General features: G+C 64.2%; 55 protein-coding genes and 1 riboswitch (2 of these 56 cut by a window edge). Of the genes, 28 read left to right on the top strand and 27 right to left on the bottom strand.

Going from position 1 to position 55,750, the window contains the following annotated elements; translation table 11 throughout:
* On the bottom strand, positions 1–1,809 hold the 5' portion of the coding sequence (gene purL, locus ACWAT4_RS15300) for a phosphoribosylformylglycinamidine synthase subunit PurL (RefSeq protein WP_212444403.1). The gene continues 402 nt to the left of window position 1, outside the view; 1,809 of the gene's 2,211 nt are visible here — the first part of the coding sequence; the start codon lies at positions 1,807–1,809; its stop codon lies beyond the left edge, outside the window.
* 185 nt (positions 1,810–1,994) lie between these two features.
* Here purL and ACWAT4_RS15295 point away from each other — a divergent pair, with 185 nt between their 5' ends.
* Positions 1,995–2,474, top strand: a complete 480-nt coding sequence (locus tag ACWAT4_RS15295) for a PaaI family thioesterase (RefSeq protein WP_212444404.1) — start codon at positions 1,995–1,997, stop codon at positions 2,472–2,474.
* 48 nt (positions 2,475–2,522) lie between these two features.
* Here ACWAT4_RS15295 and ACWAT4_RS15290 read toward each other — a convergent pair whose 3' ends face one another.
* The gene (locus ACWAT4_RS15290) at positions 2,523–3,878 is read right to left on the bottom strand and encodes an NAD(P)H-dependent oxidoreductase (protein WP_212425272.1); all 1,356 of its coding nucleotides are present in this window, start codon (positions 3,876–3,878) and stop codon (positions 2,523–2,525) included.
* A gap of 139 nt (positions 3,879–4,017) precedes the next feature.
* The gene (locus tag ACWAT4_RS15285) at positions 4,018–4,923 is read right to left on the bottom strand and encodes a LysR substrate-binding domain-containing protein (RefSeq protein WP_212425273.1); all 906 of its coding nucleotides are present in this window, start codon (positions 4,921–4,923) and stop codon (positions 4,018–4,020) included.
* A 283-nt stretch (positions 4,924–5,206) separates the two neighbouring features.
* Here ACWAT4_RS15285 and ACWAT4_RS15280 point away from each other — a divergent pair, with 283 nt between their 5' ends.
* Both ACWAT4_RS15280 and ACWAT4_RS15275 read left to right on the top strand, forming a co-directional pair.
* On the top strand, positions 5,207–6,229 hold the full coding sequence (locus ACWAT4_RS15280; protein WP_212444406.1) for a TRAP transporter substrate-binding protein: 1,023 nt from the start codon (positions 5,207–5,209) through the stop codon (positions 6,227–6,229).
* The gene (locus tag ACWAT4_RS15275) at positions 6,226–8,106 is read left to right on the top strand and encodes a TRAP transporter large permease (protein ID WP_433996743.1); all 1,881 of its coding nucleotides are present in this window, start codon (positions 6,226–6,228) and stop codon (positions 8,104–8,106) included. Before ACWAT4_RS15280 ends, ACWAT4_RS15275 begins: the two co-directional genes overlap by 4 nt.
* A 43-nt stretch (positions 8,107–8,149) precedes the next feature.
* Here ACWAT4_RS15275 and ACWAT4_RS15270 read toward each other — a convergent pair whose 3' ends face one another.
* Together ACWAT4_RS15270 and purQ are read right to left on the bottom strand one after the other, a co-directional pair.
* Entirely contained in the window at positions 8,150–9,169 is a 1,020-nt protein-coding gene (locus ACWAT4_RS15270) for a tripartite tricarboxylate transporter substrate binding protein BugD (protein ID WP_249210090.1), read from the bottom strand.
* Positions 9,117–9,818 (bottom strand): phosphoribosylformylglycinamidine synthase subunit PurQ, encoded by a 702-nt coding sequence (gene purQ / locus ACWAT4_RS15265; protein ID WP_212444407.1) that lies wholly within the window; start codon positions 9,816–9,818, stop codon positions 9,117–9,119. The genes ACWAT4_RS15270 and purQ overlap by 53 nt, the downstream gene beginning before the upstream one ends.
* A gap of 168 nt (positions 9,819–9,986) precedes the next feature.
* Between purQ and ACWAT4_RS15260 the strand changes: the two genes are divergently transcribed.
* Positions 9,987–11,003 carry a magnesium and cobalt transport protein CorA gene (locus tag ACWAT4_RS15260; protein ID WP_212303010.1) on the top strand — a complete coding sequence of 339 codons (1,017 nt, stop codon included), beginning with the start codon at positions 9,987–9,989 and terminating at the stop codon, positions 11,001–11,003.
* 14 nt (positions 11,004–11,017) lie between these two features.
* Here ACWAT4_RS15260 and purS read toward each other — a convergent pair whose 3' ends face one another.
* Together purS and purC are read right to left on the bottom strand one after the other, a co-directional pair.
* Positions 11,018–11,257, bottom strand: coding sequence for a phosphoribosylformylglycinamidine synthase subunit PurS (purS, locus tag ACWAT4_RS15255; RefSeq protein ID WP_212303009.1), 240 nt, complete (start codon positions 11,255–11,257; stop codon positions 11,018–11,020).
* A gap of 13 nt (positions 11,258–11,270) precedes the next feature.
* Positions 11,271–12,038, bottom strand: a complete 768-nt coding sequence (gene purC, locus ACWAT4_RS15250) for a phosphoribosylaminoimidazolesuccinocarboxamide synthase (RefSeq protein ID WP_172782948.1) — start codon at positions 12,036–12,038, stop codon at positions 11,271–11,273.
* A 342-nt stretch (positions 12,039–12,380) separates the two neighbouring features.
* Here purC and ACWAT4_RS15245 point away from each other — a divergent pair, with 342 nt between their 5' ends.
* Positions 12,381–12,704, top strand: coding sequence for a DUF1476 domain-containing protein (locus tag ACWAT4_RS15245; protein ID WP_212444408.1), 324 nt, complete (start codon positions 12,381–12,383; stop codon positions 12,702–12,704).
* Positions 12,705–12,778: 74 nt separating this feature from the next.
* A complete protein-coding gene (purB, locus tag ACWAT4_RS15240; protein ID WP_449730858.1) occupies positions 12,779–14,218 on the top strand; it encodes an adenylosuccinate lyase in 1,440 nt (479 codons plus the stop codon).
* Between the two features lie 229 nt (positions 14,219–14,447).
* Here purB and cynS read toward each other — a convergent pair whose 3' ends face one another.
* Both cynS and ACWAT4_RS15230 read right to left on the bottom strand, forming a co-directional pair.
* Complete coding sequence (gene cynS / locus ACWAT4_RS15235) at positions 14,448–14,936, bottom strand: cyanase (RefSeq protein ID WP_212425279.1); 489 nt, start codon at positions 14,934–14,936, stop codon at positions 14,448–14,450.
* A gap of 76 nt (positions 14,937–15,012) precedes the next feature.
* Positions 15,013–16,557, bottom strand: a complete 1,545-nt coding sequence (locus ACWAT4_RS15230; protein WP_212444410.1) for a bifunctional AfsR/SARP family transcriptional regulator/alpha/beta hydrolase — start codon at positions 16,555–16,557, stop codon at positions 15,013–15,015.
* Between the two features lie 136 nt (positions 16,558–16,693).
* Here ACWAT4_RS15230 and mddA point away from each other — a divergent pair, with 136 nt between their 5' ends.
* From mddA to ACWAT4_RS15215, 3 genes are read left to right on the top strand one after another with little or no spacing between them, the layout of a single operon-like run.
* Positions 16,694–17,443 (top strand): methanethiol S-methyltransferase, encoded by a 750-nt coding sequence (mddA, locus tag ACWAT4_RS15225; protein WP_212425281.1) that lies wholly within the window; start codon positions 16,694–16,696, stop codon positions 17,441–17,443.
* A complete protein-coding gene (locus tag ACWAT4_RS15220; protein WP_449730857.1) occupies positions 17,440–18,417 on the top strand; it encodes an NADPH:quinone oxidoreductase family protein in 978 nt (325 codons plus the stop codon). The genes mddA and ACWAT4_RS15220 overlap by 4 nt, the downstream gene beginning before the upstream one ends.
* 35 nt (positions 18,418–18,452) lie before the next feature.
* The gene (locus ACWAT4_RS15215; protein WP_449730856.1) at positions 18,453–19,202 is read left to right on the top strand and encodes a PaaI family thioesterase; all 750 of its coding nucleotides are present in this window, start codon (positions 18,453–18,455) and stop codon (positions 19,200–19,202) included.
* Positions 19,203–19,350: 148 nt separating this feature from the next.
* Here the strand turns inward: ACWAT4_RS15215 and ACWAT4_RS15210 are convergent, their stop codons facing one another.
* On the bottom strand, positions 19,351–20,550 hold the full coding sequence (locus ACWAT4_RS15210; RefSeq protein WP_449730855.1) for a TrmJ/YjtD family RNA methyltransferase: 1,200 nt from the start codon (positions 20,548–20,550) through the stop codon (positions 19,351–19,353).
* 263 nt (positions 20,551–20,813) lie between these two features.
* On the opposite strand from ACWAT4_RS15210, the gene ACWAT4_RS15205 reads away from it, so the two are divergent.
* The 3 genes from ACWAT4_RS15205 to ACWAT4_RS15195 all read left to right on the top strand — a co-directional run bounded on the left by ACWAT4_RS15205 (position 20,814) and on the right by ACWAT4_RS15195 (position 24,585).
* Positions 20,814–22,541 carry an alpha/beta hydrolase family protein gene (locus ACWAT4_RS15205; RefSeq protein WP_449730854.1) on the top strand — a complete coding sequence of 576 codons (1,728 nt, stop codon included), beginning with the start codon at positions 20,814–20,816 and terminating at the stop codon, positions 22,539–22,541.
* 219 nt (positions 22,542–22,760) lie between these two features.
* Positions 22,761–23,975, top strand: a complete 1,215-nt coding sequence (locus ACWAT4_RS15200) for an NADP-dependent isocitrate dehydrogenase (protein ID WP_212303000.1) — start codon at positions 22,761–22,763, stop codon at positions 23,973–23,975.
* A gap of 106 nt (positions 23,976–24,081) precedes the next feature.
* Positions 24,082–24,585: a DUF3455 domain-containing protein gene (locus tag ACWAT4_RS15195; RefSeq protein WP_449730853.1), complete on the top strand. Its 504-nt coding sequence runs from the start codon at positions 24,082–24,084 to the stop codon at positions 24,583–24,585.
* 4 nt (positions 24,586–24,589) lie between these two features.
* Here the strand turns inward: ACWAT4_RS15195 and ACWAT4_RS15190 are convergent, their stop codons facing one another.
* Together ACWAT4_RS15190 and alaS are read right to left on the bottom strand one after the other, a co-directional pair.
* Positions 24,590–25,819: a cyclic nucleotide-gated ion channel gene (locus ACWAT4_RS15190; RefSeq protein ID WP_449730852.1), complete on the bottom strand. Its 1,230-nt coding sequence runs from the start codon at positions 25,817–25,819 to the stop codon at positions 24,590–24,592.
* 5 nt (positions 25,820–25,824) lie between these two features.
* Positions 25,825–28,506, bottom strand: coding sequence for an alanine--tRNA ligase (alaS, locus tag ACWAT4_RS15185; RefSeq protein WP_212444416.1), 2,682 nt, complete (start codon positions 28,504–28,506; stop codon positions 25,825–25,827).
* Between the two features lie 223 nt (positions 28,507–28,729).
* Positions 28,730–28,820: riboswitch (glycine riboswitch) on the top strand.
* Positions 28,821–28,965: 145 nt separating this feature from the next.
* Here alaS and gcvT point away from each other — a divergent pair.
* From gcvT to gcvP, 3 genes are all read left to right on the top strand, one after another.
* The gene (gene gcvT / locus ACWAT4_RS15180) at positions 28,966–30,114 is read left to right on the top strand and encodes a glycine cleavage system aminomethyltransferase GcvT (protein WP_449730851.1); all 1,149 of its coding nucleotides are present in this window, start codon (positions 28,966–28,968) and stop codon (positions 30,112–30,114) included.
* A gap of 245 nt (positions 30,115–30,359) precedes the next feature.
* Positions 30,360–30,728, top strand: a complete 369-nt coding sequence (gcvH, locus tag ACWAT4_RS15175) for a glycine cleavage system protein GcvH (protein ID WP_212302995.1) — start codon at positions 30,360–30,362, stop codon at positions 30,726–30,728.
* A gap of 141 nt (positions 30,729–30,869) precedes the next feature.
* The gene (gene gcvP, locus ACWAT4_RS15170) at positions 30,870–33,734 is read left to right on the top strand and encodes an aminomethyl-transferring glycine dehydrogenase (RefSeq protein ID WP_449731212.1); all 2,865 of its coding nucleotides are present in this window, start codon (positions 30,870–30,872) and stop codon (positions 33,732–33,734) included.
* Positions 33,735–33,888: 154 nt separating this feature from the next.
* Here gcvP and ACWAT4_RS15165 read toward each other — a convergent pair whose 3' ends face one another.
* From ACWAT4_RS15165 to recA, 3 genes are all read right to left on the bottom strand, one after another.
* The gene (locus ACWAT4_RS15165; protein WP_449730850.1) at positions 33,889–34,863 is read right to left on the bottom strand and encodes a hypothetical protein; all 975 of its coding nucleotides are present in this window, start codon (positions 34,861–34,863) and stop codon (positions 33,889–33,891) included.
* A 57-nt stretch (positions 34,864–34,920) separates the two neighbouring features.
* A complete protein-coding gene (locus tag ACWAT4_RS15160) occupies positions 34,921–35,307 on the bottom strand; it encodes a hypothetical protein (protein WP_449730849.1) in 387 nt (128 codons plus the stop codon).
* 171 nt (positions 35,308–35,478) lie between these two features.
* Positions 35,479–36,567 (bottom strand): recombinase RecA, encoded by a 1,089-nt coding sequence (recA, locus tag ACWAT4_RS15155; protein WP_449730848.1) that lies wholly within the window; start codon positions 36,565–36,567, stop codon positions 35,479–35,481.
* A 291-nt stretch (positions 36,568–36,858) separates the two neighbouring features.
* Between recA and ACWAT4_RS15150 the strand changes: the two genes are divergently transcribed.
* Both ACWAT4_RS15150 and ACWAT4_RS15145 read left to right on the top strand, forming a co-directional pair.
* Positions 36,859–37,065 carry a hypothetical protein gene (locus ACWAT4_RS15150; RefSeq protein ID WP_249148905.1) on the top strand — a complete coding sequence of 69 codons (207 nt, stop codon included), beginning with the start codon at positions 36,859–36,861 and terminating at the stop codon, positions 37,063–37,065.
* 115 nt (positions 37,066–37,180) lie between these two features.
* Positions 37,181–37,417: a DUF6894 family protein gene (locus tag ACWAT4_RS15145; RefSeq protein ID WP_212444420.1), complete on the top strand. Its 237-nt coding sequence runs from the start codon at positions 37,181–37,183 to the stop codon at positions 37,415–37,417.
* Between the two features lie 984 nt (positions 37,418–38,401).
* Here ACWAT4_RS15145 and ACWAT4_RS15140 read toward each other — a convergent pair.
* Entirely contained in the window at positions 38,402–38,683 is a 282-nt protein-coding gene (locus ACWAT4_RS15140) for a hypothetical protein (protein ID WP_212444421.1), read from the bottom strand.
* Positions 38,684–38,796: 113 nt separating this feature from the next.
* Between ACWAT4_RS15140 and ACWAT4_RS15135 the strand changes: the two genes are divergently transcribed.
* Both ACWAT4_RS15135 and ACWAT4_RS15130 read left to right on the top strand, forming a co-directional pair.
* The gene (locus tag ACWAT4_RS15135; RefSeq protein ID WP_212425297.1) at positions 38,797–38,964 is read left to right on the top strand and encodes a hypothetical protein; all 168 of its coding nucleotides are present in this window, start codon (positions 38,797–38,799) and stop codon (positions 38,962–38,964) included.
* Positions 38,965–39,878: 914 nt separating this feature from the next.
* The gene (locus tag ACWAT4_RS15130; protein ID WP_212302990.1) at positions 39,879–40,094 is read left to right on the top strand and encodes a hypothetical protein; all 216 of its coding nucleotides are present in this window, start codon (positions 39,879–39,881) and stop codon (positions 40,092–40,094) included.
* Here ACWAT4_RS15130 and ACWAT4_RS15125 read toward each other — a convergent pair.
* Together ACWAT4_RS15125 and ACWAT4_RS15120 are read right to left on the bottom strand one after the other, a co-directional pair.
* Entirely contained in the window at positions 40,091–40,333 is a 243-nt protein-coding gene (locus tag ACWAT4_RS15125) for a hypothetical protein (protein WP_212302989.1), read from the bottom strand. The genes ACWAT4_RS15130 and ACWAT4_RS15125 overlap by 4 nt on opposite strands.
* Positions 40,334–40,432: 99 nt before the next feature.
* Positions 40,433–40,729: a lysozyme inhibitor LprI family protein gene (locus ACWAT4_RS15120; protein ID WP_212425298.1), complete on the bottom strand. Its 297-nt coding sequence runs from the start codon at positions 40,727–40,729 to the stop codon at positions 40,433–40,435.
* Between the two features lie 349 nt (positions 40,730–41,078).
* Here ACWAT4_RS15120 and ACWAT4_RS15115 point away from each other — a divergent pair, with 349 nt between their 5' ends.
* Positions 41,079–41,543, top strand: a complete 465-nt coding sequence (locus tag ACWAT4_RS15115; RefSeq protein ID WP_212444423.1) for a PaaI family thioesterase — start codon at positions 41,079–41,081, stop codon at positions 41,541–41,543.
* A gap of 119 nt (positions 41,544–41,662) precedes the next feature.
* On the opposite strand, the gene ACWAT4_RS15110 is transcribed toward ACWAT4_RS15115, so the two are convergent.
* The 3 genes from ACWAT4_RS15110 to ACWAT4_RS15100 form a co-directional block, all read right to left on the bottom strand.
* Entirely contained in the window at positions 41,663–41,956 is a 294-nt protein-coding gene (locus ACWAT4_RS15110; protein WP_212302986.1) for an HdeA family protein, read from the bottom strand.
* Between the two features lie 219 nt (positions 41,957–42,175).
* Positions 42,176–42,418 (bottom strand): PilZ domain-containing protein, encoded by a 243-nt coding sequence (locus tag ACWAT4_RS15105; RefSeq protein WP_212425300.1) that lies wholly within the window; start codon positions 42,416–42,418, stop codon positions 42,176–42,178.
* A gap of 276 nt (positions 42,419–42,694) precedes the next feature.
* Positions 42,695–42,928: a hypothetical protein gene (locus ACWAT4_RS15100; RefSeq protein ID WP_212444424.1), complete on the bottom strand. Its 234-nt coding sequence runs from the start codon at positions 42,926–42,928 to the stop codon at positions 42,695–42,697.
* 152 nt (positions 42,929–43,080) lie between these two features.
* Here ACWAT4_RS15100 and ACWAT4_RS15095 point away from each other — a divergent pair, with 152 nt between their 5' ends.
* Together ACWAT4_RS15095 and ACWAT4_RS15090 are read left to right on the top strand one after the other, a co-directional pair.
* A complete protein-coding gene (locus tag ACWAT4_RS15095; RefSeq protein WP_212302983.1) occupies positions 43,081–43,485 on the top strand; it encodes a hypothetical protein in 405 nt (134 codons plus the stop codon).
* Positions 43,486–43,598: 113 nt separating this feature from the next.
* Positions 43,599–43,928 (top strand): hypothetical protein, encoded by a 330-nt coding sequence (locus ACWAT4_RS15090; RefSeq protein WP_212444425.1) that lies wholly within the window; start codon positions 43,599–43,601, stop codon positions 43,926–43,928.
* Positions 43,929–44,003: 75 nt separating this feature from the next.
* On the opposite strand, the gene ACWAT4_RS15085 is transcribed toward ACWAT4_RS15090, so the two are convergent.
* The 4 genes from ACWAT4_RS15085 to ACWAT4_RS15070 form a co-directional block, all read right to left on the bottom strand.
* Entirely contained in the window at positions 44,004–44,360 is a 357-nt protein-coding gene (locus tag ACWAT4_RS15085) for a carboxymuconolactone decarboxylase family protein (RefSeq protein WP_212444426.1), read from the bottom strand.
* Positions 44,361–44,370: 10 nt separating this feature from the next.
* Positions 44,371–47,595, bottom strand: a complete 3,225-nt coding sequence (locus ACWAT4_RS15080; RefSeq protein ID WP_212444427.1) for an efflux RND transporter permease subunit — start codon at positions 47,593–47,595, stop codon at positions 44,371–44,373.
* Positions 47,592–48,617: an efflux RND transporter periplasmic adaptor subunit gene (locus ACWAT4_RS15075; RefSeq protein WP_212444428.1), complete on the bottom strand. Its 1,026-nt coding sequence runs from the start codon at positions 48,615–48,617 to the stop codon at positions 47,592–47,594. The genes ACWAT4_RS15080 and ACWAT4_RS15075 overlap by 4 nt, the downstream gene beginning before the upstream one ends.
* A 102-nt stretch (positions 48,618–48,719) precedes the next feature.
* A complete protein-coding gene (locus tag ACWAT4_RS15070; protein ID WP_212302978.1) occupies positions 48,720–49,040 on the bottom strand; it encodes an ArsR/SmtB family transcription factor in 321 nt (106 codons plus the stop codon).
* Positions 49,041–49,134: 94 nt separating this feature from the next.
* On the opposite strand from ACWAT4_RS15070, the gene ACWAT4_RS15065 reads away from it, so the two are divergent.
* The 5 genes from ACWAT4_RS15065 to ACWAT4_RS15045 all read left to right on the top strand — a co-directional run bounded on the left by ACWAT4_RS15065 (position 49,135) and on the right by ACWAT4_RS15045 (position 53,887).
* Positions 49,135–50,421, top strand: coding sequence for an NAD(P)/FAD-dependent oxidoreductase (locus ACWAT4_RS15065; RefSeq protein ID WP_212444429.1), 1,287 nt, complete (start codon positions 49,135–49,137; stop codon positions 50,419–50,421).
* Entirely contained in the window at positions 50,418–50,876 is a 459-nt protein-coding gene (gene trxC / locus ACWAT4_RS15060) for a thioredoxin TrxC (protein WP_212302976.1), read from the top strand. Before ACWAT4_RS15065 ends, trxC begins: the two co-directional genes overlap by 4 nt.
* A 12-nt stretch (positions 50,877–50,888) precedes the next feature.
* Positions 50,889–51,092 (top strand): YgaP family membrane protein, encoded by a 204-nt coding sequence (locus ACWAT4_RS15055; RefSeq protein ID WP_212302975.1) that lies wholly within the window; start codon positions 50,889–50,891, stop codon positions 51,090–51,092.
* Between the two features lie 36 nt (positions 51,093–51,128).
* Positions 51,129–52,568: a cytochrome c oxidase accessory protein CcoG gene (gene ccoG / locus ACWAT4_RS15050; RefSeq protein ID WP_212444430.1), complete on the top strand. Its 1,440-nt coding sequence runs from the start codon at positions 51,129–51,131 to the stop codon at positions 52,566–52,568.
* Positions 52,569–52,723: 155 nt separating this feature from the next.
* Positions 52,724–53,887, top strand: coding sequence for a GNAT family N-acetyltransferase (locus ACWAT4_RS15045; protein ID WP_212444431.1), 1,164 nt, complete (start codon positions 52,724–52,726; stop codon positions 53,885–53,887).
* 3 nt (positions 53,888–53,890) lie between these two features.
* Here ACWAT4_RS15045 and ACWAT4_RS15040 read toward each other — a convergent pair whose 3' ends face one another.
* Positions 53,891–54,556: a DsbA family oxidoreductase gene (locus tag ACWAT4_RS15040; RefSeq protein ID WP_212302972.1), complete on the bottom strand. Its 666-nt coding sequence runs from the start codon at positions 54,554–54,556 to the stop codon at positions 53,891–53,893.
* A 66-nt stretch (positions 54,557–54,622) separates the two neighbouring features.
* The gene (locus ACWAT4_RS15035; RefSeq protein ID WP_212444432.1) at positions 54,623–55,444 is read right to left on the bottom strand and encodes a helix-turn-helix domain-containing protein; all 822 of its coding nucleotides are present in this window, start codon (positions 55,442–55,444) and stop codon (positions 54,623–54,625) included.
* Positions 55,445–55,545: 101 nt separating this feature from the next.
* Between ACWAT4_RS15035 and ACWAT4_RS15030 the strand changes: the two genes are divergently transcribed.
* Positions 55,546–55,750: the 5' portion of a hypothetical protein gene (locus ACWAT4_RS15030; protein ID WP_212302970.1), read on the top strand. The gene runs 26 nt beyond the window's last position; 205 of the gene's 231 nt are visible here — the first part of the coding sequence; the start codon lies at positions 55,546–55,548; the stop codon falls past the right edge of the window.

Genomic DNA, 55,750 nt, shown 5'->3' with positions numbered 1-55,750 from the left:
GTCGACCGGCGGCGGCGCACCCTCCTCGCGACCACAGATGTCACGCAGGTACACGGACTGACCGAGCCAGCCATGTGTCTCGCCGACCAGCAGGATGGCCTCGCCCTCAGCCTTGAAGGCGAGCGAGGCCGACTTGGTGAAGTCGTCGAGCAGGCCGACACCACCGATCGAGGGCGTCGGCAGGATCGCGCGGCCATTGGTTTCGTTGTAGAGCGAGACGTTGCCGGAGACGACCGGGAAGTCGAGCGTGCGGCAGGCTTCCGAGATGCCCTTCAGGCAGCCGACGAACTGGCCCATGATCTCAGGGCGCTCAGGATTGCCGAAGTTGAGATTGTCGGTGATCGCGAGCGGCTTGCCACCGACGGCCGTGATGTTGCGCCAGGCCTCCGCCACCGCCTGCTTGCCGCCCTCAAACGGGTCGGCCTCGCAATAGCGCGGGGTGACGTCGACGGTCAGCGCAAGGCCCTTCGGCCCGTCCTGCACGCGCACGACGGCGGCGTCGCCGCCGGGGCGCTGCATGGTGTTGCCGAGGATGACGTGGTCATACTGCTCCCACACCCAGCGCTTGCTGCACATGTCGGGCGTGCCGATCAGCTTCTCCAGCGCTGCGCCAAGCGCCATCGGCGCCGGCACCTCGCGCGCATGCACGGTCGGCAGCGCGGCGGAGGGCACATGCGGGCGGTCATAAAGCGGCGCCTCGTCGCCGAGCTCCTTGATCGGCAGGTCGGCCATGACGTCGCCGCCATGCTTGACCACGAAGCGCTTGCTCGGCGTGGTGTAGCCGACCACGGCGAAATCGAGCCCCCACTTCCTGAAGATCGCCTCGGCTTCCTTTTCCTTCTCGGGCTTGAGCACCATGAGCATGCGCTCCTGGCTCTCCGAGAGCATCATCTCGTAGGCGCTCATGCCGGTCTCGCGGGTCGGCACCGCATCGAGATCGAGATCGACACCGAGATCGCCCTTGGCGCCCATTTCGACGGCAGAGCAGGTCAGACCCGCCGCACCCATGTCCTGGATCGCGATGACGCAGCCCTTCTCCATGATCTCGAGGCACGCTTCGAGCAGCAGCTTCTCGGCGAAGGGGTCGCCGACCTGCACGGTCGGGCGCTTCTCCTCGGACTTGTCGTCGAACTCGGCCGACGCCATCGAGGCGCCGTGGATGCCGTCGCGGCCCGTCTTGGAGCCGAGATAGACGATCGGCATGTTCACGCCGGAGGCGGCCGCATAGAAGATCTTGTCGGCATCGGCGAGGCCAACCGCCATCGCGTTGACGAGGATGTTGCCGTCATAGCGGGTATGGAATCGCACCTGTCCGCCGACCGTCGGCACGCCGAAGGAATTGCCGTAGCCGCCGACACCGGCGACGACGCCGGAGACGAGATGCCGGGTCCTGGCGTGTTCGGGCGCACCGAAGCTCAGCGCATTGAGGCAGGCGATCGGGCGCGCGCCCATGGTGAAGACGTCGCGCAAAATGCCGCCGACGCCGGTGGTCGCGCCCTGGTAGGGCTCGATGTAGCTCGGGTGATTGTGGCTCTCCATCTTGAAGACCACCGCCTGGCCGTCGCCGATGTCGATCACGCCGGCATTCTCGCCCGGGCCCTGGATCACCCAGGGCGCCTTGGTCGGCAGGCCCTTCAGATGGATGCGCGAGGATTTGTACGAGCAGTGCTCGTTCCACATCGCCGAGAAGATGCCGAGCTCTGTGAAGGTCGGCTCCCGCCCGATCAGCTTCAGGATGCGCTCGTATTCGTCGGGCTTGAGCCCGTGGGCGGCAACCAGTTCGGGGGTGATCTTGGGTTCGTTCTTCATGGATTCGGGGCTTTCGGCGGCGGTTTGGCCGTTCTTAGGAACATCGAGGGCTCACGAAAAGCCCTTTATGGCGCATTTTCCCACTGTCCCACGTTTTGCGGGCGGGCGGTCGCAGGAACAGCAATTGCACGGCGTGAACGGATCGGATTTAAGGGCTAAAGACCCGCAATTGAAGGCCCATTTCCTTGCACGAATTGACCAAAACCCCCCCGCCCCGCCGTCCCGACCTCCATATCGCGACCGAGGGGGAATTCGAGGGCTGGCAGACCTGGATCCGCGACAGTTTTGAGAATCATATCGGCCCCTTCTGGCACCGCTTTGAGGCGGATGGCCGGGTCCGCTGCGCCTTCCGGGTCGAGAAAAAGCACCTCAACGGCTCTCAAAACGTCCATGGCGGGTGCTTCATGGCGTTTGCCGACTACTGCCTGTTCGCAATCGGCCGACACGCGCTGCAGGGCAAGGGCGTGACCGTCAATTTCGCCTGCGAATTCCTCGATGCCGGCCGTGAGGGCGAGCTGATCGAGTGCACCGGCGAGGTCACCCGCGCCGGTGGCTCACTGATCTTTCTACGCGGGGAGATGATGGCCGGCGACCGCCGCCTCTTCACCTTCTCCGGCACGATCAAGCGGGTGAAGCGGAAGCCGCTGCCTCAGCCGACCCCATAGTTCGACGCCTTTCCTTTTGGCCCTTTTTGCGCGAGCCCATTGCGCCAATCAAGCAGCGACGTTTGGCTGCCGGAAGGCCGCTTCCATCTCGCGGCGGACCCGCACGGCGAGATTGTTCGGATCGTACTCTACATCCTCCCATTTCAGGCGCTGGCCGGGCTCGATATCGGTCTTCAGCTTGACCTGGTGGGCGAGGCCGAGCGGCAGGTAGCCCTGCTTCAGGGAAGCGTCGGCGGGGGTCTGCTTGCCCCAGACGCAGAAACCGCCCTCGCCGTCGAGCATCTCGCCGGCCTTCAGCTTCCGCTTGGCGGTCGCCACGACATCCGAATTGAACACGATCGGCGCGCCGGTCGGCTCCTTGCGCAGCGCTGCAGAAGCAACGGAGATCCCGAGCTCGAGCCCGATCATATGGATCGGCCGGTACAGCGAGGCATATTTGCCGGTCTTGTCCGGCAGCATGCTGTATTCGCGGAAGCATTCCTCCGAATAGGCGCTGTCGGTCTCAAACACGACATAGGTCCCCATCACGAGGCTCTGCGGGACGTCGCTGCCGTCACGATAGACCGACGAAGTGACCTCGGTGACGCCTGACTTCTCCAGCATGCCACCGTCGGATTTCGGCTTGCAGATTTCGGCGTGCTCGAACCGCGTCGCCGGTGGGAAGGACAGGCCTTCGCTCTGCGCATGCAGCCCGGTCGCATTGCACACAGCCGTCATCTCGATGCCCGACTTGGTGCCGTCGACGAACGAGTTGAACATCTTCGGGTTGATCGAGTTGCGATCCTTGATCTTCATGTATTTGTCGAGGATGTCCCAGACCGTATCCGGCGTCGACTGGTGATAGGTCGGGTGGTAGCGCGTGCCCTTGCCGGCGGCGACGACCTTGAATCCGGCGGCGCGCGCCCAGTCGACATGGTCGGCGATCAGCGCCGGCTGGTCGCCCCAGGCCAGCGAATAGACGACGCCCGCCTGCCGTGCCTTGCGCGCCAGGATCGGGCCTGCGACCGCATCCGCCTCGACATTGACCATCACGATGTGCTTGCCGTTCTCGATCGCCTTCATCGCGAAGCGGATGCCGGCGCCGGGATCGCCTGTCGCCTCGATGATCACCTCGATGGCGGGATGGGTGATCAGCGCGTCGGCATTGTCGGTGACGATTGTGCGGCCATGCTTGAGCGCGTCGTCGATGGAGGTTGCCGCATATTGTTCCTCGGGCCAGCAGCCGAGCTTGAGCTGCGAACGGGCGCGGGCGGTGTTCAAGTCGGCGACGCCGACGAGATGCATGCCGTCGGTCTGGCGCACCTGCGACAGGAACATCAGGCCGAATTTTCCGGCGCCGATCAGGCCAATGGTGACAGGCCTGCCGGCCGCCTTGCGCTCCAGCAGCATGCGATGGAGATTCATCTGGATTTCCTTAAACGTTCCTCGGGTGACGGCGATCGTTGCAGCCGTGAGGTGCGGCCGTGCTCGCCTTGCACGGAAACGTTAGGCAGCACCGAATCCGAGGGCAATTCAGATTATCTGCCCTGACGATGTAGAGGCGCTAAACAATCCGCGCGTTTTGGCGTTCACTCCACGCGTCGCGTTCACGACGCAGCCAATCGAGGAAGGTGCGGGTCTTGCGGTGACGGAGATGACCGTGCGGACAGACGATCCACTGCGTGGTCAGCGTGACCTCCGGCGGATTCTTGACGGGGCAAACCAAGCGGCCGTCACGCAATTCACGCCAGGCCAGCAGCTCGCTTTCGAGGCCAATGCCGAGGCCGTCGACGGCGGCATCGATCGCCATGTGGCTACGGTCGAATAGCACGCGCTTCCAGCGTTCCGCGGGCTCGATGCCGGCCTCGGTGAACCAGCGCGGCCATTGCATCTGCGATTTCACCGAATGGATCAGCCGGTGCTTGAGCAGATCCTGGGCTTTGAGGCTGCCCGCCGCAAACGACGAAGGCGCACACAACGGAAAGAACCGCTCCTTGCCGAGACTTTCCACAAACAGGCCGGGCCAGCCGCCTTCGCCGTGGCGGATTTCCAGGTCGACATTCTCTTTGCGAAAGTCGGTGGGTTCATTGGTGCCGTCAAGCCGCAATTCAATGTCGGGATTGGCCTCGACGAAGCTCGCGAGCCGCGGCAGCAGCCATTTGCTCGACACGCTCGGCGCGGCACGCACCGTCAGCGTGGTGGCCGAGCGGATGCCGCGGACGTGCTGCGTCACATCGGTGACGTGCTCGATCTCGCGGCTGATCATCTCGAAATAGCGCTCGCCGGCTTCCGTCAGCGTGATGTTGCGCCCGACCCGCGAGGTCAGCGCCGTGCCGAGATGCAGCTCCAGCGCCTGGATCTGCTGGCTGACGGCCGACGGCGTCACCCGCAATTCGTCCGCCGCACGGGAAATGCTGCCTGCGCGCGCCACCGCGTGGAAGACGATGATGGCGCGGAACGGTATCTGCATCAGGAAACCTTTTAGGCCAGCTAAAGTGACGACGAATATAATTCAATTGTCGTGCATGACCAGCGATCTAGGCTTCAACCTCAAGGCAACCCGCGACAGACGGGCGCCAAAGAGGAAACAGGACGGCGCAGGAAGCCCGTCCGCCCGGGGGAAGGAACGCAAGGCTTAAGCCCTTTCACCAGCTCCAGCGATTTTGACGACACCGGCGCAGCAAGGCCTGCGCGCGGCAACGAACACGTGCGCCGACAAGGCGCCGCAGCAGATCATCAAGGGAGAATCAACGATGTCGGGCAAAAACCACAGGATTTCACGCCGCAACTTCATGGTAGCCGCTGCCGCCGTTCCGCTGGTTGCGATCCGCACCAGGCCGGCGCGGGCCGCAGAGTTCGAATACAAGCTTGCCACCGGCCAGTCGCTGACGCAGCCGATCAACACCCGGCTCGATCAGGCGGTGAAACGGATCAAGGAAGCAAGTAGCGGCCGGCTGGAGCTCAAGTTCTTTCCCGCATCGCAGCTCGGCTCGGACACCGATCTGTTGACCCAGATCCGCAGCGGCGGCGTCGATTTCCTCAACATCGCCGGCTCCGTGCTGTCGACCGTGGCGCCGGTCGCCGGCATCGCCAATGTCGGCTTCGCATTCTCCGACTACGGCCAGGTCTGGACTGCGATGGACGGCGACCTCGGCAAGCTGATCGCAACCCAGATCGAGAAGACCGGCGCGCTGGTGATGGCAAAACCTGCCGACAACACGTTCCGGCAGATTTCGTCGTTCACCAAGCCGATCAAGACGCCGGCCGATCTCACCGGCTACCGCATCCGGGTGCCGGTGTCGCCGATCTTCACCTCGCTGTTCAAGTCGCTCGGCGCGAACCCGACCTCGATCAACTTCAACGAATTATACACGGCACTGCAGACCCATCTCGTCGATGGCCAGGAGAACGGTCTTGTCACCATCGAGGCCGGCAAGATCTACGAGGTGCAGAAATACATCTCCGAGACCAACCACATCTGGGATCCCTTCTTCATCCTCGGCAACCGCCGCTCGGTGAAGGCGCTGCCCGACGAATTGCAGGCGATCCTCCGCCGCGAATTCGACCAGGCCGCGATGGAGCAGCGCGCCGATACCGCAAAGCTCAATCTGACGCTGAAGGATCAGCTGATCGCCAAGGGCGTCACCTTCGAAGCCTCCGACAAGGAGGCCTTCCGCAAGGAGCTGTCGGCCGCCGGCTTCTACAAGGAGTGGCGCGGCAAGTTCGGCGAAGACAATTGGAAGACGCTGGAGGCCGCGGCCGGAGCGCTGGCATGAGCGTCGTGGTCGGCATGCCTGATGCGGTGACGCTCGGCGGCGCGCAGCCCTTGCGCGGTCGCTGGCTGGAGCAGTCGCTACGATGGCTGGTGGAGGTCCCGGCTGCGATCGCCGTCGTCGCAGAAGTCATCATCCTGTTCGTCGGCATTGTCGCGCGCGGTGTGTTCCACCGACCGATCATCTGGTCGGACGAACTGGCCTCCATCCTGTTCCTGTGGCTGGCGATGCTCGGCAGCGCGATCGCCGTGCAGCGCTCGGCGCATATGCGCCTGACCTTCTTCACGTCGTATCTGTCGCCACGTGTCGAGGCCTGGACGTCGACGCTCGCCGCAGGCGCCGTCGCGCTGTTCCTCGCGATCATCCTGCATCCGGCGCTGGACTATGTGGAGGACCAGGCCTTCGTGGAGACCCCGGCGCTCGGCTGGTCCGGCATGATCCGCGCGGCCGCGATTCCCGTCGGCTGTGTCATCGCCCTCGCCAGCATCTGCCTCGCCCTCGTCAAGCGGTCGGCGAAGGACCTGCTTGCCGTGGCTGTGCTGTTTGCAGCGATTGCCGGCGCGCTCTATCTCGCGGGCCCCTCGTTGAAGCCGCTCGGCAACTGGAACCTGTTGATCTTCTTCGTCGGCCTACTCGGCTGCGCCGTGATGGCGGGCGTGCCGATCGCGTTTTCCTTTTGTCTGGCGACCGTCGCCTTCCTGCTCACCACCACGCGGACGCCGTTGCTGGTCGTGGTCGGGCGGATCGACGAGGGCATGAGCTCGCTCATTTTGCTCGCGGTGCCGCTGTTCGTGCTGCTCGGACAACTCGTCGAGCAGACCGGCATGGCGCGCGTCATGGTCGCGTTCCTGGCCTCGGTTCTCGGCCATGTCCGCGGCGGGCTGTCCTATGTGATGCTCGGCGCCATGCTGCTGGTCTCGGGCATCTCCGGCTCCAAGACCGCCGACATGGCGGCGATTGCCCCGGTGCTGTTTCCCGAAATGCGCAAGCGCGGCATGAAGGATGGCGAGCTGGTCTCGCTGCTGGCGGCCTCAGGTGCGATGAGCGAAACCATTCCGCCGTCGATCGTGCTGATCGCGATCGCCTCCGTCACCGGCGTCTCGATCGCGGCACTGTTCACCGCGGGCATCCTGCCGGGCATCGTGCTGGCGATCGTTCTTGCCTTCGTTGCCCGTTATCGGGCGGGCGCCGAGGAGAATGCCGCGGTCAAGGTCGCGCGGGCGTCCATGGCGGTCGTGGCGAGGACGCTGTGGGTGGCCTTGCCGGCGCTGGCGCTGCCGTTCCTGATCCGCAGCGCGGTGGTCGAGGGCTATGCCACCGCGACCGAGGTCTCGACCATCGGCATCGCCTACTGCCTCGTGCTCGGCCTGATCGTCTATCGCGGCAGCCTGGCCTGGAAGAACGTGCTGCCGATGCTGGTGCAGACAGCCTCGTTATCCGGCTCGATCCTGTTCATCGTGGGGGCTGCGAGCGCGATGGCCTGGGCGCTGGCGCAATCCGGCTTCTCACATGATCTGGCGGCGCGCATGGCCGGTGTGCCTGGCGGGGCTTACGGCTTCCTGCTGATCTCGGTCGTCGCCTTCATCGTGCTCGGCAGCGTGCTGGAGGGCATCCCCGCCATCGTGCTGTTTGGCCCGCTGCTGTTCCCGGTGGCTGCGCAATTCGGGATCAACGAGGTGCACTATGCGATGGTGGTGATCCTTGCCATGGGCCTCGGCCTGTTCGCACCGCCGTTCGGCCTCTGCTATTACGCCGCCTGCATCATCGGCAATGTGCCGCCGGACGCCGGCATGCGCCGGATCTGGATCTATCTCGCCTGGCTGTTCCTGGGCCTGCTGCTGATCACATTCGTGCCCTGGATATCGCTGGTGTTTCTGTGAGGGTCGTGGCTTCGCAGCCAAATTCAACCTGAGCCATTCTCGCCTATTGCTTGGCGTCGTCCGCCAGCATCTTCCGATACTTCTCCACGTCGCGCGTCACGAGCTTCTGCAGGACCTCGGGCGTGTGCTCGTCGGGATCTGGCGCAACGGTCGAAAGGTCGGCAAAGCGCTTCTTCACCGCGTCGGTTTCCACCGCCGTACGCGCAGCCGCATTCAGCTTGGCGATGATGGCCGGCGGCGTGCCCTTGGGCGCGAACAGGCCGTTCCAGCCCTGCGCTTCGAATTCAGGCAGGCCCGCTTCAGCAGACGTCGGCAGCTCAGGCAGCGTGGCAAGCCGCACGGTCGAGCCGACCACGAGCCCCCTCACCAGCTTCTCGTTGATCGATTGCGAGACCGAGGCGGCGGCATCGCAGACGCCGTCGATCTGGCTGCCGATCGCATCCGTCAGCGCGGGCGACGCGCCACGGTAACCGACCAGCGTCGCGTCGATCCCGGCTGCCGTCACGAAGCTCTTGCAGATGAGGTAGTTCGACGAGCCGACGCCGGCATGGCCGAGATTGATCTTGCCCGGATTGGCCTTGGCGTAGGCGATGAATTCCTTCAAATCCTTCGCCGGAAAATCCTTGCGCAGCGCGATGATGCCGAACGTCTTCGCCACCATGCCGATCGGCGCGAAGGAGTCCGGCGTGAACGGCAGCTTTGGATAGATCGTGTAGGTCGCGGCATTGGTGCCGGCATTTCCGATCACGATGGTGTAGCCGTCGGGCTCGGCTCGAGAGGCGCGCGCCAGCGCAGTCGAGCCGCCGGCGCCCGCAACGTTCTCGATCACGATGGACTGGCCGAGCGCGACGCCCATCTGCTCGGCCACCGTACGTGCGATCACGTCCGACGTGCCGCCGGCCGCGAACGGCACGATCATGGTGATCGGACGCTTGGGAAAATCCTGCGCGAACGCCGCGGTCGCGAACGAGAGCGCCGCAAACGCGACAAGTGCACGCTTCAGCACGAGCTCACGCGGCCTTTTCCAGATGCGCGGTGAGGCCTGCGAACAGGCCGCGGCCATCGGTGCAGCCCATGATGTCTTCGACGTGGTTTTCGGGATGCGGCATCATGCCGAGCACGTTGCCCTTGTCGTTGACGATGCCGGCGATGGAATGCGCCGCGCCGTTGATGTTATGGCTTTCGTCGACCACGCCCTCGGCCGAGCAATAGCGATAGAGCACGCGCCCCTCGCCTTCGAGCCGCTTGATGGTCTCTTCATCCGCCTCGTAATTGCCCTCGCCATGCGCGACCGGCACGCGGATTACCTGGCCGGCATTGTAGCCGCGGGTGAACGGCGTGTCGGAGCGCTCGACGCGCAGATGCACGTCCTTGCAGATGAATTTCAGCCGCGCATTGCGCATCAAGACGCCCGGCAGCAGGCCGGATTCGCAGAGGATCTGGAAACCGTTGCAGACGCCGAGCACGAGACCGCCCTTGGCTGCGTAATCGCGCACCGCATCCATCACCGGCGCCCGCGCCGCAATCGCGCCACAACGGAGATAATCGCCATAGGAGAAACCGCCCGGCACGATCACGAGGTCGGTGCCCGCGGGCAGCGACGGTTCCGCGTGCCAGACCATTGCAGGCTCGTGGCCCGAGATCAGCTTCAACGCCCGCGCCATGTCGCGCTCGCGGTTGATTCCGGGAAAGACGAGGATGGCGGCTTTCATGTTTCGGGTTCCGACGGTGGCTGGAATCGGGTTGGCCCCACGGGCCAATTCGCCAGGAGACATAGCCATTTGACGAGGATTTTACCAGTGCTAGCCTTGTCGGGCGGCCTTGTACACAGGCCATGGAAACGGCACGCCTGCCCAACGATTTTGCCCGGGATTGCTGCCATGAATGTCCCGTCGCGGCCCATATCTCCGTCCGAACCAGTGCCCACCGAGGGCGTCGTCGCTGCCGGCGCCTATGTCGACGGCCGGCGCGTCGCCAATATCGCCATCAGCGAGGCCTCGAGCTGGCGCGCCAAACCGGGCCATGTGGTCTGGATCGGGCTGCACGAGCCCGACACGGCCTTGCTCGGCGCAGTACAGAAGCAGTTCGACCTGCACGATCTCGCCATCGAGGACGCCGACCACGCACATCAGCGGCCGAAGATCGAGCAATATGGCGAAGCCCTGTTCATCGTGGCGCGGACGGCGCAATTGATCGAAGGCCGGATCGCCTTCGGCGAAACCCACATCTTCGTCGGCGAAGGCTATCTCGTGACCGTCCGTCACGGTGCCTCGACCTCCTACACCGCCGTGCGCGAGCGCTGCGAAAGTTGTCCGCGGGCGCTCGCGCGAGGCGAGGACTACATCCTCTATGCGATCCTCGATTTCATCGTCGACAATTACTCCCCGGTGCTCGAGAGCATTCACGAGGAAATCGAAGAGATCGAAGATTACGTGCTGTCGAACGTGATCACCAAGGCCCAGATCGAGCGGCTCTACATGCTACGCCGCGACCTGTTGCGGCTGCGCAACGCGATCGGGCCGCTGGTGGAGGTCTGCCGCCGGCTCGAGCATGACGAGCTGTCGATGGTGCGGCCGACCATGCAGCCGCTATTCCGCGACGTCACCGATCACGTCCGCAACATCCAGGAGCGCATCGATTCCATGCGTGAGGTGCTGGCCTTCGCGTTCGAGGCGAGCCTGCTGGTCGGCCAGGCGCAGGAGACCGCGGTCTCGAAGAAGCTCGCCTCATGGCTTGCGATCCTCGCCGTCCCCACCGCGCTTGCCGGCATCTACGGCATGAACTTCAAGAACATGCCGGAGCTGCAATGGGAGTACGGCTATTACACCCTGCTCGGGGTGATGGCGATCTCGTGCGCCGCACTCTATTGGCGCTTCCGCCGCGCCGGATGGCTGTGACGCGCCGGGCGAGATCAGACGATCTCGACCCGATAGTTCTCGATCACGGTATTCGCCAGCAGCTTGTCCGCGGCATCCTTCAGCGCGGCCTCGGCCTTGGTCCTGTCGGCGCCGGCGAGCTCGATGTCGAACACCTTGCCCTGGCGGACGCTGGCGACGCCGTCGATGCCGAGCGACTTCAGCGCGCCTTCGATGGCCTTTCCTTGCGGATCGAGGATGCCCGTCTTCAGGGTAACGGTAACACGTGCCTTCACGTCAAAATCCTCTTCAGCTCTTCACCAGCACGGGACCCGTGCCCTGCGGGCGCTCGTTCTCCATGAGGATGCCGAGACGCTTGGCGACTTCGGTATAGGCCTCGAGCAGGCCGCCGAGATCCCTGCGGAAACGGTCCTTGTCGAGCTTCTCGTTCGACTTGATGTCCCAGAGGCGGCAGCTATCCGGCGAGATCTCGTCGGCGACGATGATCCGCATCATCTCGTTCTCGAACAGCCGGCCGCACTCCATCTTGAAGTCGACGAGGCGGATGCCGATGCCGAGGAAGAGGCCGGTGAGGAAGTCGTTGACGCGGATGGCAAGCGCCATGATGTCGTCGATCTCCTGGGGCGTCGCCCAGCCGAACGCGGTGATGTGCTCTTCCGACACCATGGGGTCGTTGAGCTGGTCGTTCTTGTAATAGAATTCGATGATCGAACGGGGCAGCTGGGTGCCCTCCTCGATGCCGAGGCGCTGCGACAGCGAGCCGGCGGCAACGTTCCGCACCACCACCTCGAGCGGCACGATCTCGACCTCGCGAATCAACTGCTCGCGCATGTTGAGGCGGCGGATGAAATGGGTCGGCACCCCGATGTCGTTGAGGTGCTGAAACAGGTACTCCGAGATCCGGTTGTTGAGGACACCCTTGCCCTCGATCACCTGATGCTTCTTCGCATTGAACGCGGTGGCGTCATCCTTGAAGTGCTGGATCAGGGTACCGGGCTCCGGACCTTCGTAAAGAACCTTTGCCTTGCCTTCATAAATGCGACGCCGACGGCTCATTGGGATGTACCGTGTTTTGTTGAAATCCATGTATTTGGTGTGCTCCGGTTACTAGGATTACGACCCACAGCGGAGCTGCCGTGAACGGCTGGGAACCGATCTGAGCCCAGGGGAATCCCAAGGAAATCCCACGGAAACAGAACGGGAACCAAGCCTTTAGGCAACCTATCCGATTGGCTGTCCCAGCACAATCGATCCGGCCCATCCGACGCTGACTTATACCATCTTGCCTGCGGCTTTACGGCTCGTTGTTTCGCCGATTGTGCCCTCTATGTAGGCATGCACGGGGGCGCTCGCAACGAGGGCCGCCGCTCCAGCTACCCCAAGGGAATCGGAAGACGCATGAGCGAAATCAACAAGCGCGAAGAAGGCTTTGAGAAGAAGTTCGCCCTCGACGAGGAGCAGAAATTCAAGGCGGAAGCCCGCCGCAACCGGCTGCTGGGGCTGTGGGCCGCCGAAAAGCTTGGAATATCAGGCGAAGCCGCCACCGCCTATGCCAAGGAGGTCGTCGCGGCCGATTTCGAGGAAGCCGGCGACGGGGACGTCCTGCGCAAGATCATGGCCGATTTCGCCGCCAAGAATGTCGCCGTCACCGAGCAGGCGATTCGCGCCAAGATGAGCGAGCTGATCGCGGTCGCGGCCGCCGAGGTAAAGGCCGGGAATTAGGCTTAACGGCGAGCGGCGGCCCCTTCCCCGCCGCCCGTCCTCCCGGGCTTGCGGCCGGCTGCTGGCAATGCCAAATGGGCGGCATGTCACAGGATCACATTTCCAACGTCCTCGCCCAACGCTATGCGTCCCCTGCCATGCGCGCCATCTGGAGTGGCGAAGGCAAGGTCCGCCTCGAACGCGACTATTGGATCGCCGTGCTGAAAGGCCAGCGCGATCTCGGCATTCCCGTCCCCGACGGCGTGATCGAGGCTTACGAGCGGGTGAAGGACCAGGTCGACCTGGACTCCATCATGCGGCGCGAGCGCATCACCCGCCACGACGTGAAGGCTAGAATCGAGGAGTTCTGCGATCTGGCCGGTCATGAGCACCTGCACAAGGGCATGACCAGCCGCGACCTCACCGAGAACGTGGAGCAGCTGCAGGTCTACCGCGGATTGCAGCTCATCGAGACCAAGAGCATCGCCGCGCTCATTCGCTTTGCGAAGCACGCAAAGCAGTTGCGCGACGTCCCGTTCACGGCGCGCACCCACAACGTGGCCGCGCAGGTCACGACGCTCGGCAAGCGCATCGCCATGTTCGGCGAGGAGATGCTGGTGTCGCATCAAGGCCTGGTTGGCGTGCTCGACACCTATCCCGCGCGCGGCCTGAAGGGCGCGGTCGGCACAAGGCTCGACCAGATCACCCTGTTCAACGGCGATGCCGGCAAGGCCCGCGCGCTCGAGCAGCAAATCCTCAAGCATCTCGGCCTGCCGAAAAGCTTTGATGCGGTCGGCCAGGTCTATCCGCGCAGCCTCGACTTCCGCGCCGTCAGCGTGCTGACTGAGCTTGCCAGCGGTCCCGGCAATTTCGCCAAGACGTTGCGCCTGATGGCGGGTCACGAGCTTGCCAGCGAAGGCTTTGCCAAGGGCCAGGTCGGCTCGTCCGCGATGCCGCACAAGATGAACAGCCGCTCCTGCGAGCGCATCAACGGCCTGCATGTCGTGCTGAAGGGCTATCTCGCGATGGCCGCCGGCCTTGCCGGCGATCAGTGGAACGAAGGCGACGTCTCCTGCTCCGTGGTCCGCCGCGTGATGCTGCCGGATGCGTTCCTTGCCATGGACGGTCTGCTCGAGACCCTGCTCTCGGTGCTCGACCAGATGGAGATATTCGACGCCGTCGTTGCGACCGAGCTGAACCGTTATCTGCCCTTCCTGCTCACCACCACGGTGATGATGGAAGCGGTGAAGAAGGGGGCCGGCCGCGAAGGCGCGCATGAGGCGATCAAGGAGCACGCGGTCGCGGCCATTCGCGACCTGCGCACTGGCAAGATCGTCCAGAACGACCTGCTGCAGCGTCTTGCCGCCGACCAGCGCCTCGGCCTCAGTGAAGCCGAGCTGCAGCGCGTGCTCGATCACGGCCGTGCCAATTCCGGCGATGCCGGTGCTCAGGTCGATTACTTCGCCGAGCAGGTCGACGCGCTGGCGAAGGCGAAGCCCGAAGCGGCCAGGTACACGCCGGGCGCGATTCTTTGATCGAATACGGTGGTCTGCGGGTTTGCTCCGCCTCTCCCGCTTGCGGGAGAGGCCGACGCGCCCCGGGCGATGCGAAGCATCGTCGCGCGCGGCGGGTGAGGGTTCTTTCCTCTGGGGGATTGTCCCGTCGCGGAGACACCCTCTCCCCACCCCTCTCCCGCAAGCGGGAGAGGGAGCCCACTTTCAGTGCCGCAGCATCGTGCACATCATATGCGACAACCCTGCCCCCTCACTCTTCCTTAAATCCATACTCCGGCACGTTGCCACTGGCGCCGTAATATTTATACGGCAGGAATTTGCCTGACATCGTGATCTTGACACGGTCGCCCTTGGGATTGGCGACGCGCTCGATGCCCATGTCGAAATCGATCGCCGACATGATGCCGTCGCCGAACTCTTCCTCGATCAGCGCCTTCCAGGCCGGCCCGTTCACCATCACCATCTCGTAGAAGCGGTAGATCAGCGGATCGGTCGGCGGCATCGGCGTGCCGGTGCCGCGCATCGGCACCTCGTTGAGCATGGCAGTCTCGGACTTCGACAAGCCGAACATTTCAGCCGCGTTCGCCGCCTGCGGCTTCGTCAATTTCATCTGGCCCATGATCGCGCCGACGATCAGCACCTCGGAATAGCCGCCGATCTTCTCGCAGATGAATTTCCAGCTCCAGCCCTTCTCGCGCTTGATGTCGAGCAGCTTCTCGGTGAGGTCTTCGCGTTTCATGTCGGGGTCTCCCTTGGTCCGGCACCGTGTCGGTCCTGCCGCTTTCGGAGGCACGAAACGTGCCAATAAATGAGGCTTATCGCTTCAGAGTCTGCGTAAATCGCCTGATCGCGTCCAGCACCGGCTGCTGATCGCCGGCAAAGAACCAGTGGTCATGGCCATCGAGCTCGACGAACTGCGCGCCCCTGATCCGGCTCGCGACGTCGCGGCCGGCCGCGATCCGCACGGCCTTGTCGTCGCGCCGGTGCAGCACCAGCGTCGGCACCGTGATTTGCGGCAACAGGTCTCGCACATCGGCATCGCGAAACGCTTCCAGCACGGCCGAGATGCCGCCGGGACTCGAGGCCGCGCGCAACAGTCCCGCCCACCAGGCGCGTGCCTGCGGATCATTCGCAAGGCTCGGCGCGAAGGCTTCGATCCCGACCGGGCCGCCCCATTGCGCAATGAGATGCTTGCTCCAGGCGTCATACTGGCTGGCGCGCAACGCGTGCGGATAGTCCTCCGCCCAGCAGCCTTTGGCCAATGCCCCGAACAGAATGAGCCCGGCGACGCGACTGGGATCATCGACCGCAAACTTGACGCAGGCCGGACCGCATTCGGAGGCGCCGAACAGCACGACGCGGCGCGAACCCGCCGCCCGCAGCACCGTGCCGATATCCCCTGCGGTGACATCGATGTTCGGCGCCGAGCCGACGCGGTCGGACAGCCCGATGCCGCGGCGATCGAAAACGACGAGACGTCCGAGCTTCATCAGTGACGCCAGAAACGTCCGGCTCGCAGGATGCTCCCAGGCACGCTCGACATGCGAGACGAAGCCCGGCATCACCAGGATATCGAGCGGCCCGCTGCCATAGGTCTGATACGCCAGATGCACGCCCGAGCCCTTGACGTAGCGCGTCGTCGGGACAGCCTGTGGCGCGGCAGCGGGGCTCATCAGCGCTTCGGTCTCGGCTTCCGGCGCGACACCGAGCTCGTCGCGCAGCCGCTGCGCCAGGGCCGCGTGATGCCGCTCCGCCGCGCTGCGGTCGCCCGATAGCAGCAGGCTGCGGATCAGATGCCGGCCATAGACTTCACTGAGCGGATCGAGCGCGACCAGACGCCCCGCATGCGCGGTGGCGGCAAAATGATCGCCGGCGGCATTCTTGTCCTGCACCAACCGCTCCAGCGCCTGCACCAGCCGTCCCCGCAGCGCCTCGCGGCGAAAGAACGCCCAATCGTCGAATTCGGGAGAGTCCTCCGGCGAGAAGCCCGCGAGGAAGTCGCCGCGATAGATCTGGCAGGCCTCTTCGAACGCGCCGCGGTCGCAGGCACTTTCGAACAGATGCGAGTCGATCGTCAGCTCGACCGCCGGCGACCAGCGCACGCTGGTGCGATCGGTTGCGAAGACCGGCTCGCCCAGCGCGAGTTCGACGCGATGAAGCAGACGCCGCAAGCGCGCAAGTCCGGTCTCGCGATCGACCTCGGGCCATAACTGCGTGGCGATCACGTCCCGCGCGACGGCGCTTTTGGCCTCTGCGAGATAGACCAGCAGCGCAAGCCCCTTGCGCAAGGCCAGCTTGATCGGGCGGCCGTCGGCATGGACCTCGGGGAACCCGAACGTCCCCAGCGAGAAAGCCGTCATGAAATCCTTCCTCCACCCGGGGGACGCACAGGGGACGGTCGAGCGGTAGCCATCGGGCCTGATCGAGCCTCTTCGCCTGCACGCGATTCAGACTCCTGCATGCGGCACCGCTGTCACAGGCACAATTGGACAAACCATGATCTCACGCCTCCTGATCCTGCTCTACGCCCTCGTGAGCTACGCCCTGTTCACGATCTCATTTCTCTACTCGATCGGTTTCGTCGGCAATCATGTCGTGCCCAAATCAATCGACAAGTCGATCGACGTGGGCCCTCCCGCGAATTTGAGCGAAGCCGTGATCGTCAACCTGCTGCTGATGGGCCTGTTCGCCATCCAGCACAGCGTAATGGCGCGCACAGCGTTCAAACGATGGTCGGCCAAGTTTCTTGCCCCGGCCTGCCAGCGCAGCACCTATGTGCTGCTCTCCAGCCTGGTCCTCCTCCTGCTGTTCTGGCAGTGGCGTCCGATCCTGATGCCGATCTGGCAGACGAGCGGCCTTCTGGCCTGGTTGCTGATCGGCGTGCATTGGCTCGGCTGGCTGATCGCGTTCGCCTCGACCCACATGATCGATCATTTCGACCTGTTCGGCCTGCGCCAGGCTTTCGTCGCGTGGCGCGGAGCGGAGATATCAGGTCAATCGTTCCGAACACCGCTTCTCTACAAGATCGTGCGGCATCCGCTCATGCTCGGCCTGCTGCTCGCGTTCTGGGCGACGCCTGAGATGACCGCTGGCCACCTGCTGTTCGCGCTCGCGAACACCGCCTACGTCCTGGTTGCACTGCGGTTCGAGGAACGCGACCTGATCGCTGAGTTCGGTGCGACCTACCAGGACTACCGCCGGCGCGTTCCGATGCTGGTTCCGCGTGTTTTCGGAGCGCGCCGATGAAAGCCGTCCTGTGCAGTTCATTCACTGGTCCTGCTGACCTGCGTCTCGGTGAGATCGCCGAGCCCAAGCCTGCCAGCGACGAAATCCTCATTGATGTCCATGCGGCGTCGGTGAGCTTCATGGACCAGTTGCTGGTCTCGGGCCTTTATCAAATGCGGCCACCCCTGCCCTTCGTGCCCGGCACGGAAGCTTCCGGTGTCGTCGTCGCGGTTGGCGACGAGGCCACGACCTTCGCGCCCGGCGATCGCGTGGCATGCAGCAGCTGGACCGGCGGCTACGCCGAACGGATGATCGCCAAGGGATCGAAGAGCGTTCGCCTGCCGGATGACGTCGCGTTCGAGGCCGCTGCGACGGTGCTGCACAATTACGGCACCGCCTATTATGCACTCGTCGAGCGGGCCCGGGCGCAGCGCGGCGAAACCGTTTTCATCACGGGCGCCGCCGGCGGCGTCGGGCTCGCCGCCGTCGATCTCGGCCGCCATCTGGGCCTGCGCGTCGTCGCGGGTGTCGGGTCCGACGACAAGGCCGCGCTGGTGCGCAGCTATGGCGCCAGCGAGGTCATCAATTATCGCAGCGAGGATCTGCGCAACCGCATCAAGTCGATCACGTCAGGCCGAGGCATCGATATCGGCTTCGACAACATCGGCGGCACGATCCTCGAGCAGATGGCCCGGCTAATGAACTGGAGCGGCCGACTGATGCCGATCGGGTTCACCAGCGGCGCTATTCCCTCGATCCCGATGAACCTGCCGCTTCTCAAGAACTATGCCATCATCGGCGTCTTCCTCGGCGCCTGGGCGGAGAAATTTTCCGTCGAGGCCGCGCACATGAACGACACGCTGATGCAATTGCTGGCCGACGGACACATCCGCCCGCGCATCGATCGCGTCCTCCCTTTGGAGGAGGCCGGTGAAGCGATGCGCGCCGTGGTCAATCGATCTGTTCAGGGAAGAATTGTCCTGAAGATCCGATAGAGTGCGCGTGAACTTGCAAGACAGGAAGGCAAGCTTTGACCGAGGTCATCATCGACAAGCGTTATTGCGGTCCGCCGAACTCCGGCAACGGCGGCTATGTCTGCGGGCGGCTGGCCCGGCACATTCCGGGCGCCGCCGAAGTGACGCTGCGCGCGCCGCCGCCGCTCGATACACCACTCGATGCGATCGCGGCTAACGACGGCACATGGGAGCTTCGCGATGGAGTCAAGATCGTCGCCACCGGGCGAGGCGTGGATGTCGAGCTTGCGCGACTGGAAACAGCGAGTTTCGACGAGGCCCGGGCCGCCGAATTGCTGACGCCCATCAAGCCTCACGAGCATCCCCTGCCAACGTGCTTCGTCTGCGGCCCGGCAAGGGCTGAGGGAGACGGCCTGCGGATCTTCGCCGGACCGCTCGGTCGTCATGCACAGACTCCCGTTCTCGCAGCAAGCTGGATTCCGGACTCAAATCTCGCAGCGGAGGACGGCCTCGTCGCGCCCGAATTCCTCTGGTCGGCGCTCGACTGCCCCACCGGCTTCGCCTGCAATTGCGATCCGCAGAGCAGTGCCGTCGACCGCACGCCGCTGCTGCTGGGACGAATGTCCGCGCGGATCGAGGCGCGACCGCGCGTCGGCACGCGCTGCATCATCACGGCTTGGCCCACCGGCCGCGACGGCCGTAAGCGCACCGCCGAGGCCGCGCTGCGTGATGAAGCCGGAAAATTGCTGGCGGTGGCGAAGTCGACGTGGATTGCAGTCGAGCGCGACGTGCAGCTCGGACGATAGGCGAAGGTCTTGTAGAGTGGGCAAAGCGACTTGTCCGCCGTAGCTCGAAGAGCGAAGGCGGAAGCGTGCCCACCATCTCTCTCCGAGACAAAGAGTGGTGGGCACGGCGCTGCGCGCCTTTGCCCACTCTACGAGGCCTCAGCCGAACCTACCCACTCTGCTCCACCATCCCCTGCAACCGCACCAGCTCGGTCTCCAGGTCGCGCTCCACATCCGCGGCGCGAATGTCGATCACCCGATAGTCCCGCGCCTCCAGCCACGTCCGCCGCGAGGCGCGGTCGGCAGCAATCGTTTCGCCTTCGCCGGGGTTCACCAACTCGATCGCGATCCGGTGCGGAAACGAGACGAAGTCCGGGATGTGGCGGCCGACCGGGGTCTGGCGCTTGAAGCCACCGGCAAACCGGCGATCACGCGTCAGCGCTTGCCAGAGCAGGCGCTCGGCATCGGTCGGGTTGCGGCGAAGCAGGCGCGCCAGCCCGCGCACCGTCGAGCCGCTGTCGGGCACGCCGCCACCCTGCCCGTGCTCGGCCAGCAGCGCGCGCAGGCGCGTGGCTTGCTCGCCATCCAGCACGCCGCCCTTGGCCGGGCCCTTGCGCCCTTCCGCGATCGCCATCACCACCCCGTGGAGGGTGTGCATGTCCTGCTTGGTCGGCTCCATCCGGCTGAAGATGTTGCGCAGGTTGACCAGCATGGTGTCGCGCTTTTCGGCGGGCCGCAAAAATTCGACCCGGTCGAGCTCCCGCACGAGGTTGTCGAAGAACGCCTGCATCTGGTGCTGCGAGGCGCGCTCGGAGCGCTCCGGCATGCCGTGTGGCAGCTCGCCTGATGTCGCCCGCTTGAACCATTCATAGCCGATCAGCAGCACGGCCTGGGCGAGGTTGAGCGAGGCAAAGCCCGGATTGACCGGGAAGGTGATGATGCGGTTGGAGAGCCCGACCTCCCCATTGGTCAGGCCCCAGCGCTCACGGCCGAACAGGATGCCGGCCTTGCCGCCTGTGGCAACGTGACCCGAGATCTCGGCCGCGGCCGCCTCCGGCCCGACCACGGGCTTGGCCTGATCGTGCGGACGCGCCGTGGTGGCGAACAGCAGGTCGAGGTCGGCGACCGCCTGCTCCACCGTGTCGAACAGCTCAACCTTTTCCAGAATGTGATCGGCACCGGCAGCCGCCCGTTGTGCCGCGATGTTGGGCCAGCCGTCGCGGGGATTGACGATGCGCAAGCGGCTCAGGGCAAAGTTGCCCATGGCACGCGCGGCCATGCCGATGTTCTCCCCGAGCTGCGGCTCGACCAGGATTACGATCGGACCGTCGAGGGCGTGCCCAATCTTGGTCTTGTCGGTGCCGGACATCTCATTCCACTTTCTGCTTCAGCTTTCGTCTCGCCCCGCTTCCGAAGCCTTCATCCAAGCCACCGGCCCGCCTTCCGTGCGGCGCAATTTCTCAGCGGACATAACAGGGTTAGCGGCGTTTGCGAAACCGCAATCGCACCTCAATTGGGGACGATTTCACCGCTCGGCTTGCGTGCGCTTTGCTTTCGGATATGGCTATCAACCACAACCAAAGCGAAGCCGAAAGGCCTGAGCTGAAGCAACGATTGAGTGGGGGGATGGACATGCTGGCGCGATGGAAATTGGCGCTTTTGGGGCTGGTCTTGATCGTGGTGGGCGGCCTCATCGCTCATCTGACGCAGACATCAGGCGGCATCCGGATCCAGGATGTCAGGTTCAAGGGCGCCAAGGGCAACATCATGAGCGCCCTGCTCTACATCCCCGCTAATGCCACCGCGCAGACCCCGGCACCGGGCATCCTCGCCGTCCACGGCTACATCAATTCGCGCGAGACCCAGGACGGCTTCGCCATCGAATTTGCCCGCCGCGGCTACGTCGTGCTGGCGCTGGACCAGACCGGCCATGGCTATAGCGACCCGCCCGCCTTCGCCAACGGCTTTGGCGGCCCCGACGGCCTCGCCTATCTCCGGAGCCTCGACATCGTCGACAAGGCCAATATCGGCCTCGAAGGTCACTCGATGGGCGGCTGGACGGTGCTGGCGGCAGCCACCGCCATGCCTGACGGCTACAAGTCGATGGTGCTGGAGGGATCCTCGACCGGCAAGCCATTCGCAGCCGACGGCACCCCGAGCTGGCCGCGCAACACGGCTTTGGTGTTTGCCCAGTACGAGGAATTCTCCACGCTGATGTGGGGCGTCGACCTTGCCCGCGACGTCACCAAGAGCTCCAAGCTGTGGGCGATGTTCGGCACGCAGGGGCCGGTCGAGCCGGGCAAGGTCTATGGCGACCCGGCGGCCGGCACCGCGCGGGTGCTCTACACTCCCGCCATCACCCACCCGGCCGAGCACATCTCGCATGAGGCGATCGGATACAGTCTCGACTGGTTCGCCAAGACCCTGCAAGGCGGCACCAAGCTGCCGGCCGACGACCAGATCTGGTTCCGCAAGGAGCTCGGCACGCTGATCGCGTTTGCCGGTTTCGTCGCCCTGTTGATCGGCACGTTCGACGGCCTGCTGGAGGCGCAGATGTTCTCCCGTCTGCGCCTGCCCGCCGTGCCTGACGGCACCATGCCGCCGCATCGGTCCGCGGCCGGCCGGCGCTGGACCACGGCCTTTATCCTGTCCGCCTTCATCCCGGCCCTGACCTATTACCCGGCCTTTGCGCTCGGCGGCACCTTCGTCACGCCGACGGCTTTCCTGCCCCAAGGCATCACCAACCAGATCCTGGTCTGGGCCGTCATCAACGGCCTGATCACGCTGGCGCTGATGGGCTTCGCCCCGAAGCGCAAAGGCCGGACCGGCCTATTCGGCCAGTCCCTCGTGATCGCAGTGGCCTCGGTCGCGGTTGGCTATGCCGCGCTGTGGCTCGCCGACCTCGTCTTCAAGATCGACTTCCGTTTCTGGATCGTCGCGTTGAAGCTGATGAACCCAAAGCAGGCTCTCATCTTCCTGATCTACCTGATTCCATTCACGGCGTTTTTCGTCGTGGCGCTGCACGTCCTGCACCGGAATTTCTCGACCATGGCGGCGCCGCGGCTCGCGCTCTACTTGACCAGCATCCTGGCGCTCACGTTGGGCTTTGTCGTGCTGCTGGTCCTGCAATACGGCACGCTCTGGCTGACCGGAAAGCTGTTCAACCCACTTCCTGACCCCGGCTTCGTGCCGCTTTCGACCATCGTCGCCATCCAGTTTGTACCGCTGCTCGCGATCGTCGCCGTCATCGCGACCTTCACATGGCGCAGGACCGGATCGAGCCTGCCGGGCGCCCTGATCTCCGGCCTGTTCGTGACCTGGTACATCGTGGCGGGCACGGCAACTCAGGCCGCGTTTTAGAAGCGTTCTCGGACGGCACCGGTCCGCACGAGGGACAGGTGCCCAAACAAGATGCGACAGCCGTCATTCCGACCTCTTCGGAATGGCGGTTCTCGGCGGAAAGATGGGCTTAAAGTGCATAACCGCTCCGCTTTCGCCCGCCCCCGGGCGGTGCTATAGCGCGGGTTAATTTCCACCGCCGCCGTCAAAAGCGCCGTTCCCAAGAGGGCATCCCCGATCATGGCAAAAATCAAGGTATCCAATCCCGTCGTCGAGCTCGATGGCGACGAGATGACCCGGATCATCTGGCAGTACATCAAGGACAAGCTGATCAACCCCTTCCTGGATGTCGAGCTGCAATATTTCGACCTGGGCATGGAGTACCGCGACCACACCAACGATCAGGTGACCATCGACGCCGCCGAGGCGATCAAGAAGGTCGGCGTCGGCGTCAAGTGCGCCACCATCACCCCGGACGAGGCCCGGGTGAAGGAGTTCAACCTCAAGCAGATGTGGAAGTCGCCGAACGGCACCATCCGCAACATTCTCGGCGGCTGTATCTTCCGCGAGCCGATCATCTGCAAGAACGTGCCGCGCCTGGTTCCCGGCTGGACCAAGCCGATCATCATCGGCCGCCACGCCTATGGCGACCAGTACCGCGCCACCGACATCAAGTTTCCGGGCAAGGGTACCCTCTCGCTGAAGTTCGTCGGCGAGGACGGCACCGTGATCGAGAAGGAAGTGTTCAAGGCTCCAGGCGCCGGCGTCGCCATGGAGATGTACAATCTCGACGACTCCATCATCGACTTCGCCCGCGCCTCGTTCAACTACGGCCTGCTGCGCGGCTATCCGGTCTATCTCTCGACCAAGAACACGATTCTGAAGGTCTATGACGGCCGCTTCAAGGACATCTTCCAGGAGATCTTCGACAAGGAGTTCAAGAAGGAGTTCGACGCCAAGGGCCTGACCTACGAGCACCGCCTGATCGACGACATGGTCGCCTCGGCGCTGAAGTGGTCCGGCGGCTACGTCTGGGCCTGTAAGAACTATGACGGCGACGTGCAGTCCGACACCGTCGCACAGGGCTACGGCTCGCTCGGCCTGATGACCTCGGTGCTGCTCACCCCCGACGGCAAGACCGTGGAAGCCGAAGCCGCCCACGGCACGGTGACCCGCCACTACCGCGAGCACCAGAAGGGCAAGGAGACCTCGACCAACTCGATCGCGTCGATCTTCGCCTGGACCCGTGGCCTGTCGCACCGCGCCAAGCTCGACAACAATGCCGAGCTCGCCAAGTTCGCGACCACGCTGGAGAAGGTCTGCGTCGATACGGTCGAAGAAGGCTACATGACCAAGGACCTCGCGCTGCTGGTCGGCGCCGACCAGCGCTGGCTGTCGACCACCGGCTTCCTCGACAAGGTCGCTGACAACCTCGTGAAGGCGATGGCGGCCTAAGCTGCCATCCGCATTTCCGCCCGACTGGGCCAGACATCATCACGGGCCGCGTCTTTGAGCGCGGCCCGTTCTTTTTTATGAGAGCCCTTCGCGGAGAGATGCGACCATGTCGACCAAGCTTGCCGTCCCCTGTCTGATGTTGCTCGCGGCCATGATCGGGCCGGCCGCTGCCGCGGAGACGCTTCCCGAGTCCATTGCCGCGCCCGGCGAGAGCGTCGTGCTCAGCGTCCACGCCGAGGGGGCGCAGGTCTATGAGTGCAAGGCTGGCACCGACGGCAAGCTCGCCTGGGCCTTCCGCGAGCCGATCGCGACGCTGCTGTCCGAGGGCAAGACCATCGGCCGTCACTATGCGGGGCCGAACTGGGAGCACGCCGACGGCAGCGCCGTCGCCGCCAAGGCAGCCGGCAACGCGCCGGGCGCCACCGCGGCCGACATCCCGTGGCTCAAGCTCGAAGTCACCGCCCACCGCGGCAGCGGCCTGCTGACGCCGGTCACCACCGTCCAGCGCATCAATACCCATGGCGGCAAGCTCGACGGCGCGTGCGACAAGGCCGGCGAGTTCAAGAGCGCGCCCTACTCGGCCGAATATGTCTTCCTGAAGAAGGGCTGACCGGTCAGCGGTCGTCGCCCTCGCGCTCCCCTTGCGCGAGCTCTGCGGGGGCCAGATCGCCGCCGGTCTCCTCCAGCCGCGCCTTGGCCGTCCTGTGGACATGCGCTGCGAGCGTCGGCATGCGCGCGATCAGGGCATGAAAATCCTGGGCATCGAGCACGAGCAGCCGCGTCTTGCGCGTCGCGGTCACGGTGCCGCTCCGCTTCGTTTTATGCAGCAGCGCGATCTCGCCGAAGAAGGTGCCGTCGGCGAGCCGCACATGCTGGCTCGGCAGCGCGATCTCGACCTCGCCGGCGGTGATGAAATACATCGACGATGCCGCATCGCCCCGCCGCACCAGGATCTCGCCCTGCTCGACGGTGCGGGCACGCAGGAGCCGCATGATGTCGGCGATCTCCGCGGCCGACAGATGCGAGAACAGCGGCACGCGCGCCAGCATGCCCCAGGTCACGACGAAGTCGCGCCGCTTCACCTCTTCGGCAAAGGCGGTCGAGATGATCGCGACCGGCAGCGCGATCATGGCGAAGCCGCTGATGATGGTGAAGACGGAGATGATCTTTCCGAGCGCCGTCACCGGCACGACGTCGCCATAGCCGACGGTGCCGAGCGTCACGATCGCCCACCACATCGCCTGTGGGATGGTGCCGAGCTTGTCCGGCTGCACGTCGCGCTCGATTGCGTAGAGCAGCGAGGCGAACGTCAGGACCGCGCCGGCCAGGATGACGAGGCAGCCGATCAACGCGCGCCGCTCGGCATGCACGGCGGCGAGCAGCGAGCGCATCGCCGGCGAGTATCGTATCAGCTTGAAGAATGGCAGCACACCGAGTGCGGCCAGCGTCGCGTGCCGGCCGGCGGTCAGCACGACCGCAGCGGGCAGAAATGCCATGAAGTCGATGATGCCGAGCGCCGAAAAAGCGTAGCCGAGCCGGTCGGCGAGCGCCGAGGCCTTGCGCGGCGTGTGGCCCGCCACCGTCCAGAGACGCGCGGCATATTCCAGCGCGAACACGATCACGCAGAGGATGGTGATGCCCGAGAACAGCACGCCGAATTGCGCATCCAGCTCCGGCACCGAGGCGAGCACCATCGCGACCACATTGAGCACGATGACGCCGATGATGATCTGGATGAAGCGCGACCCGATCGAGTAGGCGAGCGGATCGTGCTCCAGCAATTCATAGAGGCGATCCCTCAAATTGGGATCACGAAGCCCACGTCCTCGCGGAACGAGGCGCACGGCGCTTACGCAGCCCCCATCGCTTTTTCAATCGCCGTCAGCGCCTCGGACGCCTTGGCGCCGTCAGGGCCGCCGGCCTGCGCCATGTCGGGCCGGCCGCCGCCGCCCTTGCCGCCGAGTGCCTCGGAGGCGACGCGCACCAGGTTCACGGCATTGAAGCGCGCGGTGAGATCGGCGGTGACGCCGACCACGACGCCGGCCTTGCCGTCCTCGGTGACGCCGACGATGGCGACCACACCGGAGCCGATCTGCTTCTTGCCGTCGTCGGCGAGGCTCTTGAGATCCTTCATCTCGATGCCCTCGACCGCACGCGCCATCAGCTTGACGCCGCCGGCCTCGCGCACGCCGCTCGCTGCGCCATTGCCGCCGGCGGCCGCGCCGCCACCCATCGCGAGCTTCTTGCGGGCATCGGAGAGCTCGCGCTCGAGCTTCTTGCGCTCCTCCATCAGCGCGGTAATGCGCGCCGGGACGTCGTCGAGGGACGTGCGCAACTCGCTTGCCGCGGTCTTGGCCAGCGCCATGGTCTCGTTGGCGTGCCGGCGCGCGTAGTTGCCGGTCAGCGCCTCGATACGGCGCACGCCGGAGGCGACCGCGCTCTCGCCGGTCAGCGTGATCAGGCCGATATCGCCGGTGCGCCGCACATGCGTGCCGCCGCAAAGCTCGACCGACCAGCCGAGCGCGTTGGCGCCGCGCTCGCGCGCGGTCTTGCCCATCGAGACGACGCGGACCTCGTCGCCATATTTCTCGCCGAACAGCGCGCGCGCGCCCGCCTCGCGCGCCTCGTCGACGCCCATCACGCGGGTGGTGACCTCGTCGTTCTCCAGCACCACGTCGTTGGCGATGTCCTCGACGCGGGCGAGCTCTTCCGCCGTGATCGGCTTCGGATGCACGAAGTCGAAGCGCAGACGATCCGGCGCCACCATCGAGCCGCGCTGGGCGATGTGGTCGCCGAGCACCTGGCGCAGCGCCTCGTGGATGAGATGCGTCGCCGAATGATGCGCGCGGATCGAGGAGCGCCGTGAATGATCGACCTCGAGCTGCAGCGCGGTGCCGACCTTCAGCTCGCCGCTCTCGACCGTGCCGACATGCACGAAGAAATCGCCGAGCTTCTTCTGCGTATCGGTGACGCGGAACTTGATACCGCCCTCGCCGATCAAAACGCCGGTGTCGCCGACCTGGCCGCCGGACTCCGCATAGAACGGCGTCTGGTTCAGCAGAAGCGCGCCGGTGTCGCCGGCCTTGAGGTGAGCCACTTCCTGCCCGTCCTTGACCAGCGCGGATACCACGCCCTCGGCGCTCTCGGTCTCGTAGCCCAGGAATTCGGTGGCCCCGAGCTTCTCGCGCAGCGGGAACCAGATCGCCTCGGAGGCCGCTTCGCCCGACCCTTTCCAGGACTCGCGCGCCTTGGCCTTCTGCCGCTCCATCGCGTCGGTGAACGCAGCCTGGTCGACGCCGATGCCGCGCGATTTCAGCGCGTCCTGCGTCAGATCGAGCGGGAAGCCGTAGGTGTCGTACAGCGTGAAGGCGACGTCGCCGTCGAACATGTCGCCCTTCTTCAAGGACGCCGACTTCTCGTCGAGAATGGCCAAGCCGCGCGACAGCGTCTTGCGGAAGCGGGTCTCTTCCAGCCGCAGCGTTTCCTCGATCAGGTTTTCCGCGCGCATCAAATCGGGATAGGCCTGGCCCATCTCGCGGACCAGCGCCCAGACCAGCCGGTGCATCAGCGGCTCCTTGGCACCGAGGAGCTGCGCATGACGCATCGCGCGGCGCATGATCCGGCGCAGCACGTAGCCGCGGCCCTCGTTCGAGGGCAGCACGCCGTCCGCGACCAGGAAGGCCGAGGAACGCAGATGGTCGGCGATGACGCGAAACGAGGCGACGGTCTGCTCGTTCGGCCCGCTGCCGAGCGCGGACGACGTCGCGTCGATCAGGTGGCGGAACAGGTCGGTCTCGAACACGCTGTCGACGCCCTGCATGATGCAGGCCATGCGCTCGAGGCCCATGCCGGTGTCGATCGAGGGACGCGGCAGATCCACGCGCTCCTCCTTCGTCACCTGCTCGTACTGCATGAACACGAGATTCCAGAATTCGAGGAAGCGGTCGCCGTCCTCTTCCGGCGAGCCCGGAGGACCGCCCCAGATGTGATCGCCGCGATCGATGAAGATCTCCGAGCACGGGCCGCACGGGCCGGTGTCGCCCATCGCCCAGAAATTGTCCGAGGTCGGGATGCGGATGATGCGGTCGTCGGAGAAGCCGGCGATCTTCTTCCAGAGCCCGTGCGCCTCGTCGTCGGTGTGGTAGACGGTGACGAGCAGCTTGTCCTTGTTGAGCCCAAAGTCCTTCGTGATCAGCTTCCAGGCCAGCTCGATCGCGCGCTCCTTGAAATAGTCGCCGAACGAGAAATTGCCGAGCATCTCGAAGAAGGTGAGATGGCGCGCGGTGTAGCCGACATTGTCGAGGTCGTTGTGCTTGCCGCCGGCGCGCACGCATTTCTGCGACGTGGTGGCGCGCTGATAGGGCCGCTTCTCGACGCCGGTAAAGACGTTCTTGAACTGCACCATGCCGGCATTGGTGAACATCAACGTCGGATCGTTGCGCGGCACCAATGGCGAGGACGACACGATCTCGTGGCCGTTCTCGGCAAAGAAGTTCAGAAAGGTCGACCTGATCTCGTTGACGCCGCTCATGTTCATCCAATCGGGTGTGCTTGGACCCGCTTTCCTGCCATCCAAACCGCCGGTTTGGGCTGATATCTGCGGATCAAAGCGCTTTTAGACAAGGCCAGCTTCGCTGTCCAGAAACTGTGCAAGGAGATCAGAGGGTTGCCGCAGGCGCGTAATCCCGTTGGAAAGCTGCAAAGGGCGCGTTGACAGGCTTGGCTGGCCTGTGGTCTGTACCCATCTGTATCGTACGGCCACGTCGGGAGAGACCGGCTACAGCTAGCCGGCGCCGAAGGAGCAACCGCCCCGGAAACTCTCAGGCAAAAGGACCGCGTGGCTTTGACGACATCTGGAAAGAGGCGCCGACGGGCTTGAGGTCCGGACTGCGTCCGCCGACGGGATAATACTCTCAGGCACAGCGACAGATGGGGCTTCGACTGGATCCATCGGGGAATCGTCCCCGGGGAACCGCCGAGGGCCCCTGTAATGCCTGCGCGTGACGACAAAGACTCCCTGAAACGTACCCCCCTCTACGACCTTCACGTGTCGCTCGGCGGCAAGATGGTGCCGTTCGCGGGCTATGACATGCCCGTGCAATACCCCGCGGGCGTGCTGAAAGAGCACCTCCATACCCGCAGCCAGGCCGGCCTGTTCGACGTCTCGCATATGGGCCAGATCGCGCTGCGGCCGAAGTCGGGCAAGGTTGAGGATGCCGCCCGCGCGCTGGAACGGCTGGTGCCGCAGGACATCGTGGCAATTGCGCCGGGCCGGCAGCGCTATGCCCAGTTCACCAATGCCGATGGCGGCATTCTGGACGATCTGATGGTCGCCAATTTCGGCGATCACCTGTTCCTGGTGGTCAACGCCGCCTGCAAGCCCGAGGACGAGGCGCATCTGCGCGCGAATCTCTCCGACGACTGCATTATCGATTCGCTCGCCGATCGCGCGCTGATCGCGCTGCAGGGCCCGAAGGCCGAAACGGCGCTGGCCAAATTGTGTGCAGCGGCGCCCGCCATGAAGTTCATGGATGCCGGCCCGCACGAGGTCGCCGGCCTCGCCTGCTTCGTCTCGCGCTCGGGCTATACCGGCGAGGACGGGTTCGAGATTTCGGTCCCCGCTGGCGATGCCGAGCGCCTCGCCAAAACGCTGCTCGAAAACCCCGACGTGATGCCGATCGGCCTCGGCGCCCGTGACAGCCTGCGGCTGGAAGCCGGGCTCTGTCTCTACGGCCACGACATCGACACCGCGACCACGCCGGTCGAGGCCGCGCTGGAATGGTCGGTGCAGAAGAGCCGCCGCACCGGCGGCGCCCGCGCCGGCGGTTTTCCCGGCGCCGAAAAAATCCTCGCTCATTTCGACAACGGCGCATCGCGCCGCCGCGTCGGTCTCCGCACTGAGGGCCGCGCCCCGGTGCGCGAGGGCGCGCTGCTGTTTGCCGATAGCGCGGGCGGCGCGCCGATTGGCAAGGTCACCTCGGGCGGTTTTGGCCCGAGCCTGAATGCGCCGGTTGCGATGGGCTACGTGCCCGCGAGCCTGAGCGCGCTCGATACGAAACTCTTCGCGGAGGTGCGCGGCCAATTTCTGCCGCTCACCGTCGCCGCCATGCCCTTCGTGAAAAACACCTACAAACGCTGACGCATGATGAGATCGAGCACAGCTGGCGGCCCCGAGGTCACCTCTCCCCAACGGGGAGAGGTCGGATCGCATCTGGCGATGCGGAGCATCGTCCAGTGCAATGCGGGTGAGGGGCCGCGGCACTCCATGAGATCAGAACCCCTCACCCGGATCGCATCTTGCGATGCGATCCGACCTCTCCCTACGGGAGAGGTGAACTCAGTCCCCGGCTCTCGACCAAACTCCACCGCTTCAGGGAACCAACAATGACCACGACGCTGTACACTTCCGACCATGAATGGCTGGCGATCGAGGGCGATGTCGCCACCGTCGGCATCACCGATTACGCGCAGTCGCAGCTCGGCGACGTCGTGTTCGTCGAACTGCCCAAGATCGGCCGCACCCTGAAGAAGGCGGAAGCCGCCGCCGTCGTGGAATCGGTGAAGGCCGCCTCCGACGTCTACGCGCCGATCTCCGGCGACGTGCTCGAGACCAACGAGGCGCTCGCCGCAGAGCCTGCGCTGGTGAACTCGGATGCGCAAGGCAAGGCCTGGTTCTTCAAGATCAAGATTGCCGACAAGAGCGAACTCGGCGGCCTGATGGATGAAGCCGCCTACAAGGCACATACGGCGTGAGATGACGAGAGATCGAGCCACATCGTCATGGCCGGGCTTGTCCCGGCCATCCATGTCTCTCTCTCGGCACGAAGAACGTGGATGCCCGGGACAAGCCCGGGCATGACGGCGACGACAGAAGACTCAAAGCGAGGACCCATGATGACCGCGCACCGCAAATCCAATGGCGAAACCACCTCTTTCGTTCGCCGCCACATCGGCCCCTCCGCGCGCGATGTCACCGCAATGCTCGAGGCGGTCGGCGCCAAAAGCGTCGACGCGCTGATGGCGGAGACGCTGCCGGCCTCGATCCGGCAGGCCGCCCCGCTCGATCTCGGCAAGCCCTTGAGCGAGACCGAGGCGATCGCGCATATGGCAGAGCTCGCCCGCCAGAACCAGGTTTTCACCTCGCTGATCGGCAAAGGCTATTCCGGCACGATCTTGCCGGCGGTGATCCAGCGCAACATCCTGGAGAACCCGGCCTGGTACACGGCCTACACGCCCTATCAGCCCGAGATCAGCCAGGGCCGGCTGGAAGCGCTGTTCAACTTCCAGACCATGATCTGCGACCTTACCGGGCTCGACGTCGCCAACGCCTCGCTCCTCGATGAGGCCACCGCTGCGGCTGAAGCCATGGCGCTCGCCGAGCGGCATTCGCAGGTCAAGGCAAAAGCCTTCTTCGTCGACAAGGACGTGCATCCGCAGACGCTGGCCGTGATGCGCACCCGCGCCGAGCCGCTGGGCTGGAATTTGATCGTCGGCGATCCCCTCACCGATCTCGCGAAGTGTGACGTGCTCGGCGCACTGCTGCAATATCCCGGTTCTTCGGGCGCGGTGCGCGACCTCCGGCCCGTGGTCGCGGCGCTGAAAGCCAAGGGCGCGCTCGCGATCGTTGCCGCCGATCTGCTGGCGCTGACCCTGCTCGCCTCGCCCGGCGAACTCGGCGCCGACATTGCAATCGGCTCCGCCCAGCGCTTCGGCGTGCCGATGGGCTATGGCGGGCCGCACGCGGCCTATATGGCGGTGCGCGATGCGCTGAAGCGCTCGCTCCCGGGCCGCATCGTCGGCCTCTCCGTGGATTCCCGCGGGATGCCGGCCTATCGCCTCGCGCTGCAGACCCGCGAGCAACACATCCGCCGCGAGAAGGCGACCTCCAACATCTGCACCGCGCAGGTGCTGCTCGCCGTGATCGCCTCCATGTACGCGGTCTATCACGGTCCCGAAGGCCTTGCGCAGATCGCCCGCACTGTCCATCGCCGTGCCGCCGTGCTCGCCGCGGGCTTGCGCAAGCTCGGCTTTGCGCCGCAATCCGAAACCTTCTTCGACACGCTCAGCGTCGATGCCGGCGCCAAGCGCGCCGAGATCATCGCACGCGCAGCGGCCGAGAAGATCAATCTCGGCGTTGGCGAAGCTGCGCTCCGCATCGCGCTCGACGAGACCACCACGCCCGCGACCGTCGAAGCCGTCTGGCGCGCCTTCGGCGGCACGCTTGCTTACGCCGAGATCGACGCCACCACGCGCGAGGCCCTGCCCGACGCGCTGAAGCGCGCGACCGCCTTCCTGACCCATCCCGTATTCCACGCGCATCGCTCGGAGACCGAGATGCTGCGCTACATGCGCAAGCTCAGCGATCGCGACCTCGCGCTCGACCGCGCGATGATTCCGCTCGGCTCCTGCACCATGAAGCTGAACGCGACCACCGAGATGATGCCGCTGACCTGGCCGGAGTTCGCCTCGCTGCACCCGTTCGCCCCGCGCGAGCAGGCCCAGGGCTATCACGCGCTGTTCGCGCGGCTGGAAAAGTGGCTGTGCGACATCACCGGCTATGACGCGATCTCGCTGCAGCCGAATTCCGGCGCGCAAGGCGAATACGCCGGCCTGCTCGCGATCCGCGGCTATCATGCCGCGCGCGGAGAAAGCCACCGCAAGATCTGCCTGATCCCCTCCTCCGCCCACGGCACCAACCCGGCCTCGGCCGCGATGGTCGGCATGGACGTGGTGGTGGTCGCCTGCGAGAAGAACGGCGACGTCGACGTCAATGATCTCCGCGCCAAGGCGCAAGTGCATGCGAAAGACCTCGCCGCGGTCATGATCACCTATCCCTCGACGCATGGTGTGTTCGAGGAGCACATTCGCGAGATCTGCGACATCGTGCATAGCCATGGCGGCCAGGTGTATCTCGACGGCGCGAACCTCAATGCGCAGGTCGGCCTTAGCAGGCCCGGCGACTACGGCGCCGACGTCAGCCATCTCAATCTGCACAAGACCTTCTGCATCCCGCACGGCGGCGGCGGCCCCGGCATGGGCCCGATCGGCGTCAAGGCGCATCTCGCCCCGTTCCTCCCCGGTCATCCCGCGACGCAAGCTGATGCGCCGGTGGGGCCGGTGTCGGCCGCGCCGTTCGGCTCGGCCTCGATCCTCACCATCTCCTACATCTACATCCTGATGATGGGCGGCGAAGGCTTGAAGCGCGCGACCGAGATCGCAATCCTCAACGCCAACTACGTCGCCGCTAGGCTCGATGCGCACTTCCCGGTGCTCTACAAGAATGCCAAGGGCCGCGTCGCCCATGAATGCATCGTCGATCCCCGTCCGCTCAAGACGACGTCCGGTGTCACCGTCGACGACATCGCCAAGCGCCTGATCGATTACGGCTTCCACGCGCCGACCATGAGCTTCCCGGTGCCGGGCACGCTGATGATCGAGCCGACGGAGTCGGAATCGAAGGCCGAGCTGGATCGCTTCTGCGACGCCATGATCGCGATCCGCAAGGAGATCGCCGAGGTCGAGGCCGGTCGCTTCAAGATCGAGGCATCGCCGCTGCGTCACGCCCCGCACACCGTGCACGACATCGCGGACGACGACTGGAAGCGCGCCTACGCCCGCAGTGAAGGCTGCTTCCCCGCGGGCACCTCGCGCACCGACAAATATTGGTGCCCGGTGGGCCGCGTCGACAACGTCTATGGCGACCGCAACCTGGTGTGCTCCTGCCCGCCGGTGAGTGATTACGCGGAAGCCGCGGAGTAAGGCGCGACGGGAGTCTCTCAGTGGGCAAAGCGGCTTGTCCGCCCGAGCTCGAAGAGCGAAGGCGGAAAGCGTGCCCACCACCTTTCGCCACGCCGGAATATGGTGGGCACGGCGCTCGCGCGCCTTCGCCTACCCTACAGCACCGAATGCGCCTCTACGGCGCGACCAACAATCGGCTTTCGCGATCCCAGCGCCAGAGCCGCTCGTTGGTCAGTTCAGTACCGCCCCACCAGCGTTTGACCGGGTTGTGACGCCACATATCGTCTTCTCGGGCGACTAGGGAACGTCCGAGTTCAGTGAGCGTGACCTTCCACTCGCTCCTGCCGAAGTAGCGGTCATCATTGTTGAACGACGGATCGCCCAACAGAACAGGCGGTGCCGAATACTCCGCCAGTTCGAGCAAGGCATCTTGTGCGTCGCCTCCGTCGAACACATCGCGATACCACCTCGCTTCGGAGATGTATTTTGGGTCAGTTTGCCCTTCGCTCACACGGCCCAGCATGTCCATTTCGGTGGCACCTAGGCCCGTCACGCTGTCCGGGAGCTCTTCAAGCAACGCAATGAGCGCCGATCGAAGTCTCGGCAGAATCATCAAATCCGTCATCAGAAGATCGAAACAGGGCTTTGGCGTTTCAGCCCGATAAGCCTGCCAAGCGCAGCTCGCCATCGCGAAATGATTGTCGGTCACCCTGAAGGCCGGCAGCTTCCATTTTGCGACAGACTCGGGAGCATAGTTCGCAACCTGATCGTCTGTGTGCACCAGACTCAGCTTCGTCGTGATCTCTTTGTAGGGGCGAAGAAGGTCCAGCAGCCAGACCAGTACAAGCTGATCGTTGGCTTGAGGGTCGACCCATATTTCAATCGAGTCGAACTTCGCACACAGCTCGAAGAACCCGATATCGCGCGTTCCGAAACCGTCGAGCGCGCCGCGACAGACGTCATCGAGCCAATGATCGCCGGGATTGCAGTGCTTTTCCGATCGGCGCTCCAGCCCTATCAGAAGCCGCTCCTCGGACGGCAATTTCCTCGAGACGAAGCGTGGACGGAGTCCAAGCACGACGTTCGCGAGAAGCGTCTGGCGAAGCGTGGCCTCAGCGCGATCGTTCGTCGTCAGGATCAAATGGGACACTATCGCCTCTCAAAATTGATACGCAAGACAAGAACATGTTGAGCGAACACGTAAACATCATCCAGGCGCAACAAGCGAGCGGGTCTCTGGGTCCCATCGCCAGAGCCGCTCGTTGGTCAGGTGGGTGCCGCCCCACCAGCGATCAATCCGGTTGTGCCGGCGAAAACTCTGGTCACCTCCCAGCATCGCCTTGCCGAACCCGGTCAGCGATAATTGCGACCGCTTGTACCGATCGAAACGGATTGAATCGTTGTGCATCTCCAGTGAAACCGGGCCTTCATCCAGTCCTGCGACCGCCGGCCTCTCGCACCGGGCGAGCCCATCAAGCAACGCTCCAACTTCCCAATAGTCGAAGACGCGCCGTGCGTTACCCTTCTGATACCCCTGGAACACTTCAAAGGGCGACACATCGGCCGGCGCGATCAATTCCAGGATCCGCTTCATGCCTGTAGCCTCAAGGCTTCGTCAACGCAGCGCCGTAGCGCCACAGCCGGTCAAGATCAGACGTTTCATCACGCCACCCGATCACCACGACGCAAAAAGAAACGGGCACTGACGACGTCGGCAACTCAACGTCCTCAGCGCCCGCTCCTCGCGAAACTCTACTGGTACGGCTTACTCGTCCGCCGGCTCCTCGCCGTCGGCGTCGCTCTCGGGCGTGCCGGCCAAAATCTGCTCGGAGATCAGGCCGGAGTTCTGGCGGATCGCGGTTTCGATCTTGGCGGTGATGTCGGGGTTGGCCTTCAGGAACGCTTTCGAGTTCTCGCGGCCCTGGCCGAGACGCTGGCTGTCATAGGAGAACCAGGCGCCGGACTTCTCGACGATACCGGCCTTGACGCCGAGATCGAGGATCTCGCCCATCTTGGAGACGCCCTCGCCATACATGATGTCGAACTCGACCTGCTTGAACGGCGGTGCCAGCTTGTTCTTCACCACCTTGACGCGGGTGGTGTTGCCGACCACTTCGTCGCGCTCCTTGATCGCGCCGATGCGGCGGATATCGAGGCGGACGGAAGCATAAAACTTCAGCGCGTTACCGCCGGTCGTGGTTTCGGGCGAGCCGTACATCACACCGATCTTCATGCGGATCTGGTTGATGAAGATCACCATGGTGTTGGATTTGTTGATCGAGGCCGTGAGCTTACGCAGCGCCTGGCTCATCAGGCGGGCCTGCAGGCCCGGCAGCGCATCGCCCATCTCGCCTTCGAGCTCGGCCTTCGGCACCAGCGCCGCAACCGAATCGACCACCAGCACGTCCACCGCACTCGAGCGCACCAGCGTGTCGCAGATTTCCAGCGCCTGCTCGCCGGTGTCGGGCTGGGAGATCAGGAGCTCGTCGATATTGACGCCGAGCTTGCGGGCATAGACCGGGTCGAGCGCGTGCTCGGCGTCGATGAAGGCGCAGATGCCGCCCTTCTTCTGCGCTTCCGCCACCGTGTGCAGCGCCAGCGTGGTCTTGCCTGAGGATTCCGGCCCGTAGATCTCGACGATACGCCCCTTGGGCAGGCCGCCGATGCCGAGCGCGATATCGAGCCCGAGCGAGCCGGAGGACACCGCCTCGATGTCCATCGAACGGTCGTTCTTACCGAGCTTCATTACCGAGCCCTTGCCGAACTGGCGCTCGATCTGGGAGAGCGCGGCAGCCAGAGCTTTACTCTTGTCCATGGAAGATCCTTCGACGATACGCAGGGCAGTGGTGGACATTGGGTCGTGCTCCTTATGGCGAGGATTCGGGTGCGGGACAAACGGTTGGCGCGGCGGGTCGTCGATAAAAGCAATGTACACGATCTGTTCCATGTTCGCAATATGTTCTTTTGAAAGGGTTGGGTTGGGCGCTGACCTTGGCCGGCACCAGAATTTGGGCGCTGCCCGCATCTGCCGCCAAGTGTCCCAAGTTGAAGTGTTCACTTTGGAACTGAAGCCGCCTCGCCTGCATATTAAGCTTCGCAGATACTCGAACCCAACGGTTAGGACCCGGAGCCACGAGGTTGCGTCATGTCGAAACGCCGCCGTTTCAAACAGACCCTTTCGCTTGAAGACCGCCTTGCCCAAGAAGCCGAACGCCTCCGAGAAAAGGCCAAATCCCTCCCCCCAGGTCCTCAGCGTGAGGATGCCCTCCGCAAAGCCAGACAGGCCGAAACCGGCGCTCACATGAGCGAATGGCTGAGATCGCCCGGCTTGCAGCCACCAGAGTCGTTCTAGCAACCATCTGCCAGCCGGCTTATTGTCGTCCCATCACCGATCGAGGCTCCGCCCGTAGGCATCGGTGGCAGAGAGACTGATTGCGCTCCCGCCTACACGACGATGGAGCGCCTTGATGGAACGCTATTTCTTTGACATCCAAAGTGGCCACGAGTTCTTTGCAGACGAGGAAGGTCTGCGCCTGCCCAATCTCAAAGCCGCCGAAGCCGAAGCGATGCAAACACTGACCGGGATCGCCAAGGAATCCGTCTTCAAAGGCGAGCGGCCAGATCTGGCTGTGGAAGTACGCTCGACGACTGCACGGTTGTTCTGCGTTTCCATCATCCATCGGAACGCGAGCACCAAGCATTAAGGCCGCCTCAGTTGGCGGCCTCCCTCATTTGGGTCCACGCATTCAAGTGAATCTGTGGACTTCGTTTCAATGTCCTCGCTCCGCCCCTGCAGATGTCTCTCTCCGGGACATGAACCTTGGCACGCGCTGTGCAGACTAATCCCTGCCGGGGTTTTGCATCCATCCCCCCGGGGCTGGAAAGCCGCCGTCCGCGATAGATTTAAGCGGGCGGCGTTTTTTGCTCCATCCCCCGTAAATTTCTCAGTGTCCTAATTTCCCGAAATCGCCGTCCGAATTAGAACAGCACCGGAATTGGGGTGCTGTCCGCATTTGGCCAGAGGTGTCCCGGTCCGGTGGTTAGCGGATTGTGACCGCGATATGGTTCCCCGATTGGAACAACAACTTTAAGGGGGCGACCAATGAAAATTGCGACTGCTCTTGGAATTATATTTCTGGCGTTTTCTTTTTCGTCTGCCTTCTCATCTGCCTTGGCCCAAACGCAATCGTGCAGCGCTCGGGCCGCCGAAGCGCAGATAACCTGCAAGGGCATGGGTTTTGACCTGCAGCGATGCAATACGACCATCGCGGCTAGGTTGGCTCATTGCCGAGCCACTGGATGCTGGGTGACAACGACCGACAAATGCGGCTTCACGAAAAAATAAACCATCAAGGCGGCGCGACAAACGGCGCGAGGCGAAGAAGAAAGGTTGCCCATCTGGCCGACAGACCGGTGATCTGATCCGCCTTCACGAGCGCACAAAAAAGGCCCCAGCTCGCAGGGTTGGGGACATGAGCCGGGGCCATTTGGGGTCTGCCCTTTGGGCAAAGGGCACCGGGAAAACGTGGCAATCCGGCAATTGTTCCAAACCCCAAAAGCAAAGAGCCACTGCTTTGAACAGCGGTCCTTCCGGGTTTCAAATTTTTCGAAATGAAGTTCCTTATTGCCTCCCCGGAGTTTCCGGTTTTTCCCGACTCTCGACCATGATTGTCGGGTTGCGCCCCGCCTCAATTAGCGGAGGCCGGGCGCTTCGCATCCCCCAGAATCAGCAGCGCCAGAGGCGCCAGGGGACCGACCGCGACGGCAATCCATAGCCACCTTCGCGGCGGCCTGTTGCGCTCGCGCGCCATGGCGCCAGCGAGCGGGATCGCCCCAATCGAGACAATGACGAAAAGCCAGAAGCCCATGGCCATCTCCGCTGTGACGCAGCAGGATAGCATGAAAGCAACCAGCGGCCCCGCCCTCCGCAAAATGTGAGGCGATGCTTCTTCGTCGAAGATGATGCGCATCAACGTCCCGAAGCGATGCCGTCGTCATAATTTCGCAATCCTTCGGCACTGAACTTTTCCGCGGCCGCCGCGCTTTCCTTCGGGAGTGGGCTGCCGCAATGGGGAATCGGATCATGACGGAAAACACGCAGCACGATGCCGGCAGGCGCAATTCCCTGCTCCAGGCGGCGCTCGAGGAAATGGCGAAGTTCGAGCGCAGGGAAAGCGAGTTCCGCAAGAAGGATCGCGCGGAGCGCGCCGCCGATCTGCGCCTGCCCCTGGACGAGATCAAGGTGCACTAGGAAAGGCGAGCCGAATCCGGCCGTTGCCTACTGTGCATGGGGTTGTTTTACGTCTTTGCCGGGATGCGCCGCTGCGGCCCACCCCGTTCCCCGCTACATCAGCGCCAGCAGCACGATTCCGATCACCAACACCACGAAGCCAGCCGCCGTCGCGGCGGCGAATGACCGCTCTACCTTGTCCATGATGCCACCCCGCTTTCGGCGCGCCACGTATCCCCCATGGCTTCGCCGTGCGCGCGAAGTGTCGCCAACGGATGTGTCCTAAATTGTGCGGGGCGATGTCTGAATTGGGACGTGAGAGCGCCTCCCAACGTCGCCGCAAGCCACGCACAAGCTTGCGTAAGGCGCCCGTCAGCCGGATGCTCTAGCCTTGCCTTGCCCGGTGGACCAACGCCGGGCCTCCATACCCAGTCGACCCCGCTCTCCGCCGAGCGGGGTCTTCTGTTTTGGGCGGCCGAACGACGAGGCCGCCGAACCACGACGACCAGATTCCAACACGCCCCGTCAGGCTGTCGTAAGCTGAGAAGGCTACGGTCGTTCCGCTATGGTGTTGCAGCCCAGCACCTCAGCCTCCAATAACCTCCTGCCCCGCCCGGCTCTCCCCTGGCGGGGTTTTTTCTTGTGCGATGGCGTGGACCCATGGCCCGCGCTCCGCGTATCTCTTCCGTGGTTCTCCGACCATGAACAGAGTTCCTGGCCGGGGTGTTTGCGCGGTTCGGGCAGCGGTTCCATACGCGTGAAGACGCATCCGCCGGTTCCATCTTTCGGAATCCGAGTTCGCTTGTTTCGAGCTGGGCGCGCTTACTGAATTCCAATGAACTATCCTCGACTTAACGGCAAATTTTGCTTGTCGATGGAATATTCCGCCCCCCAACATGTTGTCCGACATGGCAAGGTGAATCGTGGAGGTGACCATGAATCACAGGGGCGTTGAGTTCACGGTTGCAAAGACGGCAGTCCCGGGCGTCTGGCAATGGCAGTTCCGGATCGGCGACGAGATCAAGTCAGGAAAGACCGAGACGAAGATCGACCTGTTGGCGATCCGTCGGGTGCAGTTGCGCATCGATCGGGAGTTGAAGGCCATCGGCCACGGCCTGACGCGTCGGGTTGAACGGCCGGACCGGGGCTAGTCGGCGCTGGGCAGCCGCCGCATGGTGAATTCGATATCGCCGCCGGGCAGTTCGCGCCAAGTCTCGACTTCGCTCATATAACCGGCCTTGGGATAGCGCGCGAAGAAGGCCTGCGCCCTTGCCCGCGCCGCGGCGCGCGGCAGGGTGAAGCTCTCACGCAGATAGCCGTCACCGGCTTTGGCGGCCGGCTTGCGCCGGCGCGCCATCCGCTCGGCGAGGTCCCGCGGACGATCCGCCATATCCTGCCTCCTCAACGCAACACTGCGAGGAAATGTAGGATCAGGGCCCGGCGAAGGGGAGTCCCGCCGGAGGCGTCATCCGCCTCCGCGGAAGCGCGGTCAATTGGCCGCCGTGCCGGCCTTGGGCTTCTTGGGCGTGCCGGTGGCGGCCGAAGTCTTCGACGCCGGTTGCTTCGGCGGGTCGGCGCGCATTCCGCCCCAGGGATCGCTGGAGGCCTTGGCGTCCGGAATCTTCTTCAGCGTTTCCTTGTAGGCCTTCTCGCGCGCGGCATCCGCGGCTTTCTCGTCCTCGGACTTGGGCGGGCCATCCGCCATCAGATTGATATGGGGCGACTCCTGCGCGAAGGCCGGTCCAGCCACCAGCGCCAGCACCGCTGCCATACGGAAAACCTTCATCACTCACTCCTTGATCATCGATAAGGGGGCGCGGATACCACATCCTGCCCGTCTTCGCAGCGCCAGGCGCCACGTCAATCCGCTAGAGCCGATCCGATCTGCACGATTTCGGCCCGTGGAGCCAGTCCTCCCAGACCGGGCCGCATCTGGTGCAACCGCTCAGCGCCAAACCAAGCGCAGCCAGGCAAATGACAAGGACACTTCGACGCAACATCGTCCACCCGCTCCCGAGCGAGCATCATATCGGGCGAAGTCGGGCATTTTCAAGCCGACGGATCCCCGTGACTTTGCCGCGCCCAAGCGGGCAGAATGAGCGAAACATCCGGCAACACGGGAGGGAAAGACAGCAATGCCATCGCAGCCAGACACCGAGTTCGGGATCACTGAGGCCAGACGCATACTCGGCGAGGTCTTTGCGCCCTGGATCCAGGATCTCAACCTCTCCGTGGAGCGCATCGAGCACGTGCCGCCCCCCGAAGCGCAGGACTGGCAACCGGGCGCGCTGCTCCGCATGCCGTTCTCCGAGCGGTTGTGCCGCAATGGCGGCGTGGTCTGCGGACAGGCGCTGATGGCCCTGGCCGATACCGCGATGGTGATCGCCAACCTTGCCGCCAACCGCGGCTATCGTCCGATGACGACGGTGGACCAGACCACGCATTTCATGCGCGCGGTCTCCTCATCGGACGTGCTCGCCGATGCCCGCGTGGTGCGGCTCGGACGCACCATGAGCTTTGGCCGCGTCACCCTGCTCTCCGCCGCCGACAACAAGCAGATCGCGATGGTGTCGAGCGCATTCGCCATGCTGCCCGGCTGAGCGTCATCCGAAACGAAGAGAGCCGCGTGAGCGCAAAGCGCACCGCGGCTCTCGATGACGATCGTATCGAATCAACAGACCGAGGCGCGATCGCGCCTCGGTCGAGACGCTTCCGAAAATTATTTGCCGAGGATTTCGTCGGCCGCGGTGACGACGCTGACGGTCGGATTCTTCCCGCAATAGGCACCGAACTTCTTGGCGTTCTCGATGAACACCTCGGTGTCGATGATCGCGTTGTCCTCGTCGCCCTTGTACCAGCCATCCATCCAGGTCAACACGACCGCGATGTTGTCTTCGCCGCTCTCCAGGAATTGCTTGCAAGTCATGGTCGAGAGGTCCCACTTGACCGCGTGAGCGGGCACCGACGACAGCGAGAGCGCTGCGGCGAACAGAAGCGAAAGCGTGGTCTTCATTGGAATCTCCATCGGCGCGTAACGCCATAAAGGAAAGGCTTGGGGATAAACTCGGCGGGAAGCAACTCGCTCGAACTGATGCGGTGAACCATGTTCGAGGCGGACGCCGCTGTTCGTCGCGCTGGTCATCGCGGCGCTGGGCTGGCGTCGCCTGCGTCGTATCACGCAATCATCATCGCGTTGTGGACACGATGCGAACGCTCGTTCACATGACACACATTATTGCACGAAGGCGAGGCCGATGCGCCGCTCGCTGCGCCAGACGGCGCGGCAACTCCGCCTGAAATTATCACGCGCGATCGAGAGGGTGAACGATTGCGGTAATGCGACAGGACTGTCGAGATCTATTGCCGCTCCGCCTTCCGATATGTTTCGCACCGTACACGCTACACCCCTATTTTCGTAGGTGATCGTGCCGCCCTTGAAGACCCTGTGACGTTGCGCTGCACGTTTCTCGGTCATCGACGTTAATCCATAATGGCGATTGAAAATTAGTGCATAGAAATTACGTTGAACTAAACTCAATACTGGCGCTACTTGCACGGCGCTTCAGACTTCGTTTACGACGCTGAGGCGACCGCGCTGCAACGTCACGAGGGTGATAATCGAAAGCGCAGACCAACTGACCGACATTGTCGGACGTGATCTCCCGAAGACAAAAAGCCTAAACCGCCGGCATCGCCGCCCCGACTCGCCCGAGGGCGAAGTAGACATCTCCGCTCCGCCGGCCGCTTCGCTCTATTTCGGCTTCTTCGCGGGCTCGCTCGGACGCGCCCCGCTCCACGGGTCGTACTTTTCCTTGGACTCCGGAATGCGCTCGAGCGCGGCCTTGTAGGCCTTCTCATCGACCTTGGGCTTGTTGTCGGCCTTGGCGCCGCCCTCGTTGGCGTGGCGCCGGCCGCCGCCCATCTGCGCCTGCGCCGAAGCAACCGTCAGCGCCAGCACTGCGGCCGCTATGGCCAAAATCCTCATTCGCGCAATCCCTCTCATCCAAAGCACAAACTAGCCTGCAATCCGGTATTGGCAAATGCGGCTTGCAGCGCCCCTTCAGCAAATGTTGATCGGACGAGACTTCGTCCCGCCGGATTCGCGCCTATCTGTTGGTCCGCAGGGGATCTTCACGAATGTTGCGGATTGTTGCTCATCTGGCGCTGCTCGCCGCCGCGCTCGCACTCGGCGCGTGCGGCTTTGCCGACAGCCGCGCGCCGGTGCCCGACTTCATGCGCCTCAAGGAGGCCGAGCAGCCTCCGCCTGAACCGCCGCCCGACGTCAAGCGCGTGGTCCGCGAGCAGATCGAAGTGGTCTTCCTCAACACCTCCTATCCGCGCGAGGTGCAAGTCGCCCTGCCCCATCATGAAGTCCGCGGAACGGGCTGGACCGCCTGCGTCCGCGCGCAACTCACCTCGGCCACCGGTTCGGCGCTGGGCACCCAGACCTACATCGTGACGATCAATGGCGGAAAGGTCATCGACCGGCGGCGCGCCGAAGCCGACGACATCTGCGGCTCGGAAGCCTACCAGCCGATCTAGCGATGAATAAGTGCCACACGACATCCGGTTCCGGGAAAAACCTGTAAATCAGCCGGAACGATCGTCGCCTCCCATTCTTGTTACCGCCGAGGGCAGTTTCGGAGGAGGACAGGATGAGGACGTTCACGATTGCACTGCTGGCCGGTGTCGGGGCTCTCGCGGCGGCGACCAGCGCGAAGGCTGCGGATCTTTACACCACCAGCGAATACACCAGCCCCGACCTCATTCAGGAGGTCCGGCTCGTTTGCGATGACGCCGGCAATTGCTATCGCACCCATGGCGGCGCGCGCGTGATCGTGCGCGACTCCTATGCGAGGATGCCGCGCGAACGCTATTACGAGCGTCGCACCTATCGCGACTGGGACGAGGGCCCGCGCGCCGGCGTCGGCATTCGCGCGCCCGGCGTGAGCGTCGGAGTCGGTGTCGGCGACGACCGCTGGTAAGCAATACAGCATGACGGACGGGACCGGACGAGTGAGTTCGTCCGGTCCCGTCCGCTCGACTTGACGGCAGATCAGTCAGGCAGCGACCGTCTGCCGCTGGAACTGCTCATATGCCGCGATCGCATCCGCGGCATACATCAAGGATGGGCCACCACCCATGTAGACGGCCATGCCAAGGGCTTCCTCAATCTCTTCGCGCGTCGCGGCAAGCTTGACGAGCGCCTCGGCGTGAAATCCGATACAGCCGTCGCAATGCGCGGCGACACCGAGCGCAAGCGCAATCAGTTCCTTGGTTTTCTTGTCCAGCGCGCCGTCGCGCGTGGCCGCCTGAGCAAGCGCGGCAAATCCCTTCATCGTGTCAGGGATGTCGTTGCGCAGCTTCCTCAGATTGGCGGAGATATTCCTTGTGATGTCGACATAGTTCTTGTCCATCGGACCCTCGCTAGCTGGATTTGACTGTGGTCGAAGTCGCCTCGGACGGTGCGCGCAAGGCGATATAGATCGCGGGAATCACCAGCACGGTGAGCAGCGTTGACGACGCAAGCCCGAACAGAAGCGAAATCGCCAGTCCTTGAAAAATCGGATCGAGCAGGATGGTCGCGGCGCCGATCATGGCCGCAAGCGCGGTGAGAAGGATTGGCTTGAATCGAACTGCGCCAGCCTCCAGCACCACCTCGCGAACCGACTTGCCCTCTCCACCGCTGTGCCGGATGAAGTCGACCAGCAGGATCGAGTTGCGCACGATGATGCCGGCCAGTGCGATGAAGCCGATCATCGAGGTCGCGGTGAACGCCGCGCCCAACAGCCAGTGCCCGATCAAGATGCCGATCAGCGTGAGCGGAATCGGCGTCAGGATGACGAGTGGCAGACGGAAGCTCCTGAACTGGGCGACCACCAGCACATAGATGCCGAGGATTGCAGCGCCGAAGGCCGCGCCCATGTCGCGGAAGGTCACCCAGGTAATTTCCCATTCGCCGTCCCACAGCAGTGTGGGACGCGACTCGTCCGACGGCTGGCCGTGCAGGCTGATCGCAGGTTTCGCCAGCTTGCCCCAGTCATGGGCATCAACCCGATCCGCAACCGCCAGCATGCCGTAGAGTGGCGCCTCGAAGCGTCCCGCGAGCTCGGCCATCACCATGTCTGCAAAGCGCCCGTCGCGGCGGAAGATTGTCGGTGAGCCCTCTTCGGTCGTCGCCTTCACGACCTGTCCGAGCTCCACCACCGTCTTGCTGCCGGGCAACGTATTGGCTGGCACGGGCGTAGAGGCCAGCGCCTCGTCCCAGACCAGGTCGCGCTTTCCGAGATGCACCGCGATCTCGATCGGATTGCGGTCCTCGCCGCGATGCGAATAGCCGATCGAGATGCCGCCGAACAGCGCCTGGATCGTGTCGTAGACGTCACGCTGCTCGACGCCGAAGAATTCAAGCCGTTCCTGGTCGATCGAGAGCCGCAGCCGGGGCCGCTTCTCGCCGATGGAATCATCGATGTCGACGATGAAGGGCACCTCTGCGAAGATCTTCTTGAGTTCGGCCGTGACCGCACGACGCGTGGCGGCATCGGGACCGTAGATCTCGGCAAGCAGCGTCGAGAGCACCGGCGGCCCCGGCGGCACTTCCACCACCTTGATGCTGGTGCCCTTGGGTGGATCGAGCGTCTTCATCTTCTCGCGCAGCTCGAGCGCGATCTCGTGGCTGGCACGCTTGCGCTCGCCACGCGCAGTCAGGTTGACCTGCACCTCGCCGAGTTCGGGCCGCTCACGCAAGTAATAGTGCCGTACCAGGCCGTTGAAATTGAAGGGAGCCGGTGTGCCGGCGTAAGATTGCAACGAGGTGACCTCCGGCAATTGTCGCGCGAGCTCGGCCACGTCGAACAGCATGCGCTCGGTCGCCTCCAGACTCGCCCCTTCCGGCAGGTCGATGACAACGGCGATCTCGGATTTGTTGTCGAACGGCAAAAGCTTGACCGTCACAGACTTGGTCGCAAACAGCGTCATTGACAGCAGCGTCGCGATGCCGACACCGAGCAAGAATGTCCAGGCCGATCGCTTGCTCCGCACGATTGGCGTGGCGAAGCGCCGGTAGATCCGGCCGAGCCGGCCCTCATCGTGCGCCGCATGGACCGGCGCAATGTCGCCCTTCGGCGCGAGCTTGAGCATCAGCCAGGGAGCCACCACCATCGCGACGAAGAACGAGAACAGCATGGCCGCCGACGCATTGGCCGGAATCGGCGCCATGTAGGGCCCCATCAGGCCCGACACGAACAGCATCGGCAACAGCGCGGCGACCACCGTCAACGTCGCGACGATGGTGGGGTTGCCGACTTCCGCCACCGCCTCGATGGTCGCCTGCAAGCGCGGCCGGCCGTCGCGCATGCCCCAATGCCGCGCGATGTTCTCGACCACGACAATGGCGTCGTCGACGAGAATGCCGATCGAAAAAATCAGCGCGAACAGGCTGACCCGGTTGATGGTGTAGCCCATCAGGTTGGCGGCGAACATCGTCAGCAGGATCGTCGTGGGGATCACGACGAAGGTCACCAGAGCTTCGCGCCAGCCGATCGCAATCGCGATCAGGACCACAATTGAGATCGTCGCGAGCCCAAGGTGAAATAACAGCTCGTTGGCCTTCTCGTTGGCCGTCTCACCGTAGTCGCGCGTCACCGTCAGCTGGACATCCTCGGGGATCAGGCGGGACTTCAGCCCTTCGAGACGTTTGGCAATGTTCTCGGATACGACAACGGCATTGGCACCGGCGCGCTTGGCCAGCGCCAGGCTGACTGCAGGCATCCTCCCCCACTGTCCCCCGGTGTCGCGCGTATCCGTCCAGACTCGATGCTCGATCGTGCTCGGGCCGACGACGACGGAGGCGACGTCCTTGACGTAGACCGGCCGGCCGTCGCGGGTCGTGATGAGCAGCAATCCTATGTCGGGGATGCCCGACAGCGTCTGGCCCGCCGCGACGTTCCGCACGATACCGGCATCGCGGACCTGCCCCGCCAGGAATGAGCGATTGGCATCCTTCACCTTGGCCACGAGCTGCTGCAGCGTGATGCCGAACAGCGACAGCTTCTCCGGATCGGGCTCGACCCGGATCTGTTGCGGCGCGCCGCCGGAAACATAGGTCAAGCCGATATCGTCGACCTTCATCAGCTCCGCGCGCAGCTTGTCCGCGAGCTCGTAGAGGTCCTTGTCGGTCCAGCGGCTGGCCGCTTCCGGCTTGGGCGAGAGCGTCAGCACGGTCACCGCGACGTCATTGATGCCGCGACCGACGATCAGCGGCTCGGGGATGCCGACGGGAATGCGATCGAGATTGGCGCGGATCTTTTCATGGACCCGAAGAATCGCGTCCTCGAACTTGGTACCGACCAGAAAGCGCGCGGTCACCATCACGCGGTCGTCCTCGGTCTGGCTATAGACGTGCTCGACGCCGTCGATGCCCTTGACGATCGATTCCAGCGGCTTTGTCACAAGCTCGACAGCGTCCGGTCCGCGCAAACCATCGGCGGTGATGCGGATATCCACCATTGGAACGCTGATCTGCGGCTCCTCCTCGCGCGGGATCACCACGACGGCGATCAGCCCCACGACGAGTGCCGCAAGCAGGAACAAAGGTGTCAGCGGCGAAGCAATGGTCGATCTGGTCAACCGTCCTGACAGTCCGAGATTCACGGTTGCACCAACCGGTCGCCGGCATGGATGCCGGACAGGATTTCGAGCCCGTCAGGAAGCTCCGGCGTCGGCAAGCCGCGTCCACGTTGCACCGGGACGTCGATCGTGACATCGCCCTTCCGGAGCTGGACGTAGTCGATGCCGAACCGGGTCGTCACATAGCTCGATGGGATAATGTAGGCCGGCCGCGTGCCGCCGGAGATCCAGACCCGCAGGCGGTCCCCGACGAAATATTCGCCGAGCCCTTCGACGGTCGCGTCCGCAATGACACGCCCTTCCTCGATCTGTGGATAGACGAGGTCGATCAGGCCCCATTTCGAGGCCTCCCCCGCGAGCTCCGCGCCATCGATGCGGATCTTGTCGCCGGCCTTCAGGAAGCGCGCGTGGCGCTCCGGCACGCGCAACCGCAACTTGAAATTCTGCTGGGCGACGGTCACGATCGGGTCGCCGGCGAGCACGACCGATCCCACGGTGATCAGCCGCTTCAACACGCGGCCATCGGCCGGCGCGAGCACCTGGCCCTGGTTGAGCTGCTCGTTGATGACGGCGCGTTCTGCGGCCTTCGCGCGCAGGCCGTTGTCGGCAACGTTGAGCGCGGTACGTTGCTCGTCGAGCTTGACGCGCGGCAGGATGCCGCGTTCGACCAGGCCTTCGGTGCGGGTGAAGTCGATCTGCGCCTGGTTGGCCTGCGCCTGGAGCGCTTCGATCTGGGCGTCGAGCGATTTCATCTGGAGGACGAGCTTTTCGTCACCGATGATCGCAATGGCCTGGCCGGCTGCGACGCGGTCGCCTTCCCTCACCTTGAGCTGCGCAACGGTGCCGCCGATGCGGCCCCGGGCGGGGACCACGCTGATACTCTCGACGGTGGCGAACACGGCCTTCTCGTCGATGACCGGCTGCTGCGCCACGGTCAACATTTCCGCGGCGGCTCGGGACCCCACCGGCACGCCGAGCGCGGCCAACAGCACCAGAAATCCGAGGCATCGCGTCAGATATTCCACGGGATCCATCCGTGTCATCATCAGGTTCACCACGCCGCAACGCGACGCCCTCTCATTTCATCGACATCTGGCGGGCGCGCGTTGATCTCGCGCAAAGCGCTCCTGCCCGCCGTTTCCTAGGCTTCATCGCGTCCTTGCGGACTTCGGTGCGCAAAACACCTGGTAGAGCGTCTTCAAGACCTCGCGGGCCGGCTCGCTGGCGATCGAATAGAAGATGGTCTGTGCATCACGCCGCGAGGACACCAGGCCATCCTTGCGAAGGAGCGCAAGATGCTGAGACACCGTGGAATCCCTGAGATTCAGGAACTCGGCCAGCTCTCCAACCGAGCGTTCGCCGTCGATCAACTGGCAGATGATGAGAAGCCGGTGACGGCTGGAGAGCGCCTTAAGCAATTCGCTCGCCTGATCGGCCGCCCGCTCCATGACGTCGCTATCTATTTTCATACTTGCGTATATACGAACTTATGAATATATAGTCAAGCGCTGCGATACAGCCGGAACTGAACCGGCGGAGCAGCCTGATCCAACGGAGGTACCCATGGCGGAAGTCGTCGTAATCGGAGCCGGGCTGAGCGGAACGCTGATGGCCTATGAACTGCTGCCCCAGTTGAGAAGTGAGGATCGCCTGACCCTGGTTGCGCAGGGCGCAGCCTATCATTTCGTGCCGTCCAATCCCTGGGTGGCGGTCGGCTGGCGCAAGCGCGATGAGATCGAGATCAATCTCGAGGAGGTCATGAAGCGCAAGGGCGTGCGCCTGCTGACGCAGGGCGCCAAGCGTGTCCGCCCCACGGAAAACCGGGTCGAGCTCGGCGACGGGACCTCCATCGACTACGACTATCTGGTGGTCGCAACCGGTCCCGAGCTTGCCTTCGACGAAATCCCGGGGCTTGGACCGGAAGGCTACACTCAGTCCATCTGTCACGTCGATCATGCGACACGCGCCAAGGAGGCGTTCGAGATACTCGCCGCGAACCCCGGCCCCGTAGTGATCGGCGCGGTGCAGGGGGCTTCATGCTTCGGGCCGGCCTATGAGTTCCTCTTCATCCTGGAAACGGAGCTGCGCCGGCGAAAGCTGCGCGACCGGGTTCCGATGACGTTCGTCACCTCGGAGCCGTATATCGGCCATCTCGGTCTCGACGGCGTTGGCGACACCAAGGGCCTCCTCGAAAGCGAGATGCGCGAGAAGCACATCAAGTGGATTACCAACGCGCGCGTCGATAGCATTGCCCCCGGCGTGATGTCGGTGGAGGAGTTCGCGGACAACGGCACCTCCCACAAGGCCCACGAGCTACCGTTCGCCTATTCGATGATGTTGCCGGCTTTTCGCGGCGTCGAGGCGGTGCGGGGCATCGAGAAACTGACCAACCCGCGCGGCTTCGTCCTGGTCGACAAGCATCAGCAGAACCCGACCTTCCCGAACGTCTTTGCCGTCGGTGTCTGCGTCGCGATCGCGCCGGTCGGCGCGACGCCGGTGCCGGTCGGCGTGCCGAAGACCGGCTTCATGATCGAGTCCATGGTGACGGCGACCGCCATGAACATCGGCGCCCTTCTCCGCGGCAAGGCGCCGACGGCGCAACCGACCTGGAACGCAATCTGCCTCGCCGACTTCGGCGATTCCGGCGTTGCCTTCCTCGCACAGCCGCAGATTCCGCCGCGCAACGTCAACTGGTCGTCCAAGGGCGAGTGGGTGCACTACGCCAAGGTCGCCTTCGAGAAATACTTCCTTCGCAAGATGCGGCGCGGCGAGAGCGAGCCATTCTACGAGCGCTTCCTGCTCGACAGGCTGAACATCGCCAAGATCAAGGGGGTTCGGACAGGCACATGAGCACCACACGCCAGATCGTTTGTGGTAGTTGCGGGCGCATCAATCGCCTTCCCGCCGAGCGCGCGCCGGAAGGAGCGCGCTGCGGCGCTTGTCACCAGTCGATGTTCACTGGTCATCCGATCGAGGTGGACGAAGCAGCGTTCGGCCGCCATGTCGCCAACAACGACATTCCCGTGCTGATCGATGTGTGGGCGCCATGGTGCGGTCCATGCCGCGCCATGGCGCCGATGTTCGAGCGCGCCGCACAACAGCTGGAGCCGAAGGTCCGGCTGCTGAAGCTCAATTCAGACAACGCGCCTGCCATATCGTCACGTTTCAACATCAGTGGCATCCCGACCTTGCTGTTGATGCGTGACGGCCGGGAGATTGCCCGCCAAGCGGGCGCAATGGATGCACGCAGCATCATAGCCTGGACTGAAGCCAGCCTGACCCGTTCGGAACGTGATCACACCTGAGAGGAGCATGCCATGAATGTCGACAAAGCCGTTCTCGCCTTCGCAGGATTCGTCGTCCTGCTCGGACTTGCATTGGGCACATACGTCAATGCGTACTGGTACCTGCTGACGGCCTTTGCCGGGCTCAACATGTTGCAGGCCTCGTTTACGGGCTTCTGCCCCGCGGCGATCGTGTTCAAGAAGCTAGGCCTGGGCAGCGGCTGCGCGTTCTCGTAGCGCACCGATCTAGACTGTGATGCGGGGGAATTTGCCATGACCGACGACACCTTCATCGAGGGGCCTCTCTACGAGAAGCGAAGGAAGGTCTATCCGCAGTCGGTGCACGGCCCGTTCCGCCGCATCAAATGGGCAATTCTCTGCGTGACGCTCGGGACCTATTATCTGCTACCGTTCGTGCGCTGGAATCGCGGGCCCGGCCTGCCCGACCAGGCCGTGCTGATCGATTTGCCGCATCGCCGCTTCTATTTCTTCTTCATCGAGCTGTGGCCGCAGGAAGTCTATTACTTCACGGGCCTCCTCATCATCGCGGCGATGACGCTGTTCCTGATGAACGCGGTCGCCGGCCGGCTTTGGTGCGGCTATTTGTGCCCGCAGACCGTATGGACCGACTTGTTCTACGCGGTCGAACGCTGGGTCGAGGGCGACCGGCGCGAGCGCATGCAGGGCGACAAGCGCTATTGGACGTTTGACCACGTCCGCAAGGTTGCGCTGAAGCATTTTCTCTGGATCATGATCGCTTGGTGGACCGGCGGCGCATGGGTGCTGTATTTCGACGACGCGCCAACACTGGTGAAGGAGCTCGCCACCTTCCAGGCGCCGTTCATCGCCTATCTCTGGATCGGCATCCTGACCGGCACGACATATCTTTTTGCCGGGCACGCCCGCGAACAGACCTGCATCTACATGTGCCCCTGGCCGCGCATCCAGGCGGCACTGACCGACGAGTGGGCGCTCAACGTCACCTATCGTTACGACCGCGGCGAGCCGCGCATGTCGGTCAAGAAGGCGGAAGCCGCCCGCGCCCATGGCGATGTCGCCGGTGACTGTGTCGACTGCCACCAATGCATCAATGTCTGCCCGACCGGTGTCGACATCCGCCATGGAATTCAGCTCGGTTGCATCCAGTGCGGCCTTTGCATCGACGCATGCGACAACGTCATGCGCGACATCGGCCGGCCTACCGGCCTGATCGGCTACGACACCGACATCAACATGCAGCGCCGCCACGACGGCAAGGCGCCGGTCTACCGCATAATCCGCCCGCGCACGCTGATCTATGCTGCCGCCATCGCCGTCGTCGGGACCATCATGCTCTATACGCTCGCCACGCGCGCGACGATGGACGTCAACGTGCTGCACGAACGCAATCCGATGTTCGTCCAGCTCTCGGACGGCGGCGTGCGCAACGACTACACCGTGCGCATCCTCAACAAGGGCGCGGAGCGATCGTTCACGCTCGAGGTCTCCGACCTGCTGGGCGCAACCCTGCGCGTCGCCGGCGTCGAGGCTGGGCCCGAGGGCAAGCCAGTCGTCGCGGTCGGGCAGGATCAGACACGCGAGATCCGCCTGTCCGTGCAGGTCGGCCCGGCCAATGTGCCGTCGGCGCCGCGCGACATCAGCATTGCCATCACCGACACGGCCGGCGGCGGACACGCAAGCGCCCGCGACCACTTCATCCCAGGTGACCAGTGACATCCACATCCGGCGGTGTGCCGCCGGATGCTCAACGAGACGTTAACAACACCCCTCGAATTGAAGCCGCATCCCAACGGTATTTTCCAATCTTTGCGCTAAGCATGACGGCGTAACGCCGGCTTTTGCCTTAGCGTGAACGGGGACGACGGGACGTGGTCGACATCGCGCATCGGGCTGCGATCAATCCGGCATCGGCGAAGGATGCAACGCCCGCGCTCGTCCCGTTGACGGCGATCGAGCCCGGTCAGTGGCGCTCGCTGGCGCAGCGGGCGATCGAGCCGAACGGCTATTACCTGCCCGCCTGGGAGCTCGCCGTCAGCGCAACCGCGCGCGGCCGTACCGGCGCCTCGGCCTTGTCCGTCTGCGGCGGCTCCTCGACGCGGCTGATCGGGTTGATGCCGGCGGTCTCGCTCTGGCAGGCCTGGAAGATTCCCCTGCCCGCTTTGGTGAGCGCGCATCCCTATGGCACGCTGTGCAGCCCGCTGATCGACCGCGACGCTCCCGTCGAGGCCGCCTCGCGCCTGTTGCAGCAGGCGCGCAGGGCCGGTGCGCATGCCCTGATCCTGCGCGATGTCACTCTCGATGGCGCCGCGATGGTGTCGCTCAAGGAAGCGCTCGCCAATGACCGCCTGAAACCACGCGTGCTCGGCTCCTATATCCGCGCCAGCCTCGATGCGACACAGGAAAGCGACAGGCTGTTGCACGACGCTCTCGGCGCCAAGAAGCTCAAGGAGCTGCGCCGGCAACGGCATCGCCTGGAGGAGCATGGCGCAATCAGCTTCGACGTCGCGCGCAAGCCGGACGAGATCAGGCCCGCGCTCGAAACGTTTCTGCAACTCGAAGCCAGTGGCTGGAAGGGCGAGCGCGGCACCGCGCTGATTCAGGACGCAGGCGATGCGGCCTTCGTCCGCCGTGCCGTGCCAGCGCTCGCCGAAACTGCGCAATGCGACATCATCACGCTCCGCGCCGGCACGACGGCGGTCGCCGCCGGCATCGTGCTGCGCCACCAGGACCGCGCTTTCTTCTTCAAGCTCGGCATCGACGAGCGCTTCTCGAAATATTCCCCGGGCGTGCAGCTCACGCTCGATCTGACGCGCCACCTCTGCGCCGACCCGACCATTGCGAGCGCGGATTCCACTGCGAGCGCCGATCACCCCATGATCAACCCGGTCTGGCGCGGCCGTTTTGCGATCGGCGACGTGCTGATCCCGCTGCGGCGGCATGATCCGATCGTGGAGCTGATTCACGCGGCTTTGATCGCGCGCGGCCTGGCGCGCGAGACAGCGCGTCGGGCGGTCCACCTGCTCCGAAAATAGGCGCTACTCTGCCGCCTGCGCGTTGATTTCCGCCGAGACCTGGCGGATGGCACGGGCGAGCAGGTTGGGATCCTGGGCGCCGGAGACGGCATATTTCTGCGCGAACACATAGGTCGGCACGCCGGAGATGCCCTTCTCGGCAGCCTCCTGCGCGTCGGCCGACACGCGTGCAACGTCCTCGTCGGTGGCAAGGCGCTTGCGCACGTCGTCGGCATCGAGGCCGATATCGGCAGCCGCCTGCACCAGCACGTTGACGTCGGTGAGATCGCCGCCGTCGCGGAAATAGAGCTCCATCAGGCGCTGCTTCATCTCGGGCGCCTTGCCGATCGCTTCGGCCCACAGAATCAGGCGGTGGCAGTCAGTGGTGTTGGGCTGGCGCGCGACCAGTTCGGGCTTGTAGAGGAGGCCCTCTTCGCTGGCCGCGGCCACCACACGCCCTGCAATGCCCTTGTAGGCCTCGACCGAACCGAACTTGGTGGTGAGATAGTCCTCGCGGCTGATGCCCTCGCGCGGCACCCAGGGATTGAGGAAGTACGGGCGGAAATTCAGCTTGACCGGAACGTCCGGCACCAGCGCGAGCGCGCTCTCGATCCGGTGCTTGCCGATATAGCACCACGGGCACACCACGTCGGAGACGACATCGATCTGAAGCGGCTTTAGCGTGCTCATCAGCACCTCCTTCGGGCGAATAAGGGTTGTCCCAAGATAAGCCGAACCCGCCCCGGAGCAAGGGCGCTAAGTCATGGCTGCGGCCATCTGCCTGAGCCGCTCGGCGGTGCGCTCGTCAGCCGGAAAGAACGTCTCCAGCGCCAGCTCTGACAGGGTGATGTCGACGGGCGTGCCGAACACCATGGTGGTGGAGAAGAAACTTAGTATCTCCCCGTTCTGACGCAGCTTGAAGGGGATCGCGACATTGTCGCCCGACAGCGGCCCCGCGCGTGCCGGGATCGGATAGCTCCTGAGGTCGTGATAGAGCTTGATGAGTTCGGGATCAGCCGTCACCTCGCATTGCCGGTGCAGCCGCTCGAGCAGATGCGCGCACCATTCCGCGAGATTGACCGTGCGCGGCGCGAGGCCCTCGGGATGAAAGGCGAGCCGCAGCACGTTGAAGGGCTGGCCGAGCAGCCGCTCCGGGACGCCGGCGAGCAGCGGCGCGACCATGCGGTTTGCGGAGACCAGGTTCCAGTGCCGGTCATAGGCCAGCGCCGGATTGGGCTCGTGGGCTTTGAGGACAAGGTCGATCGCCTGCCGGGCTGATTTCAAGGCGGGATCCTCCAGCGGACGCTGCGGAAAGGCCGGCGCGTAGCCGGCCGCGACCAGCAGCACGTTGCGTTCGCGCAAGGGCACGTCGAGACGTTCGGCGAGCCGAAGCACCATTTCGCGCGAAGGCGCGGCGCGGCCGGTTTCCACGAAACTCAAATGCCGCGCGGAAATCTCGGCCTCTCCCGCCAGATCGAGCTGGCTCATGCGGCGGCGCTGCCGCCACTCGCGCAAATGGTCGCCGACATGGATCGGCTGGCTGCGTTCGGCCTGGGCCGTGGATGCGTGTGCGTTCATGGCCGAAAACCTACCACGCGCATTTCACCCCATCCATTACCCCTGAGGTAATCGAATCGGACGCCAAACCAACGCATCTTCGGTCGCAACAGGAGATGACCATGATCGCGCTGCTGCTCTACCGCACTCTCGTCGACCACATCCTACCCTGGGCCGTGACGTTCGCGACGAGGATGCTGGCGCGCGGGCTCAACATGCCCGAGCCGCTGGTGCATTCGACCGGCGACTATGTGGTCGCACAGGTCACGGCCTTCGAGCACAGCGTCGGCAGGGGCCTCTGCCCGTTCCGCCTCGCCCGCCTGCTTC

This window comes from Bradyrhizobium sp. T-1 (genome assembly GCF_053592855.1).
Note: the sequence above shows the minus strand (reverse complement) of the source record. Positions and strands in the feature narration are given on the sequence as shown.

Coding starts and splice junctions, on each gene's coding strand:
- ACWAT4_RS15290 (WP_212425272.1), bottom strand. CDS start 3,878: ATGAATCTCCATCGCATGCTGCTGGAGCGCAAGGCGGCCGGCAGGCCT.
- ACWAT4_RS15285 (WP_212425273.1), bottom strand. CDS start 4,923: ATGCAGATACCGTTCCGCGCCATCATCGTCTTCCACGCGGTGGCGCGC.
- ACWAT4_RS15280 (WP_212444406.1), top strand. CDS start 5,207: ATGTCGGGCAAAAACCACAGGATTTCACGCCGCAACTTCATGGTAGCC.
- ACWAT4_RS15275 (WP_433996743.1), top strand. CDS start 6,226: ATGAGCGTCGTGGTCGGCATGCCTGATGCGGTGACGCTCGGCGGCGCG.
- ACWAT4_RS15270 (WP_249210090.1), bottom strand. CDS start 9,169: ATGGCCGCGGCCTGTTCGCAGGCCTCACCGCGCATCTGGAAAAGGCCG.
- purQ (WP_212444407.1), bottom strand. CDS start 9,818: ATGAAAGCCGCCATCCTCGTCTTTCCCGGAATCAACCGCGAGCGCGAC.
- ACWAT4_RS15260 (WP_212303010.1), top strand. CDS start 9,987: ATGAATGTCCCGTCGCGGCCCATATCTCCGTCCGAACCAGTGCCCACC.
- purC (WP_172782948.1), bottom strand. CDS start 12,038: ATGAGCCGTCGGCGTCGCATTTATGAAGGCAAGGCAAAGGTTCTTTAC.
- ACWAT4_RS15245 (WP_212444408.1), top strand. CDS start 12,381: ATGAGCGAAATCAACAAGCGCGAAGAAGGCTTTGAGAAGAAGTTCGCC.
- purB (WP_449730858.1), top strand. CDS start 12,779: ATGGGCGGCATGTCACAGGATCACATTTCCAACGTCCTCGCCCAACGC.
- cynS (WP_212425279.1), bottom strand. CDS start 14,936: ATGAAACGCGAAGACCTCACCGAGAAGCTGCTCGACATCAAGCGCGAG.
- ACWAT4_RS15230 (WP_212444410.1), bottom strand. CDS start 16,557: ATGACGGCTTTCTCGCTGGGGACGTTCGGGTTCCCCGAGGTCCATGCC.
- mddA (WP_212425281.1), top strand. CDS start 16,694: ATGATCTCACGCCTCCTGATCCTGCTCTACGCCCTCGTGAGCTACGCC.
- ACWAT4_RS15220 (WP_449730857.1), top strand. CDS start 17,440: ATGAAAGCCGTCCTGTGCAGTTCATTCACTGGTCCTGCTGACCTGCGT.
- ACWAT4_RS15210 (WP_449730855.1), bottom strand. CDS start 20,550: ATGTCCGGCACCGACAAGACCAAGATTGGGCACGCCCTCGACGGTCCG.
- ACWAT4_RS15205 (WP_449730854.1), top strand. CDS start 20,814: ATGCTGGCGCGATGGAAATTGGCGCTTTTGGGGCTGGTCTTGATCGTG.
- ACWAT4_RS15200 (WP_212303000.1), top strand. CDS start 22,761: ATGGCAAAAATCAAGGTATCCAATCCCGTCGTCGAGCTCGATGGCGAC.
- ACWAT4_RS15195 (WP_449730853.1), top strand. CDS start 24,082: ATGTCGACCAAGCTTGCCGTCCCCTGTCTGATGTTGCTCGCGGCCATG.
- alaS (WP_212444416.1), bottom strand. CDS start 28,506: ATGAGCGGCGTCAACGAGATCAGGTCGACCTTTCTGAACTTCTTTGCC.
- gcvT (WP_449730851.1), top strand. CDS start 28,966: ATGCCTGCGCGTGACGACAAAGACTCCCTGAAACGTACCCCCCTCTAC.
- gcvH (WP_212302995.1), top strand. CDS start 30,360: ATGACCACGACGCTGTACACTTCCGACCATGAATGGCTGGCGATCGAG.
- gcvP (WP_449731212.1), top strand. CDS start 30,870: ATGACCGCGCACCGCAAATCCAATGGCGAAACCACCTCTTTCGTTCGC.
- ACWAT4_RS15160 (WP_449730849.1), bottom strand. CDS start 35,307: ATGAAGCGGATCCTGGAATTGATCGCGCCGGCCGATGTGTCGCCCTTT.
- recA (WP_449730848.1), bottom strand. CDS start 36,567: ATGTCCACCACTGCCCTGCGTATCGTCGAAGGATCTTCCATGGACAAG.
- ACWAT4_RS15150 (WP_249148905.1), top strand. CDS start 36,859: ATGTCGAAACGCCGCCGTTTCAAACAGACCCTTTCGCTTGAAGACCGC.
- ACWAT4_RS15145 (WP_212444420.1), top strand. CDS start 37,181: ATGGAACGCTATTTCTTTGACATCCAAAGTGGCCACGAGTTCTTTGCA.
- ACWAT4_RS15140 (WP_212444421.1), bottom strand. CDS start 38,683: ATGCGCATCATCTTCGACGAAGAAGCATCGCCTCACATTTTGCGGAGG.
- ACWAT4_RS15135 (WP_212425297.1), top strand. CDS start 38,797: ATGACGGAAAACACGCAGCACGATGCCGGCAGGCGCAATTCCCTGCTC.
- ACWAT4_RS15130 (WP_212302990.1), top strand. CDS start 39,879: ATGAATCACAGGGGCGTTGAGTTCACGGTTGCAAAGACGGCAGTCCCG.
- ACWAT4_RS15125 (WP_212302989.1), bottom strand. CDS start 40,333: ATGGCGGATCGTCCGCGGGACCTCGCCGAGCGGATGGCGCGCCGGCGC.
- ACWAT4_RS15120 (WP_212425298.1), bottom strand. CDS start 40,729: ATGAAGGTTTTCCGTATGGCAGCGGTGCTGGCGCTGGTGGCTGGACCG.
- ACWAT4_RS15115 (WP_212444423.1), top strand. CDS start 41,079: ATGCCATCGCAGCCAGACACCGAGTTCGGGATCACTGAGGCCAGACGC.
- ACWAT4_RS15110 (WP_212302986.1), bottom strand. CDS start 41,956: ATGAAGACCACGCTTTCGCTTCTGTTCGCCGCAGCGCTCTCGCTGTCG.
- ACWAT4_RS15105 (WP_212425300.1), bottom strand. CDS start 42,418: ATGACCGAGAAACGTGCAGCGCAACGTCACAGGGTCTTCAAGGGCGGC.
- ACWAT4_RS15100 (WP_212444424.1), bottom strand. CDS start 42,928: ATGAGGATTTTGGCCATAGCGGCCGCAGTGCTGGCGCTGACGGTTGCT.
- ACWAT4_RS15095 (WP_212302983.1), top strand. CDS start 43,081: ATGTTGCGGATTGTTGCTCATCTGGCGCTGCTCGCCGCCGCGCTCGCA.
- ACWAT4_RS15090 (WP_212444425.1), top strand. CDS start 43,599: ATGAGGACGTTCACGATTGCACTGCTGGCCGGTGTCGGGGCTCTCGCG.
- ACWAT4_RS15085 (WP_212444426.1), bottom strand. CDS start 44,360: ATGGACAAGAACTATGTCGACATCACAAGGAATATCTCCGCCAATCTG.
- ACWAT4_RS15075 (WP_212444428.1), bottom strand. CDS start 48,617: ATGATGACACGGATGGATCCCGTGGAATATCTGACGCGATGCCTCGGA.
- ACWAT4_RS15070 (WP_212302978.1), bottom strand. CDS start 49,040: ATGAAAATAGATAGCGACGTCATGGAGCGGGCGGCCGATCAGGCGAGC.
- ACWAT4_RS15065 (WP_212444429.1), top strand. CDS start 49,135: ATGGCGGAAGTCGTCGTAATCGGAGCCGGGCTGAGCGGAACGCTGATG.
- trxC (WP_212302976.1), top strand. CDS start 50,418: ATGAGCACCACACGCCAGATCGTTTGTGGTAGTTGCGGGCGCATCAAT.
- ACWAT4_RS15055 (WP_212302975.1), top strand. CDS start 50,889: ATGAATGTCGACAAAGCCGTTCTCGCCTTCGCAGGATTCGTCGTCCTG.
- ccoG (WP_212444430.1), top strand. CDS start 51,129: ATGACCGACGACACCTTCATCGAGGGGCCTCTCTACGAGAAGCGAAGG.
- ACWAT4_RS15040 (WP_212302972.1), bottom strand. CDS start 54,556: ATGAGCACGCTAAAGCCGCTTCAGATCGATGTCGTCTCCGACGTGGTG.
- ACWAT4_RS15035 (WP_212444432.1), bottom strand. CDS start 55,444: ATGAACGCACACGCATCCACGGCCCAGGCCGAACGCAGCCAGCCGATC.